Genomic DNA, 56287 nt, shown 5'->3' with positions numbered 1-56287 from the left:
TATGTCGCCGGCTCCACCTTCGCCTCCGCACTGGGGTGGAACGGCGCCCGGATCGCCACCTCCTACGCCGCCTGCGCCACCGGCGCCCAGGCCATCGACGCCGCCCGGATGCGGATCCTGGCCGGGCTGTCCGAGGTCGCGCTCGTGGTCGGTGCCGACACCACGCCGAAGGGATTCCTCGCCCCCAATGCCGGCGAGCGCTGGGACGACCCCGACTGGCTGCGCTTCCGCCTGCTCGGCATGACGAACCCGGCCTACTTCGCCCTCTACGCCCGCCGCCGCATGGACCTCTACGGCGCGACCTCGGAGGACTTCGCGCAGGTCAAGGTCAAGAACGCCCGCCACGGGCTCAACAACCCCTACGCCCGCTTCCGCAAGGAGTCCAGCGTGGAGGACGTGCTCGCCTCGCCGGTGGTCTCCGACCCGCTGCACCTGCTCGACATCTGCGCCACCTCGGACGGAGCGGCTGCCGTCGTACTCGTGAGCGCGGAGTACGCACGCAAGCACGGACTCACCGACCCGGTCCGGGTCGCCGCGGTCTCGACCGTCACGCCGACCTTCCCCAACACGGTGATCGACATGCCGCTGCTGTCGACGGACTCCTCGGCCGTGACCGGCCTGCCGGAGCGCACCTTCAAGGAGGCCATCGGCCAAGCGGCCTACGAGGAGGCAGGCATCGGCCCCGAGGACGTCGACGTGGCCGAGGTCTATGACCTCTCGACCGCCCTCGAGCTCGACTGGATCGAGGACCTGCAGCTGTGCGGCCGCGGCGAGGCCGAGGCCCTGCTGCGTGCCGGCGACACCACCATCGGCGGGCGGATCCCGGTCAACCCCTCCGGCGGCCTGGCCTGCTTCGGCGAGGCCGTGCCCGCCCAGGCGATCGCCCAGGTCTGCGAGCTCACCTGGCAGCTGCGCGGCCAGGCCGAGGGCCGACAGGTCGAGGGCGCCCGCGTCGGCATCACCGCCAACCAGGGGCTCTTCGGCCACGGATCCTCGGTGATCCTCGCCCGCTGACGAACGTGCCCTCGATGACCTACTCGGGCGGGAGGACGCGCCAGATGGTGTGCTCGCCGGCCAGGCCCTTGAGCTCGACAGGCTCGAGCTCCTCGAGTACGACGGCGGCGTCGTCGTCGAGTGCGTCGACGACCGCGTTGCTGGCGAGGATCTCCCCGCCCTCGGCGAGGTCGGCGACCCGGGCGGCCATGGCGACGTTGCGGCCGAAGTAGTCGCCGTCGCGGGCCACGACCTGGCCGGTGTGCACGCCGATCCGCACCCGGATGGGACCGTGGCGGCGCAGCGTGACGTCGCGGACGAGGTCGCGCTGGATGCCCAGTGCGGCGCGGCAGGCGGCCTCGGCGTCGCGGAAGGCGACCATGAAGCCGTCCCCGGCGGTCTTCACGACCTGCCCGCGGTATTTCTCGATCTGCACCCGCAGCACCCGGTCGTGGGCGGCGAGCACCTTGACCCAGGTGGTGTCGCCGAGACGGTCGTTGAGCGGGGTGGAGTTCTCGATGTCGGAGAAGAAGAGGGTCACGGTGCCGTCGGAGGCCGCCATGTTGAGGATGTCGGCACGCTCCGCGTCACTGGCCCAGCTCTGGAGGTCCTCGACGGTGCTCTGGATGAGCCCGGTGATGCCGTGCTCCCGCACGCGGGTGGCGGCGCGGATCACGCGGCGGACCGCGCGATCGGCCGAGTTCGTCGGCGGCAGCGGGCGCAGCGCGGCGTCGAGGTCGGACTCGAGCTGGGCGACGCGGAGCTGCGCGTCGCCCAGCTGGCGCTGGAGGCGGCCGCGGTCGCGGGCGAACCCGACGATCACGACGACCAGCACCACGCACACGACGCCCAGGACAATGGCCACGACCTGAGCGTAGAGCGACGAAAGCCCCTGTGTGGCGTTGTGCGTCCGCAGTAGCGTGAGACGGTGACCACTTCGGCCCCCACTCTTGGCACCCTCGGCGCCCTGCGCGCCTCCGGCCACCAGCAGAAGACGCTGCGCGCCGAGCTCCGTGACAACCTCCTCGACCGGCTCGCCCGCGGTGAGGACCCCTGGCCCGGCCTGCACGGCCTCGAGGACACGGTGATCCCGCAGCTCGAGCGGGCGATCATCGCCGGCCACGACGTCGTGCTGCTCGGCGAGCGCGGCCAGGGCAAGACCCGCCTGCTCCGGACCCTGATCGGTTTGCTCGACGAGTGGACCCCCGTCATCGACGGCTCCGAGCTCGGCGAGCACCCCTTCGAGCCGATCACGGTTGGGTCGCGGCGGCGTGCCGCGGAGCTCGGCGACGCGCTCCCGGTCGCCTGGCGTCACCGCGAGGAGCGGTACGCCGAGAAGCTGGCCACCCCCGACACGTCGGTCGCCGACCTGATCGGCGACGTCGACCCGATGAAGGTCGCCGAGGGTCGCTCGCTGGGCGACCCCGAGACCATCCACTTCGGCCTGATCCCTCGCTCCCACCGGGGGATCGTCGCCATCAATGAGCTCCCCGACCTCGCCGAGCGGATCCAGGTCGCGATGCTCAACGTGATGGAGGAGCGCGACATCCAGATCCGCGGCTACGTGCTGCGGCTGCCGCTCGACGTGCTCGTCGTCGCGTCCGCCAACCCGGAGGACTACACCAACCGCGGTCGCATCATCACCCCGCTCAAGGACCGCTTCGGTGCGGAGATCCGCACCCACTACCCGAAGGCGCTGGACGCCGAGATCGCCGTCATCCGGCAGGAGGCCGACCTGCTGCCCGAGCAGGTCGACGTCCCCGACTTCCTCGTCGAGATCCTCGCCCGCTTCACCCGCAACCTGCGCGAGTCCAGCGCGGTCGACCAGCGCTCCGGCGTCTCCGCCCGCTTCGCCATCGCCGGTGCCGAGACGATCGCGGCCGCTGCCCTGCGCTGCGCGACGATCCACGGCGAGGACCGCGCGGTCGCTCGCGTCGTCGACCTCGAGACCGCGGTCGACGTACTCGGCGGGAAGATCGAGTTCGAGTCCGGCGAGGAGGGACGCGAGGCGGAGATCCTCACCCACCTGCTGCGGACAGCCACCGCCGAGACCGTCCGGGAGAAGTTCCGCGGCCTCGACTTCGCGCTGCTCGTCGACACGGTCGAGGACGGCGCCACCATCACCACCGGCGGCTCGGTCACCGGCCGCGACGTGCTCGCCGGACTGCCGGTGCTGGGGGAGTCGGATCTCTACGACCAGGTCTGCGAGCGGGTGCTCGGCGACGGTGGCGGCCGCACCGACGGCGAGCGCGCCGCCGCGATCGAGCTCGCCCTGGAGGGCCTCTTCCTCGCCCGCAAGATCGGCAAGGACCAGCAGATGGGCGCAGACGGAGCAGAGACGATCTACGGATGAGCCGCTACCGCCGCTACGACGGCGGCGACCCCCTCGCTCCGCCCGTCGACATCGCCGAGGCGCTCGACGCCATCGGTCAGGACGTGATGGCGGGCTACAGTCCCGAGCGCGCGATGCGGGAGTTCCTGCGACGCGGCGGCGACGACCAGGCGGGTCTCGACGACCTCGCCCGGAGGGTGGCCGAGCGGCGCCGCGACTTGCTGCAGCGGCACAACCTGGACGGCACACTGGCCGAGGTGCGCGAGCTGCTGGAGAAGGCGGTCCTCGAGGAGCGCAAGCAGCTGGCCCGCGACGCGCTGATGGACGACGGCGACCGCGCCTTCCGCGAGCTGCGGATGCAGAACCTCCCGGACTCGCCCGCGGCGGCCGTGACCGAGCTCGGCGACTACGACTGGCAGTCCAGCGAGGCACGTGAGGCCTTCGAGCAGATCAAGGACCTGCTCGGGCGCGAGCTGCTCGACCAGCGCTTCTCCGGGATGAAGCAGGCGCTCGAGAACGCCACCGACGCCGACCGGCAGGCGATCAACGAGATGCTCAACGACCTCAACCAGCTGCTCGAGAAGCACGCGGAGGGCACCGACACTCCCGAGGACTTCCGGGAGTTCATGGACAAGCACGGTCAGCACTTCCCGGAGAACCCCCAGGACGTCGACGAGCTGATCGACGCCATGGCCCAGCGCGCCGCGGCCGCGCAGCGGATGCTCAACTCGATGACCGAGGAGCAGCGTCGCGAGCTGATGGAGCTCTCCGCGCAGGCGTTCGGCTCGCCGGCGCTGATGGACCAGCTCAACCGCCTCGACGCCAACCTGCAGTCGCTGCGTCCCGGCGAGGACTGGGGCGGCTCGGAGCAATTCGGTGAGGGTGGTCAGGGGCTCGGACTGGGCGACGGGACCGGCGTACTCCAGGACCTCGCCGACCTCGACGCCCTCGCGGACCAGCTGTCGCAGTCCTACGGCGGTGCGCGACTCGATGACGTGGACCTCGACAAGCTCGCCCGCCAGCTCGGCAACGAAGCCGCGGTCGACGCCCGCAAGCTGCAGGAGCTGGAGAAGGCGCTGCGTGAGTCGGGCGCGATGGAGCGCGGCTTCGACGGCGAGCTGCGGTTGACGCCCAAGGCGATGCGCCAGCTCGGCAAGGCGCTGCTGCGCGACGTGGCGCAGAAGATGTCGGGGCGCCAGGGTCAGCGTGACCTCCGCCAGGCGGGCGCCGCAGGAGATCTCTCCGGAGCCACCCGGGCCTGGGAGTTCGGCGACACCGAGCCGTGGGACCTGCCGCGGACGATGCTCAACGGCGTCCTCCGTCGCTCAGGGGCGCCGGACGGACCCCTGCTGTCGATCGACGACGTCGAGGTCGCCGAGACCGAGGCCCGCACCCAGGCCGCGGTCGCCCTGTGCGTCGACACGTCGTTCTCGATGGCGATGGACGGCCGCTGGGTGCCGATGAAGCAGACAGCGCTCGCGCTGCACACCCTCATCGGCTCGCGCTTCCGCGGCGACGACCTCGAGCTGATCGGCTTCGGCCGGCACGCGCAGACCATGCGGATCGAGGAGCTGACCGCACTCGACGCCCGGTGGGCCAAGGGCACCAACCTCCACCACGCCCTGCTGCTGGCCAACCGCCACTTCCGCAAGCACCCCAACGCCCAGCCGGTGCTGCTGATCGTCACCGACGGTGAGCCGACCTCCCACCTGGAGTCGTCCGGCGATGTCTACTTCTCCTACCCGCCGCACCCGATGACGGTGGCTCTCGCCGTCCGCGAGCTCGACAACGCGCGCCGTCTCGGCGCGCAGACGACCTTCTTCCGCCTCGGCGAGGACCCGGGCCTGGCCCGCTTCATCGAGTCCATGGCGCGCCGGGTCGACGGATCGGTCATCGCCCCCGAGGCGGGGGATCTCGGCGCGGCCGTCGTCGGGTCCTACCTGGGCTCCCGCCGCGGGCAGGCGGGTGGCCGGCCCGGCTCCTACGGCGACTTCTTCGGCTCACGGGGGTTCTGGGTCGGCTGACCCCGCGGGGGTCTGGTCGGCCCCTGTGGACAACGGGGGCGGCGGGTTTGTCCGGCCGGGCCCTCGGGCAGCCGGTCGTCATGATCGATCTCGGGCACCTCCAGCGCAGCGACCCCGCTCTCCTCGACGACGACCCCTTCTGGTCGGTGGTCCGACGCCGGCACCCCGAGGCCGAGGTGGTGCTCGTCCCTCCGGCGCCACCACCCGACCGCCCAGGTCCCCCCGTTGCGCGGGATGTCCTCGACGAGCTCGTGGCGGCGCTTCGCGAGGCGTGGCGCACGGTCGCGCCCATCACCTCCGCAGCCGCGGCGACCGGCGACGACGGCCCGCCGAGCGTCTCGTGGCGGGCCCGCTCCGGAGGTCATGCGCTGGTCCTGCAGAAGGCGTTGCGCGGGATCGGTGCCGCCGGAGGCCGTGAGCTGCTGCGGTCGATCGCCGCCGTGCTCGGTCGCGCCGGGTGGCTGCTGCGCCCCTCCGGAGGCGACGGGCTCGCCGTGCTCGACGCCCGCGGTGGTCTCGTCGACCTGCGGGCCGAGGCCGGGGCGGGGGCCACCGTGCTCACGCTCGCGACCGGCGTGGTGACGGCCGGTGTCGCTGACCGTGTGCGGATCGGGGAGGAGGTGCGGTCATGGCGGTGACCCTCGACGTACCGCCCGGTGTGCTGCGGCTGGCGGAGCGGGCCTGGGACGACGCCCACGACAAGCTCTCCGCGGCCGGCACGCGGCTCGACGGGATCGTGCCGGCCGGGCTCTCGACCGTGGTCAGCACGGCGGTGACGGCCTTCCTCGACGTCTGGTCGGCGGAGATCGCCACGCTCGTGCGACAGGCGTCCGCGCATGCCGGCGCCTTCGCGGACCTCGATGCCGACCTCGAGATCACGGACGCCGTCGAGGCGGCGCGGCTGCGCTCGCTGCTGCCCTACGCCCACCGCGACGCAACGATCAGGGTGGTGTGAGTGATGGCGAGCGTGACCCTGCCCGCGCCCGTGGCGCCGCTGCCGGTCCTCATCTCCCGTCCCGTCGGCGTCCTCCAGCTCGGCAACGACCTGCGGGCGGCGCTGGTCAACGGCAAGGACGTGCAGGCGTGGGCGGAGGGCTCCTCCGGCGACGCATTCGGCGGTCAGGCCGCCGACGCCTCCCGCCATGCGCTGACCCGCTTCTCGCGGCGGCTCGACGTCACGGAGGCCGCGCTGGAGAGCGCGGTCGTGGCGACCAGCCGGTTCGAGGACCGGCTGGCGCGGCTGTCGTCGCAGCGGCTGACCCTCGACGGTGACCGGGTCGGCCTCAACACGGCCCTCGACGACCTGCGTGCCGAGGTCGCCGGGGCCTCCGACGCCGAGGTCCCCCTGCTGCAGGCCCGGGCCGACCGGCTGCAGCAGCGCGCGGCGCGCCTGCTCGCCGACGTCGTCGACTGGGCGACGCGGGTGGCCGACGCGGAGGCTGACTTCGTCGCGGCGCTGGCCCGGGTCGACACGTTCGACGACGGACGCCGGGCGGCCCGCGATCCCGGTCGCGCGGAGGTCGACGGCGTCCTCGGACGTCTCGGTGCCGGCGTCGCCGACCCGGCCGCGGTCGCCGCCTGGTGGCGCCTGCTCTCGCGCGCCGAGCGGCAGACGGTCATCACGGAGCATCCGGCGATCATCGGCAACCTGCCCGGCATCCCCGCCCGCGACCGCGACGCCGCCAACCGTGCCGACGTGGGCGCGGACGTCGACGAGCTCGGCACCAGGGTCGGCCAGGGCGAGCAGCTGACGTCGACCGAGCGGGACCGCCTGGCCAACGCCTCGGCCGTCTCGGAGATCCTCGACGACCACCGCGACGACCTCGATCCCCGGACCGGGGAGCACCTCCTCCACCTCACCCAGTACCAACCCGACGAGCACAGCGGCGACGGGGGCGTTGCGCTCTTCCTCGGCGACCCGGATCGCGCGGACCACGTCGCCGTCTATGTCCCCGGCACCCTGTCGGAGACCGGCACCCTGGACGGCACACTGGGCAACATCGACGCCCTGCACCGGGCGGCGACCGACGCCGGCGACGGATTGGTCGCGGTCGGATTCTGGCTCGACTACGACGCCCCCAGCATCGACGGCCTCAGTCCCGGCGAGCTGGCCGACCTCGGCAGCGTCGTCACCCCGACCGAGGCGGCTGCCGGAGGCGACGACCTCGCCGACTACCTCGACGGACTGCGCGCCAGCGACACCGGCCCGCCGGCCCACCTGTCGCTGATCGGCCACAGCTACGGCGCCACCACCTCGTCGTACGCCGCCCACGGTGGTGCGCCGATCGACGACCTGGTGCTGCTCGGTAGCCCGGGGGCGCCGACGAGCACGGCCGACGCACTGACGAGCGCCGAGGTCCATGTCGGGTCGGCCGACCACGACCCGGTGACCCTCCTCGGCACGGACGGTCCGGGCGGTCCGGGGCTGCCCGGCCCGCTCGGCCAGGATCCTGCCCAGGACTCGTTCGGCGGACGCCGGTTCGAGGTCGACCCCGGCTCCTACCGGGTCCAGGACCTGCTCGCCAACCACTCGTCGTACTTCGCCGACGAGTCGCTGGACGGCGTCACCGGCATCGTGATCGGCAACGATCCGGACGAGGTGGCGGGCCGGCAGCCGGGCGGCTACCAGACCCTCGACCAGCTGGTGCTCGGGTCCACCGTGGCCAGCGGAGGGGAGTGGCTGTGGGAGCGTGGCAACGACGCCGTCGACGGCCTCACCGGCACGGTCCACGACCTCGCCGAGGGCCTGCTCGGCCTCCCCTACGCATTCCACCCAGGACGGTGAAACCCATGCGAGCACTGATCGGCGTCACGGTCGCCGCGCTCCTCCTCGGCGCGCTCGGCGGCTGCAGCGACCCCGGCTCCGGCGGCACCGATGATGCCGAGCGCATCAACCAGCTCGAGGACGACGTCGATGCCGCCCGCGACGGCGTCGTCCACGAGATCGCCGCCGCCGTCGAGGCGCCTTTCGCCGGCGGCACGCGCCGGCACTCGTCCTGCGGTGAGTCCTACGCTCCCCGCGGAGTCCGGATCGTCGAGCACCTGCGCTTCGACCCGGGCCCGCTGGGGGTGGAGGCGACCGTGAGCACCGTCGCCGAGGTCCTCGAGGACGGAGGATGGGACGTGGAGTGGCCCGCCAACCCGGCCATCGTGCTGGGCCGCCTGGGGGACATCGAGGTTCGCGCCGTGGCCGGCGCGGTCCTCCAGGTCGACATCAGCAACCCGGACTGCGTCGAGACCGGCGACGACAGCGCCCGGGACTTCGCCGACCGGCCCAGCAGCGACGTCGACTGGCCGGCCGGCCCGACGACGTGAGAGGCGCGGTAGCGTCCGGCGGGTGGACGGGATCGGGCTCGACGTCGTCGCCCTGCTCGGGCTGGCGGCCTTCGCCGCGGGGTTCGTCGACGCCGTCGTGGGCGGCGGCGGGCTGATCCAGCTGCCGGCGCTGCTGCTGGGTCTCCCCAACGCCAGCCCGGTGCAGATCCTGGCGACCAACAAGCTGGCGTCGGTCTGCGGCACGACGGCGAGCTCGATCACCTACTACCGCCGGCTGCGGCCCGACCCCCGCACCTTCGGTCCCCTGATGCTCCTGGCGCTGCTCGGCGCGTTCGGCGGCGCGCTCCTCGCCTCGCACATCCCGCGGGAAGCCTTCGAGCCGATCGTGCTCGGCGCACTCGTCGTGGTCGGCGCCTACGTGCTGCTCAAGCCCGAGCTGGGGGAGGACACCACACTCCGGTTCGAGGGCCACCGCCACCTTGCGGCTGCCATGCTCGTCGGCGCCGTCATCGGCTTCTACGACGGCGTCCTCGGACCAGGCACCGGCAGCTTCTTCGTCTTCGCACTCGTCGGCCTGATGGGCTACGACTTCCTGCAGGCCTCGGCCAAGGCCAAGCTCGCCAACCTCGCCACCAACGTGGGTGCGCTGCTGCTGTTCATCCCCACCGGAGCCGTGCTCTGGCAGGTGGGTCTCGTGATGGGCGCCGCCAATCTGGTCGGCGGCTACGTCGGCGCCCGCACTGCCGTCGCCCGCGGTGCCCGCTTCGTCCGGGTCTTCTTCATCGTGGTGGTCAGCGCGTTCATCGTCCGCATCGGCGGCGGTCTCCTCGGCCTCTGGTAGAAACCGCCAAGCCGTAGGCTCGAGCCGTGGACATCCGCTGGCTCACGGCCTTCCTCGACAACGGGCCCGACGTGCACCAGGAGTCGGTCGGCTTCTGGCAGCAGGCCACGGGCTACGGCCTCTCGAGCCCACGGGGTGACGCCGGCGAGTTCGCCAGCCTCGAGCCGCCCGTGGGTGACGCCTACCTCAAGGTCCAGCGGCGTGGTCACGGCGAGAGCCGGGTCCACCTCGACCTGCATGTCGCCGACCCCGGCACGGCGGCGGACGCCGCCGTAGTGGCCGGCGCGACCCGGGTGCTCGACAGCGAGCACGGCTACGTCGTGATGGCCTCGCCGACCGGGCTGGTCTTCTGCTTCGTCGACCACCCCGCGGCGGTCCGGCCCGAGGCGACCGAGCGCCCCGACGGGTCGCTGGCCCGGGTGCGTCAGGTCGCGATCGACGTGCCCCCGGCGTCGTACGGCGTGGAGTGGGACTTCTGGCGGGCCGTCACCGGCTGGCAGGAGCGACCCTCCACCATCACCGAGGACTTCCGCTTCCTCCTGGCGCCCGAGGGCCAGCCGCTGGGGCTCCTCCTGCAGCGGCTCGGCCCCGACGACGACGGCGAGATCCGGGCACACCTCGACTGGGGCACGACCGACCGGGCGGCCGAGACCGAGCGGCACCTCGCCCTCGGCGCGCGGGTGCTCGCCCAGCACTCGCACTGGACCGTGCTGGAGGACCCCACGGGACGCGCCTACTGCCTGACCGACGGAGATCCGCGATGACCGCAACCCCTGGCCCGCGCACGAAGGCGCCCCATGACGGGGACGAGCGCACCAGCGTCACGGCCTTCCTCGACTACTTCCGCGCGACCCTGCTCGCCCAGTGCGACGGCGTCGACGCGACCGGTCTGGCCCGGCCGCTCGCCCCGAGCACCATGACGCTCGGCGGCCTCCTGAAGCACCTGGCCTATGTCGAGGACTTCTGGTTCGGCATCGTCCTCGCGGGCCGGCCCCCGGCGCCACCGTGGGACACCGTCGACTGGAAGGCCGACGGCGACTGGGACTGGCACAGCGCCGTCGACGACTCCCCGGAGGAGCTGCGCGCCCTGCTCCTGGCCACGATCGAGAGGTCGCGGGAGGTCATGGCCGCTGTCGACTCGCTCGACCAACGGGCCGCCGGCCAGCACCCCGGCGCCCGCGACCGCACCTTCACGGCCCGGTGGATCATGCTGCACATGATCGAGGAGTACGCCCGCCACTGCGGCCACGCCGACCTGCTGCGCGAGAACGTCGACGGCGCGACCGGGATCTGACCAGGCCTGGCGCTCAGCCAGCGGCGGTGAAGCCCGGCACGAACTCCTCCATCAGCGCGCGGAACGGCGCCTCGGCCTCGAGCTGGCTGAGCACCCCGATGCCGCCGAGCCAGGTCCGGTGGATCAGCAGGTACGACGGCGGCAGGTTCAGCTTGATCGAGACCGTGTAGGACGGGTCCTTCGGGTTGTTGATCCGCTGGAACTGAGCGCGCATCCACTCCCGGCTGAAGCGGAAGCGCTCCACCATCGTCGGCTCGACGAAGGGGGCGAGGTAGTCCATCAGCAGCTGCGGATCCATCCGGATCCGGTCCTTGAGGAAGCCGTCGTCGCGCAGTGCGGCGATGAGGCCGTCGCCGTCGCGCACGGCGCACAGCGAGATCAGTCGCCCGAGCGAGGCGGGCAGCTCGCGGCCCGGCAGGCGCGCCACGGCGCCGTAGTCGAGCACGCCCATCCGTCCCGGCGCTCCGTCGTCGCCGGGGACGACGCGGAAGTTGCCCGGGTGGGGGTCGGCGTGGAGCAGCCCGGTGCGGGCAGGGCCGGAGAAGAGGAAGCGGGCGAAGAGCGCGCCGTAATGGTCGCGCTCAGCGGGGGTGCCGTCGGCGATGATCGAGGCGAGGGAGCCGGTCGAGTCGAGCCAGGTGGTGATGAGCACCCGGGGACCGACCGCCACCACGTCGGGGACGACGATCTCCGGGTCGTCGCGGAAGGCCTCGGCGAAGGTGCGCTGCGCCTCGGCCTCGAGCTCGTAGTCGAGCTCCTCGCGGGCGCGGGTCTGGAGCTCCTCGACCAGCGGCTTCATGTCGACGCCGGGGATGAGCGGGCCGATCGCGCGGGCGGCGCGCGCCAGGGTCTTGAGATCGGCGCTCAGCGCGGCGCCGGCGTCGGGGTACTGCACCTTGACCGCCACCCGGCGCTCCGTCCCGTCCGGGTCGCGCCACCGCCCCTCGTGGACCTGCCCGATCGACGCGGCCGCCGTCGGGGCGCCGTCGAGCCAGACCAACTGCTCCCTCCACTCCGGCCCGAGGTCCTCGGCGAGGATGTCGCGCACGGTCTGCGTCGGCATCGGGGGAGCGGAGTCCTGCAGCTTGGTCAGGTGCTCGCGATAGGGCGCCGCCATCTCCTCCGGCAGGGCCGACTCCAGCACCGACAGTGCCTGCCCGAACTTCATCGCCCCGCCCTTGAGCTCGCCCAGGGTGCGGAAGAGCTGCTCGGCCGTGCGCTGCTGGATCTCGCTCATCACCAGCTCCGCCGGCGCGCCACCCAGCCGCTTGCCGAAGCCCACGGCGGTGCGTCCGGCGTACCCCAGGGGCAGCGCGGCCAGCCGCGCCGTACGCGCCGCGGCTTTCTTCGGGAGGTCAGCCATGGTGGTGCTCGCGGGTCACGCGGGGAACGGGATCCCGGTGTTGGCGTGGCAGCGATAGCCGTGCGGCACCTTGTGGAGGTACTGCTGGTGGTGCGGCTCGGCGTAGTAGTAGGCGCCGGCGGGGGCGATCTCGGTGGTGATCTCGCCGTAGCCGCGCCGGGCGATCTCGTCGCCATAGACCTTGGTCAGCTCGCGGGCGGTCTGCTCCTGCTCGGGGGAGTGGAAGTAGATCGCTGAGCGGTATTGCGTGCCGACGTCATTGCCCTGGCGCATGCCCTGGGTCGGGTCGTGCACGACGAAGAACTGCTTGACCAGGTCGGCGTAGGAGACCTGCTCGGGGTCGAACACGATCCGCACGGCCTCGGTGTGACCGGTGCGGCCGCTGCAGACCTCCTCGTACGTCGGGTGGGGGCTGGTGCCGCCCGAATAGCCCACCGACGTCGACCACACCCCCGGCACCTGCCAGAAGATCTCCTCGGCGCCCCAGAAGCAGCCCAGGCCGAACTCGGCGACCTCGAGACCGTCGGGGACCTGATCGGTCACCAGGGGGGTGCCGAGCACCTCATGCCGCTCGGGCAGGGCGAAGGCGGCCGCGCTGCGACCGGGCAGGGCCTCGGCAGGGTCGACCATCTCGGACTTGCGGCGGGAGAACATGGCTCCATTCTCCCCGCCGGCGCAAGCCGGAGCGGGGCTGTCCGCGCAGATCAGTGGTGGATCAGCCCTGGCCGGCGCCGTGCTCGGCGCACCAGGCGTCGCGAGGGCCCTTCGGTGCCACGAAGACCAGTCGGATCAACTGGGCCTGGAGGGCGGCGTAGACGTCGATCTCCTTCTCGACCAGACGCTTCGCGGCAGGCGACTTCGCCAGGGTCAGCGCCTCGGCATGACGCCACACCATCTCGCGCCAGCCACGCATGATCACGCCGACGACGGTGTCGTCGAGCGTGCCGGCGTCGATGTCGTCGAAGGTCGGGTCGAAGCGGGCGGCCTGCTCGGTGAACACCGGCACGTAGAGGCTGTCGAGACGGTTGTTGTAGCGGTCGTGGTCGGCCTTGCGGCTGCCGTCGGGACCGGTCAGGCCGACCGCGGCGAGCACCCGGGGGAAGTCGCTGTTGATGTGGGCGTTCATCGCGAGCAGGAAGTTGCCCAGTCCGCTCGCCGCGCGGTCGTCCTCGGCCTGCAGCGCGATCCGCCAGGCCATCGGGACGGCTGCCTTGTTGCCGCTCGACCAGTTGGCGACGGTGTCGAAGTACATCTCCGCGAAGACGGCGTCCATCCGGTTGAGCCAGGCGGCGTCGTCGAAGTAGCCGGTCCGCACGGCGTCGCGGACGTTCTCGGTGACCCGGAGGTAGGCGAGGGAGAAGACCGCGCTGTGCGAGCAGGTCGCGACGAGGCCCTCCAGGCGCTCCTGCATGCGGACCACGGCGTCGTCGATGCAGGCATCCGCGCCGTCGACGCAGAGGTCACCGGCGTAGGGCGTCTGCGGCACCGGGATCGGCGCCAGCAGCGCGATCAGCCGGTCGATCGGCGGCAGCAGGATCGAACGCAGCGGGTCGGGGTCGCCGGGGTAGGCGTCGTCGGCGGAGGCCGACGTCGCCGGCCCGACGGCCAGGCCGAGCGCGAGCAGGGTCGTGAGGGCAGCGGCGAGCAGACGGGTGAGCGCGGTCACGTCCCGACAAACGAGCGACCACTCGCATTGTCACGGGGTCGCCCTCCCGAAGCCGGAGCCTGACTCGGGTCGGGAGCGCCTCGCGATCCGCGGCGTCAGCGAAGCGCGGACGTCAGGACGTCGTCCTCGATGTAGAACAGGTCGGGAAAGGGATCGACGGGATGGTTCGCGGATTCAGCGACCGCGTTGTAGATGAGTTGGCCGAGCCTCAGGTCGGGTTGGCGCCGCCATGCGTCGCCGAGCCGCGCCAGTGTCTCGTCGATCCGTTCCGTCTCGCGCATGTCACGACCATAGGAACATCGAGGCGCGGTGGCCATCGAGTTGTTCTGCCGCTCTCGCTAGGCTCGACCGGGTGAGCGACCGTGACCTGTCCGAGGCCGGCTTCGAGACCCGGGCCATCCACGCCGGCTATGCGCCGGACCCCACCACCGGGGCGGTGATCCCGCCGATCTATGCGACCTCGACCTATGCCCAGGACGGTGTGGGCGGGCTGCGCAACGGCTACGAATACAGCCGCTCGGCCAACCCCACCCGCACCGCCCTGGAGTCGACCCTCGCCGCGCTCGAGGGGGGCGCCCACGGCTTCGCGTTCGCCTCCGGGCTGGCGGCCGAGGACACGCTCATCCGGGCGCTGTGCCGCCCCGGCGACCACGTGGTGCTCCCCAACGACGCCTACGGCGGCACCTTCCGCCTCTTCGACAAGGTGGCCACCGCGTGGGGCGTCGAGCACAGCCCGGCCCCGGTCGCCGACCTCGACGCGGTCCGCGCCGCCATCCGCCCGGGCGCCACGAAGCTGGTCTGGCTGGAGACCCCCACCAACCCGCTCCTCGCCGTCGGTGACATCGCCGCCCTCGCCGAGGTCGCTCATGACGCCGGCGCCCGGCTGGTGGTGGACAACACGTTCGCGTCGTCGTACCTCCAGCAGCCGCTGGCGCTCGGCGCCGACATCGTCGTCCACTCCACGACGAAGTACGCCGGAGGCCACTCCGACGTCGTCGGGGGAGCCCTCGTCGTCGACGACGCCGAGCTGGCCGAGCGGATCGGCTTCCACCAGAACGCCATCGGCGGGGTCGCCGGACCGTTCGACGCCTGGCTGGTGCTGCGGGGGCTCAAGACCCTCGCCCTGCGCATGGAGCGGCACTGCGACAACGCCGAGCGGATCGTCCAATTCCTGGCCGGGCACCCGAGCGTCGCCGAGGTCATCTATCCCGGACTGGCCGACCACCCCGGCCACGACGTCGCGAGCCGCCAGATGCGCCGCTTCGGCGGCATGGTCTCCTTCCGCGTCACCGGTGGCGAGGAGCAGGCGCTCGCCGTCTGCGCCGCTACGCGGGTCTTCACCCTCGGCGAGTCCCTCGGCGGCGTCGAGTCGCTGATCGAGCACCCCGGCCGGATGACCCACGCCAGCGTCGCCGGGACCGAGCTCGAGGTCCCCGCCGACCTGGTCCGTCTCAGCGTCGGCATCGAGTCGGTCGAGGACCTGCTGCCCGACCTCGACCGGGCGCTCGGCTCAGTCGCGTGAGCGGCGCCGGGCCGATGGCGAACACGCCGGACCCCGAGCCCGAGCCGGACCCCGGCCCCGAGCCGCCGTTGGGGCCGAGCGAGGACGAGCGGGAGGAGCGCCTCTTCCGCCGTTTCGCCCACCAGTGGGCGCAGATCCGCGAGGAGCGGCGCCATGAGCCGCCCGCCTATGCGACCGGACCCTCGAACCTGCGCCGCGCGGAGGTGCCCTTCGGCCTCGACCTCGCCGCAGGCTGGGCCTGGCGGCTGCTGGTGATCGCCGGCGCGGCCTATCTCTTGCTGTGGCTGATCGGCTACTTCTCCGTCGTCACCATCCCGATCGCGATCGCGCTTCTGATCAGCGCCCTGGCTGCGCCGTTCGTGCACGTGCTCACCCGGGTCGGGGTGCCACGGGGCCTGGCCGCGCTGCTGGTGGTGATCACCGGCTTCGTGGTGGTCGGAGCACTGCTCACCTTCGCCGGACAGCAGGTCGCCGCGGGCGCCAGCGACCTCGCGGACTCGACCGTCCAGGGCCTGCAGGAGATCCGCGACTGGCTGCGCGACGGCCCGTTGCACGCGAGCGACTCGCAGATCAACGACTACATCAAGTCGGCCCAGGACATGATCACCGAGCGCTCGCGCGACGGCGAGATCGTCACCCAGGTCACCGAGGTCGGCGCGGCTCTGGGCCACGTGGTCGCCGGCTTCTTCATCTCCCTCTTCGCGACCTACTTCTTCCTCGCCGACGGCGGGCGGATCTGGTCGTGGCTGGTCCGGCTCGCGCCCCGCAGCGCCCGTGCCCGCGTCGACAGCTCGGGCCGGGTCGCGTGGATCTCCCTGGTCCAGTTCGTCCGGGCCACGGTCCTGGTCGCGCTGGTCGACGCGATCGGCATCGCCGTCGGTGCGGCGATCCTCGACGTCCCCTTCGTCCTGGCCATCGGCGTGCTGGTCTTCCTCGGTGCCTTCGTGCCGATGATCGGCGCGACGATCGCCGGAAGCGTCGCGATCCTGGTCGCGCTCGTCGACCAGGGCCCCATCACGGCGCTGCTGATGCTGGCCGTGGTGATCGGCGTGCAGCAGCTCGAGGGCCACGTCCTGCAGCCGTTCCTGCTCGGCCGCTGGGTCTCCCTGCACCCGCTCGGTGTGATCATCGCGATCGCCTGCGGCGTGCTGGTCGCCGGGATCGCCGGTGCGCTCGTTGCCGTGCCGCTGGCGGCAGCCGGCAACGCTGTCGTCCTGCACCTGGCCGAAATGGCCGAAATGGCCGAACCGCCCGGCCCCGAGGGGCCGGACGGTCCGGAGGGTACGACGGGGAGCGCTCAGCCGGCGTAGGGCTTCGCGTCCAGGATCACGACCTGGAGCTCCTTGCCGTTGGGCGCCTCGTAGGTCACCGTGTCGCCGCGCTTGTGGCCGTTGATGGCCGCACCGAGGGGCGCCTCGGGCGTGTAGACGGTGAGGCCCTCGGCCGGGGCGGCCTCACGCGAGCCGAGCAGCAGGAAGGTCTCGGCCTCGTCGTCGTCATCGCCCTCGAACTTGTAGGTGACGAGCATGCCGGGCTCGACGATGCCGTCGTCCGGAGGGGTCTCGCCGATCTCGGAGCGACGCAGCATGTCCTCGAGCTGGGCGATGCGGGCCTCGTTCTTGCCCTGCTCCTCGCGGGCCGCGTGGTAGCCGCCGTTCTCCTTCAGGTCGCCCTCGTCGCGGGCAGCACTGATCTCCGCCACGATCTCGGCGCGGCGGGGACCCTTGAGGTGGTCCAGCTCGGCCTTCAGCTTGTCGTAGGCGTCCTGGGTCAGCCAGACGGTGTTGGCGCCGCCGGTCTCGGTCTGCGTCATGGAAAAACTCCTGTGCTGCGGATCACTCACCCGTGTGGGTGCACGAACGACCGAGTCTACCGGTAGCGCGGCTGCCCGTCGGTCCGGCAGCCGAGCCACTCGACCGTCGTGGCCCTGCGATCCGTGCTCAGCCGGATCTCGTGGATCGGGCCGGCGTCGGGGTCCGGGCGGTAGGTCGTCTCGCCGACGACCGCCTTGTCGTGGGAGATCGCGCGCAGTGAGCACTCGGCCTCGACCGGCCCGTCGCCGTACTGGATGCGGACCTCGATCGTCGCGGTGTGGTCGTCGACGATGTCGAAGCCGATCTCGGACGAGGAGACGGCCGGGTCGGCGTGATAGAGCGCCGCCCATGCCAGCCAGGCCAGGAACGCGATCGCCACGACGACCGCCAGGACCACGACAGTCGTCCGTCGTCCGCCGGGGCGGGTGCCGTAGCGGTCGGCCAGGGAATCACCTGCGGTGCTCACCGGTTCATGCTCCCACGATGGATTTTCCTACGATGGCCCCCATGGCCTCTCCCACGGCAGCCGCGCCTGCAGCCACCGACCGCAGCGGGCTGCGGCTGATGCACGTCCACGCCCACCCCGACGACGAGTCGAGCAAGGGCGCGGCCTCCACGGCGCGCTACGTCGCCGAGGGCGCCGAGGTCCTCGTGGTGACCTGCACGGGTGGCGAGCGCGGCTCGATCCTCAACCCCAAGATGGATCGCCCCGACATCCTCGAGAACATCACCGAGGTGCGTCGCCAGGAGATGGAGCGCGCCCGCGACATCCTCGGCGTCTCCCAGTCCTGGCTGGGCTTCATCGACTCGGGATGGCCCGACGGCGACCCCAAGCCGCCGCTGCCCGAGGGGTGCTTCGGGCTGGTCGACCTGGAGCAGGCGACCGAGCAGCTGGTCCGGGAGATGCGGCGCTTCCGTCCCCACGTCGTCACGACGTACGACGAGCGCGGCGGCTATCCGCACCCCGACCACATCCGCTGCCACGAGGTGAGCGTCGCGGCCTTCGAGGCCGCCGGCGACCCGGAGCGCTTCCCCGACGCGGGGGAGCCGTGGCAGCCGCTGAAGCTCTACTACCACCACTCCTTCAACCGGCCCCGGATGCAGGCGCTGCACGACGCGATGGTCGAGCACGACCTCGAGTCGCCGTGGGAGGAGCGGCTGCGGGACTGGAAGCCCGAGCCGGAGTGGGATGCCCGGATCACCACGCGGGTCCCGTGCGGCGACTACTTCGGGGTGCGCGACCAGGCGCTGCTCGCGCACGCCACCCAGATCGATCCCGACGGCTTCTGGTTCGCCGTGCCGAGGGAGCTGCAGGAGAAGGTGTGGCCCACCGAGGACTTCGAGCTCGTCGTCTCGCACGTCGAGGCGCCGACCCCGGAGGACGACCTGTTCGCCGGGATCGCCCCCGACGCCTGAGTCGCCGGGAGGCGTTTGCGACACTGGTGCCATGAACGCCGCGCTCGCCTGGGCCGTCAGCTCCGCCGTCAACCTGACCTCCGAGGTCTCGTTGCTCGCCAAGGACGAGCCGGTCGACGAGGACACCAACATCGTCGCGGGCTGGCTGGGCTTCGCGGTCTTCGCGGGCCTGATCGTCGCTGTCGTGGTGATCGGCTTCGCCCTCAGCCGCAGCCTCAAGACCGCCCAGCGGGCCAAGGACGACGGCGTGTTCGGCGACGACCCGGCGGCCTCCGACGCGACGGCGGGCTCCGACGCGTCTGCTGGCTCCGACGCGTCCGGCTCGTCGGACTGACCGTCCCAGACCCGCTCAGGAGCCGCCGCGATCAGCGCGGTGCGAGGAGATAGGCCCCGACGAGGGTCACCATCTCCTCGATGACCTGCTCGCGCTCGATGCCGGCCGGCTGGTCCAGCACCCAGCGCAGCGCCACGCTCTCCGCGACGACGGTGAGCATCCAGGCGGTGCGCGCGGGCGAGACGCCGCCGGCGGTGCCGGGCACGGTCGCCAGGAACAGAGTCGTCAGGTCGCGCACCCGCCGCTCGAGCGTCGTACGCCGCTCGCGGCTGTGGCCCACCGGCAGCTCCTCGGCCACGACCTGGAGCAGCACCCGGTCGTATTCCAGGGCCTGCAGGAGCGCATCCATCGTGTCCCGGATCATCGACGGTCCGGGCTGGCCGCCGACGCGGTCGGAGAGGGCGGCCGCGATCCGGTCGGCGATCTCGTCCCAGTAGCGGTCGACGACCACGTCGAGGACCGCCTCCTTGTCGGGGAAGTACTGATAGAGCGAGCCCGGGCTGATGCCGGCGTGGTGGGCGACGCGGTTGGTGCTGAAGGCGTCATAGCCGTGCTCGACGAGGACGGCGCGGCCCGAGGCGACGATCCGGTCGACCATCGCCCGCGAGCGAGCCTGGCGTGGGGTCTTGCGCACGGACGGGACCCTACTGGAAACGCGAGTTGAATGCGAGCGATGACTCGCGTCACCATGGTTTCATGACGACGACCGCCCCCGTGGGCCCGGACGCCCGGGCTCCGCACGCGTTCCCCACCCGCTTCCGCGCCGCCGAGGAGCGCAGCCGCCGACTCGGGCGCCCGCTCAAGGCATTCGGCCGGATCAAGGAGGTCGACGATGCGCTGATGCAGCGCATCGGCCGCGCGATGCTCGAGCGCGACGAGCTCGGCGCCGCCCTCGCCGCAGCGATGAGGCGCAAGGCCGGCGAGCCCGGCCGGGTCACCATGGCGCAGTTCCGCGCCGCGCTCGAGGGCGGCCTGTGCGCCGTACCCGAGGCGCCGGAGGCGCTCACCGCGTTCTTCGCCGGCGTCGAGGCCGAGCCCGACTGGCTCGACCGCGACCTGCTCGAGCGAGGCGCGCGGATCTTCGCGACCTACGGCCAGAACGCCCAGGACGTGCTGCTGCAGCTCTCGCTCGTCGGCGGCTATCGCTTCGGCGGTCCGACCGACCTGCTCGTCGCCACCGGCGGGCTCACCGGCGGGCAGACCCTGCGCCGGCTCGGCGAGACCCAGAAGTGGGGAGCGAGCCTCACCCGCGTCGGCGGTCTGGACCGGCCTGCCGATGGTCGTCCCGGCGGGGAGGCGTGGCGGCTCACCGTGCACGTGCGCGCCATGCACGCCCTCGTCAACGCGAGCTTCGAGGGCCAGTGGGACACGGCGCGGTGGGGGCTCCCGATCAACCAGGCCGACCAGGCCTCGACCCTGGGGCTCTTCGACGGCGTGCTGCTCCTCGGCGCCCGCGCCCTGGGCGTGCCCGTCTCGAAGTCGGACTCGCGGGCCGTCATGCACCTGTGGCGCTACGTCGGCTGGCTGATGGGCGTCGACGAGGACTTCCTCGTCGACGACGAGTGGGAGCGGCACCGCATCGACTACCACGTGCTGCTCGCCCAGGACGCCATCTCCGAGGCGGGCCCTGCTCTCGCGCAGGCCGTCGTCGACGCGCAGGCCGAGCGGCACTACCCGGGCTGGCCCCGGCCGCTCCAGCCGCTGCGGGCCCGGTGGGAACGCGAACGGCTGCTCTCCATGCTCACGCTCTTCCTCGGCATCGAGAGCATGCGGGAGCTCGGCCTGCCCCTGCGCCCGCCGTGGGCGCACACCTACATCGTGGGGCTCAACACCGTCCGCTACCGCGTGCTCGGCCGGCTCCCCGGCGGTCGTGGCCGGCTCGAGCAGTGGGGCCACCGGCGGGCGCAGTGGCTGCTCGACAGCTACTTCAAGGGCGACAAGGAGGACGTCGGTCAGCTGCGCGCCTGATCAGGGCGTGAGGCCGAGGTCGGCGAGGGTCGTCGGGAGTGCCTGCGAATCACCCGGACGCCAGCCGCTCCAGACCAGGAAGCCGCACCCGGTGTCGGAGAATCGCATCACGTCGCTGTGATCGGTGCCGACCACCAGGTAGGACGGTGCGTCCTCGGGAGCGGTGCACTCACTCTCGTCATCGGCCGTGGGGTCCTGGACGAACTCCTTCGCGGAGCGCCACGCGTCGTTGAGATCGGCCAGCTGCGCATCGCTCAGGGGTGCCACCTCTTCGCCGTCGGGCGTGCAGAGGACCGCAGCGACGAGTTGTTCGCGGCCCGGGCGGGCAGCGTCGGGAACGCTGCCGCGACCGGCGCAGGGGAGGGGACCGCTGAAGGGATGGCTGTAGGTCAGGTCGTCCCGCTGTCCGTCCAGCGCTGCGAGGTAGGCGGTGCCGAGAGCCCCGCCGTCGATCTCGCGACCCGCGACGGAGATCGGCGAGCACATCGCCGTCGGCAGGAGGACGGAGCGGCCGTCGTCGAACGTGAGCTGCAGCGACTGGCGCGAGTTGACGACGCTGATGGTGGCGCACCGCTCCGGGTCGAAGGTCTCCGCCACGTCGACCTGCTCCCCGAAGCGGTCGGACTGGACCAGCGCATCCATGCTCGCGAGCACCTGCCCCTTCTCGTCGACCGACAGCAGCGGTCCGGCGGTGGCGTCCAGATCGGGGCAGATCCGGACGCTGGCCAGCCCGTCGAGACTGTCGACGGCCCACACGGCGTCGGGCAGCTCGGGCAGGGTGGCGGGACAGGTGGGGGCGTCGTACGGCGCCGTGGTCGCCGTCGTGTCGTCACGCGCGGCGGGGTCCTGGCCGCCGAGCAGGCCGACCCCGGCGACGGTGGCGCCGACGGCGAGTACCCCGCCGACGGCCGTGGCCGTGCGGCGCCGGGTGCGGGCCGTGCGGGCGTCGCGGGCCAGGCGCGCGGCGTCGAGGGTCGGGGCGTCGTCGGGCACGGCCGCCGTCAGCAGGTCCCGCAGCTGCGGGTCGTCGGTGCCGTGGGTGGTGTGGCTGGTGTGGTCAGTCATGGGTGTCCTCCAGGAGTCCGGATGTGCGGAGGGTGCGGAGTGCGCGGGAGGTCTGGCTCTTGACGGTGCCGACGCTGATGCCCAGCGCGGCCGCGGTCTGGGCCTCGGTGAGGTCGTCGAAGAAGCGCAGCACCACGACCGCGCGCTGGCCGCGCGGCAGTGCGGCCAGGGCGACGAGGACGTCGCGGCGGATCCCGCCGTCCACCGGCGCAGCGGCGGTCTCGGGCAGCTCGCCCGTGGGCAGCTCGCCGTTCCACCGGCGCCGCCACCAGTCGGTGTAGGTCGTCACCATGGTCTTGCGGACATAGGTCTCGACCGCCTCGGGGGCGATCCGGGACCACCGGCCCCAGCACTTCATCAGCGCCGTCTGGACGAGGTCCTCGGCCTTGTGCCGGTCGCCGGTCAGCAGCCAGGCGCTGCGCCACAGCGCGGCGCTGCGCGCGGCGACGTACTCCTCGAACGTCGGGCCTGCGTCCACCCGTGGCTCCACCACGGTCACAGCCTCACTCATCCCCACCACCTCCAAGGGCAAGGACGGGCTGGGCGCGCCGGATGGTTGTCGGTGTCCTGTGGGAGATTGCGGACGTGGCGAAGAAGACCCGACCCGACGTGCCGCCGGAGATGCTCGCCCGGCTTCGCGAGATCACCGCGACGCTGCCCGAGTGCGTCGAGGAGGACGCCTGGGTGGGAGTGCGGTGGCGGGTCGGGACGTCGACCGCGACGGTGGCGCACGTCTTCGGCGGGGAGGACCAGCTCTTCCGGATCACGTTCCGCGCCGAGCCCGACGAGGTCATCGCCTTCGCCCACCTGGGTGAGCCCTACTTCCGCGGCGAGTGGGGCGTCAACGTCGTCGGGATGCTGCTCGACGACGACACCGACTGGACGGAGGTCCGTGAGCTGATCACCGACTCCTTCTGCCTGCAGGCGCCGCAACGGCTCGTCGACCTGGTCGACCGGCCCGGCTGAGTCGAGGCCGAGGTCAGCCCTCGGCGGAGCGCCGCCAGCCCTCGGTCTCGCCGGTCTCCTCGTCCATGACCGCCCAGCTGGGGATGATGAAGACGCCGGTCGCCTCGACCGCGATCCCGTCCGCGTTGCCGATCGACGCCTCGACGAAGACCTTGCGGCCGACCTCGTTGGCGACCCGGCAGTCGATGCTGATCGGGCCGAGGGGCAGCGGTCGCAGGTAGCGCAGGGTCAGCGTCCCGGTCATCGTCAGCCGCTTGAACTGGCTCGCGGTCTCGCCCATCACCTGGTCCATCAGCAGTGCTGACACGCCGCCGTGGACCATCCCCGGAGGCCCCTCGTACGCCGCCCCGAGCGTCACCTCCGCGTGGGCCGTCTCGGCGTCGTCGGCGTGCACGATCACCAACGGCGGCGCGATCGCGTTGCGCTGGCCGATGACAGCGTTGCCCCAGCCCCAGGACCGGCCCTCGCGGTTGTAGCGGACGCCCGCCGGGCCGGGGATCTGGGCCGTGCGGAGCCGCGCGGTGAGGAGGTCGAGCTCGGCGCGGACCGCGGCGATCTCGTCGTCGTCGACCGTGGTCCGGATGGTGGCGTCCACGAGCTCGCGGACGCTGGCGGCCAACCCGCCGGTGACCGCCTCGCGGTGGTCGACCTCCGCGGTGGGGATGTCGACCTCGGAGAAGTGGACCTGCCCGACCGTCTGCTCTGCCATCTGCCGGCCTTTCTGGTGAGGGTCCGGTGACTCCGGCAGCCTCCCACAGGCTGGTCACCTGATCAGTACGGTGTCCGGCATGAGCGACGAGCTGACAGGGCCGGCCGAGGTGGCCGTGCGGACGATCCGGGCCGAGCGGACCCTGATCATCGGGCTGGACCGGCCGGGCAAGCGCAACGCGATCAACGGCGCGGTCACCCGCGGGCTCGACGAGGCCCTCAACCTCCTCGAGGACGACCCCGACCTGTGGTGCGGCGTGCTCACCGGTGGGCCCGCGTTCTTCTCCGCCGGTGCCGACCTGGCCGAGGGCCCGGGGGAGCCGACCGAGCGGGGCGGCATCGCCGGGATCATGTCGCGGGTGCGGCCCAAGCCGCTGATCGCGGCGGTCGAGGGCTTCGCGCTGGGCGGCGGCCTGGAGCTCGTCCTGTGCTGCGACCTGGTCGTCGCGTCCCGGGAGGCCGTCCTCGGCTTCCCCGAGGTGAAGCGGGGCCTGATGCCCGACTTCGGCGGCGTGTTCCGCGCGCCGCGGGTGCTGCCCGCCAACGTCGCCCGCGAGATGCTGCTGACCGGCGAGCCGATCACCGCCGAGCGGGCCGAGCGGCTCGGCTTCGTCAACCGGCTGGTCGACCCCGGCGCCACCCTGGACGTCGCGCTCGGGCTGGCCGCGACGGTCACCGGCAACGCGCCCCTCGCCGTGCGCGAGTCGCTGGCGTTGACCCACGCCGAGATCAACGGCGACGAGAGCGCCGACTGGGCGGCCAGCCATGCCGCGCACGAGCGGCTGCTCGCCTCGGAGGACGTGGCCGAGGGCGTGGGGGCGTTCTTCGAGCGCCGCGAGCCGGTCTGGCGGGGGCGCTGACCGGATCCGCTGGTCGTTACTCGGAGCAGCCGACGCCGGTGAGGTCGCCGTCGACCTGCCGGGGACCCTGGGCGAGCGGCCCGGAGCGCAGCGAATGGGCCGAGCAGTAGTAGAAGCTCAGGTTGGCGTCGCGGTCGAGGGTCACCGGCCGCCACTCGCCGCCGCCCACCGGCTCGAGGTAGCGCAACGTCGTCCCCAGCAGCGCCTCGGTGCTGGGCGCGTGCTTGAGGTAGCGGTCGAGGAAGGCCTGCACGTAGGAGCTCGTCAGCGCCTGGCCGTGCCGGCTGGCCGGCAGCACGAGCGGGATGTCGGTGTACTCCAGGTGGGTCGAGGCCCGCGGTACGACGAGCATCGCGTCCTTGCCCGCGGCGAGCCAGTCGTCGTAGCCGGTTGCGCGCTCGCGCGTCGGCACCGGCAGGCCCGGCGCGGGCAGCAGGGTCGACCCGCCGCTCAGCAGGGCGGGCGACACCGTGAAGCCGTACTCGGACTGCACGGCCAGCGCCGGGACCTCGGGAACCACGTCGGCCGGCTGGCCCTCAGCACCCTCCTCGCCCGGACCCTGCAGCTTGTCGAGCGCGACGACCGCAGCGACGCGCTCGTCGGTGCCCTGGACCTGCGACACCGCGGCGGCCCCCAGGGAGTGCCCGATGATCGCGATCCGGCCATCGCGGCCGGGGGTCGCGCTCCGCGGGTCGGGTGAGCGGTCCAGCCGGTCGAGGTACGGGTTCGCCTGCGAGAGGAAGAAGTCGAGGGCGTCCTCGGTGCCGGTCGTGAAGTTGGCCAGCTGCTGGAACGGCACCCCCGGGCAGCCGAGGAGGTTGCCGTCCACCGGCTCGGCGAACGGGTCGCACGACGGGAGTGCGCCGTGGTTGACGTGCGGCAGGGTCTCGCTGGTGCCCTGCCCCTGCACGTCGTAGGTCAGCACGACGTAGCCCCGCTCGGCGAGGTCCTGGGCCAGCCAGCTGTACATCCCCTCGGACCCCTGGACGGACCCGGGCGTGATCACCACGCCGGGGAACGGGCCCTCGAGGACCGCGCCGGTGTAGGGGTCGCGACGCCCGGGCCTCGGGGCGTGGACGGTGCCGCGCAGCAGCGCGCCGTAGCGGTTCAGGAAGCTGACCCGGGTGGAGACACCGCGGGTGCCGTTCCAGCCCGCGCGCAGCGGGTTGCCGACGTTCCAGCCCGGCACCAGCTGGCCCGCGCTGAGGACCGGCCGGGTCGGGGTCGCCACCTGGGTGAGGAGTTGCGTGGTCGTCAGCAGGGTCGCCTCACGGATGAGCGCCGGCAGGTAGCGGGGGTTGGCGAGCTGTCCGCCCGGGCCGGTGATCCGGCCGTAGGCCGCGGCGAGGTTGGCGACGTCGCGCGCGAGGTACGCCGGGCTCCCCGGCTGCGGGTCGCCGGCGCCGTCCGCCTCGGCCGTCGTGGTGGTCCCGACGAGAGCGAGGACGGTGAGCAGGGCGGCGGCGAGGCGGGAGGGGCGCACGCAGGATGAACGACGACTGCGCGAGCCGGTTATGTCGCCGCGCGCAGCCCTGCCGCGAGCGACCCCACGGCCTCCGTCGCCTCCCGCATCAGCCCGGCGAACAGGTGCGACACGTGCCAGTGGCCGTCGAGGAGCTCGTAGGACACGGTGACCCCGGCGGCCTGCGCGGCGTCGACCAGGCGCTCGACGTCGTCGCGGATGATCTCGTCGGAGGCGGCCTGGACGACCAGCGGCGGCAGGTCCCGGAGGTCGGCGAAGAGCGGTGAGGCCTCGGGGCGACGGCGGTCGGCTCCGGCGTACTGCGCCGCGCAGCGCTCGAGCCAGGCGCGGGTGAGGAGCGGGTCGTCGACCGTCTCGTCGAGCCCGGTGAGACCGAGGTCGACCCACGGTGAGATCAGCCCCAGGGCACCCGGCGGGGGAAGGCCCTCGTCGCGGGCCCGGATCGCGAGTGCCAGCGCGAGTCCGCCGCCGGCCGAGTCGCCGGCGACGACGATGTCATGTGGCGTGAGGCCGCTGTCGAGGAGCGCCCGGTAGGCCGCGGCCGCGTCGTCGATCGCCGCGGGACAGGGATGCTCGGGGGCGAGCCGGTAGTCGAGCAGGTGGGCCTCGGCGCCGAGGCTGTCGGCGAGGTGAGCGGTCACGGCACGGTGGGTCACCCGCGACCCGACGGTGTAGCCGCCACCGTGGAGGTAGAGCAGGGCGTGCCCGTGCCGTGACGCCGGCGTCGTGATCCGCTCAGCCGGCACGCCCCCGAGCGCGACCGGCTCCCTGGTGGTCCCGGTCGGAAGTACGGCGACACGTGTCAGCGCATCGATGATGGTGCGCTGACGCGGCGGCTGGAGCCGGGTGCCGAGGACGGGCTTGACCGTTCGGCGGACGAGGGCGCGGACGAGGGACCGGGGCAGGTTCACGTCGTCATCCCATCAGACGGGCCACGGGGTGCGTCCAGTGCTTCGAGACCAAAGATCTCCAGCCAGGCCAGGCAGATCTCGAGCATCGTGGCGCGTGCCGCCAGGCGCTCACCCAGCTGCTCCTCGATGCGACCCAGGCGATAGCGGACCGTGTTGGGGTGGATGAAGAGCGCCTCTGCCGTCGCCTCGACGTTGAGGCCGGAGCGCAGGTGGGTGAGCGCGGTGTGGCGCAGGCCGTCGTCCCCGCGCGCCCCGGTGAGCAGTCCGCCGAGCTCGCGGCGGACCATGGCGCGGGCGAGCTCACCCTCGCCGATGAGACCGACCAGCTCGACCTCGGCGTAAGTGTGTGCCGGAGTCTGCGCTCGACGACCGATCCGCTGGGCGGCGACGGCTTGCAGGTGACTGTCGCGGAAGGCCGCGGGACCGTGGCAGGGCCGGCCGAGTGCGAGGTGCAGGCCGGTGTCGTCCAGCAGGTCGGCGATGGCCTCGAGGTCGACGCCCGGTGCCTCGGTGGTCGCGACCCATCCCCACAGCTCTCGGCTTCCCGCCAGGGTGGTGAGTGGACGGGGCAGACCGAGACGTTGGCACACCTGCAGGGCGAGGTCGAAGAGCGGGGCACCGCCGTCCGAGGTCGACGGTGCGGACAGCACGAAGGCGGTCTGCCAGGACGTGAGCTTGTGCCCCAGCACCCGCTCGCTGTCGGTGCTCGGCGCCGTGCCCGCGACGAGTGCCTCGATGGTCTCCGAGCGGCGGGCCTGCGCGCCCTCGGCGAGGGAGGCGCGCTCGCGGGTGTAGTGGCCGATGAGCTGCTCGACGGAGTCGTCGATCCACTGCTCGGCCCGCAGCCACAGCGTCAGCAGAGCCTCGTCGCGGGCCAGACCGTCGGGCAGGTGACCCGGTTCGGTGTGCTCGGCGACATAGCCGAACACCGTCTTGTTGGCGACGCGATAGACCTTGAGCAGCACGCTGATGTCGAGGTGACGGCGCGCGATGGACAGGCTGAAGGCGATGGCCGCCGACGGCAGCGCGAGGCGGTAGTCGTCGGCGAGCCCGACGAGGAAGTTGCGCCAGTGCTCACGCGTCGAGGCGTGCAGCTCCTCGACGAGGATGGGGTCCGCGGCGATCTCCGGGATGCCCTGGAGGATGTCGGCGTCGACGCGTCGGACGAAGTCGTCGACCTCGCCCGGGCGCAGGGCGGACTGGACGAAGTCCTGCAACCACACCTCGACGGGCGCTGGTGCGGTCATCGGCAGACTCCCTTTGGGTGTTGAAACATGCTCGAGCCAGTTCACGCCCGATCGCGCCGGGCGTTCTTGGAGAACGGCACAAGTTTCCTACAGGCTGTGTGGTGGCCATCACAAGCGCCGCGGCCGTTGGCGCGACGAGCATGGTGGGACCGGAGGCACGCCGGCCCGACGAGAGGATGACCATGCAGGAGTTCGACTACATCGTGGTGGGCAGCGGCTCGGGCGGGGCCGTGCTCGCCGGACGGCTCACCGAGGACCCCGGCACCTCGGTGCTGGTGCTCGAGGCGGGCGGCCGGAGCCGGCCCAACATGAACGTCCAGATCCCCGCTGCCTTCGCCAAGCAGTTCCACACCAGGCTCGACTGGGACTACACCTCCGAGCCCGAGCCGCACCTCGACGGTCGCCGGATCTATCAGCCGCGCGGCAAGATGCTCGGCGGCACCAGCGGCATGAACGCGATGATCTACATCCGCGGCAACCGGGCCGACTACGACGGCTGGGCGAAGGCCGGCGCGACCGGCTGGTCCTACGACGAGGTCCTCCCGCTCTTCCGCCGCATGGAGACCAACAGCCGGGGCGCGAGCGAGTTCCACGGCGCGTCCGGTCCGCAGCACGTCGAGGACGCGCCCGACCCGCGGGAGGGGTCGCGCCGCCTGGTCGAGGCGATGGCCGAGGTCGGTATCGGCCGCACCGACGACTTCAACGGCGCCCAGCAGGAGGGCGCCGGCATGTATCAGCGGTTCACGCGCCGCGGCCAGCGCTGGACGACGTACGACGGCTACCTCGCGCCGCACCGCCGCCGGCCCAACCTCACCATCACCGCGGGCGCGCACGTGCACCGCGTGCTCATCGAGGACGGGCGGGCGACCGGCGTCGTCGCCCGGGTGGGCAACCAGGTCCGGACCCTGCGAGCCAAGCGCGAGGTCGTCCTCGCGGCCGGTGCCTACAACAGCCCGCAGCTGCTGATGCTCTCCGGCATCGGCCCGGCCGACCACCTCGCCGAGCACGGCATCGCGCCGGTGGTCGACAACCCCCACGTGGGCGCGCACCTGATGGACCACCCGATGTATCTCGTCAACTGGGACAGCAGCCACCGCGACAACCTGGCGTTCGCCGAGAAGCCGGCGGAGCTGGTGCGCTACCTGGCGCGTCGCAAGGGCATGCTGACCTCCAACATCGGCGAGGCCGGCGCGTTCTTCCACACCAGCGTTGCCGACGACGCGCCCGGCATGCAGATGATCGGCGCCCCGGCGTACTTCTGGGAGCACGGCGCCGCCGAGTACGACGGCCAGGCGATCGCGATCGGCCTGTCCATGGTCGGCGCGCGCTCGGAGGGGACGGTCCGGCTCGCCTCGAGCGACCCGGAGAAGGCGCCGCGGATCTGCAACAACTACTTCGAGCACCCCGACGACATGACGTCGATGATCGACGGGATCGAGCGGGCGCGCGAGGTGATGGGGGCCCGGGCCATGCAGGGCTTCGCCAACCACGAGATCCACCCCGGGCCGTCGTACGGCAGCCGCAAGGAGCTCGAGGCGGCGGTGCGCCGTGGTGTCGAGCACACCTACCACCCGTCCTGCACCGCCCGGATGGGCACGGAGGAGGACGGCGTCCTCGACGCGTCGCTGCGGGTCCACGGCGTCACCGGCCTGCGGGTCGCCGACACCTCCGCGATGCCGAGGGTCACCCACGGCAACACCCACGCTCCCACCATGCTGATCGGCGAGAAGGCCGCGGACCTCATCAAGAGCGGAGCCTGACATGAGCCACGACACGTCCACCGAGACGATTCCCCAGCGGGCGGAGGCGATCGCCACCGCCGCCCGGGCCGGCGCGAAGGCGTGGTCGGGCGTGGGTCTGGCCGAGCGCCGCGCGCTGCTGCAGCAGTTCGCCGGCCTCGTCGAGGAGCACGCCTCCGAGTGGGTCCGGATCGCCACGGAGATCAAGGGCCTCACCCCCGGCACGCCGCCGGTGGGGGAGGAGTGGATCTCCGGTCCGTGGGCCACGCTCTACTACGCCGGCCACCTGGCGCAGACGCTGGTGAGGATGGAGCAGGGCGGTGCGCCGACCGACGGCTTCGACATCCGGCCGGTCCCGGGCGACCGGGTCGCGGTCGAGGTGCTGCCGCACTCGGTCTGGGACCGACTGCTGCTCTCGGGGTTCTCGGCCGAGGTGTGGTGCGAGCCCGGCGTCTCCGCCGACGAGGTCCGCTCCACCGCCGGCCTCGGCCTGCGCGAGCCCGAGGCCGTGCGCGGCACGTGCGTCGTGCTCGGCGCCGGCAACATCTTCTCGATCGCCCCGCTCGACGTGCTCTACGTCCTCTACGCCGACAACCGCTCGGGCGCGCTCAAGCTCAACCCGGTCACCGACCGCCTGCTGCCGGTCCTCGAGGCGATCTTCGCGCCGTTCATCGAGCTCGGCGCGGTGCAGGTCTTCACCAGCGACCTCGAGCTGGGGGCTGCCGTGATCGCCCACGACGGCATCGACGCGGTCCACATGACCGGATCCGAGGCCACGCACGACGCGATCGTCTGGGGGGCGGGCGCGGAGGGTGCGGCCAACAAGGCGGCCGGCACGCCCGTGCTGCGCAAGCCGATCACCAGCGAGCTCGGCGGCGTCGCCCCCGTCATCGTCGCGCCGGGCCGGTGGTCGAAGCGCGACCTGGAGTTCCAGGCCCGCCATGTCGCCACCATGCGCCTGCACAACTCCGGCTCCAACTGCGTCGCCGGCCAGGTCGTCGTCCTCAGCAAGGACTGGAAGCAGAAGGACGAGTTCCTCGCCGCGCTGCGCCGCGCGTTCGCCGACGCCCCGGCCCGACCCGCCTGGTATCCCGGCACCCCCGGCCGGATCGACGCCGCCCGCAGCGGCGCGACGCCCTTCGAGGAGGTCGGTGGTACGCCGGAGCGCACCCTGCTGCCGACTCTCGACCCGCGCGAGGACGAGGCGGCGTACTCGATGGAGTTCTTCGGTCCCGTCCTGGGCGTCACCGAGCTGCCCGGCACCGGCGCGGAGTTCCTCGGGCAGGCGATCGACTTCGCCAACGACCGCCTCCGCGGCACCCTCGGCGCCAACATCGTCATCCACCCGCGGGACCTGAAGGCCGTGGGGGAGGACCGGTTCGAGCAGCTCCTCGCGGGGCTGCGCTACGGCACCATCGCGGTCAACGCGTGGACGGCGGTCGGCTACCTCTCGCCGTTCGCCACGTGGGGCGCCTTCCCCGGCCACACCCCCGACGACATCCAGTCCGGCCACGGCGTCGTCCACAACGGCCTGCTGCTCCAGCGCCCCGAGCGCACCGTGGTCCGCGGTCCCTTCCGGCCGTTCCCGCGTTCCTGGGCGACCGGCAGCATGGCGCTGACGCCCGTCCCGCCGTGGTTCGCGCACAACCGCACCGCCCACATCACCGGTGAGCGGCTCGTGCGCTTCTCGATCGCGCCGGGCTGGCTGAAGCTGCCGAAGGTGTTCGCCTCCGCGCTGCGGGGCTGAGAGGCGGGGCCGGACCGGCCCCGCCTCGGCGGATGGTCGACGACAGGCTCAGCGGCCCGGCTTGACCCGCAGCTGCGTGCTGACCGCGATCGCCGCGCAGGTCGCCATGCCGCTCCGGCCGTCGGCCAGCACGACGTCGACGGTCGCGAGGAAGGGGGTCACGGTGCGCCGCTCGGTGAACCCGTCGGCGGACTCCACGACCCGCTGGGCGGGGCCGGAGCGCCGCAGCGCCAGGTCGACGTGGGCGGTGGTGGTGGCCTCGCCCGACCCGAGGTCGACGACGTCCGCCCCGACGGTGCCGCGGCGACCGACGAGCCGCAGCTCGCCCACCGCCTTCTCCGCCGTCTCGCCGTGGTCGAGGACCACCTCGACGAGGACGTCCGGCAGCCGGCCGCTGAGCCGCACCTGCCCGTCCGGCAGTCCCTCGACGTCGCAGATGTCCGAGCCGAAGTCGCGGTCGGCGGTGACGTAGGCGGTCGGGTTCGTCGTGCGGAGGTCGAAGGCCGTGATGTCGCCGTTGCACGCGCCCTCGCCGAGCTCCACCGAGCGACCGTCGTACGTCGCCGAGACGCCGGTCAGCAGGAGGTCGGCGAACGTCGTGGTGCCGCGGGTCCAGCGATTGCCGTCGCGCTCGTGGACCGGCTGCGTCGTCCGCTCGCCCGTCGCCGCGTCGGCCCCGATGGTGAAGGTGTGCGCGCCGATCGGGACGGTCGCGGCGAAGGTGTCACCGAACTCCCATGACGTTGACGTGCCCTCGTCGTAGCCGCCGTCGATGGTCTCGATGAAGGCGCTGACGCCGCCCTCGGCGCCGTCGGTGGTGCCGCTGCCGGTGAGGAAGAGGGTGTCGCCGCCGGCCAGCGCGGTGACGCAGCTGACGCCCCAGTACTCGGCCTTGATCGAGGTCGGCGCGGCGGCCGTGGCGGGGCCGGCCAGGGCGAGCACGGCGGCGGCCGCGGTCACGGCGGCCCCGGTGGTGAGGGTGCCGGTGATGATGGTGCGAGGGGTGCGGGTGCGCATCGTGGTCTCCTGGTCGCTGGTGTCAGGGTCTCTACGCCCGGCTCCGTCGCCCGGTTGCATCGCGGTCGGGAGTTCTCGCTGGGACGCGCTGGGGTGGCGGGGGAGGATGGCGGCGTGATGCATGAGCGCTGGGTCTCGGGGGTCGTCCTCCTGGCCTGCATCGCGGGGTTCATCGGCGTCGTCCTCGTCGGGCCGACCGACGAGATGGCCGCGCTGCGGCGGGTCCTCGGGATCGGGGAGGACCGGCTCGCGGACCCGGCCGACGTGGAGCCCGGCGGCACCTACGCCTTCCTCCAGTACCAGCCGGGCGACGAGGACGACCCGGTGACGTGGAGCCCGTGTCGCCCGATCGAGTTCGAGATCAACCCCGACGGCGCGCCGCAGGACGACGACGGCGCGGTCGAGCTCGTCCGCGACGCGGTCAGCGACGTCGCCTCGATCGCCGGCCTGCGGTTCGACTACCTCGGCACGACGGACCGCCGGCCGAGATGGGAGGACAGGTTCCTCCCGGCGGGTCGCCGCGAGCCGGTGCTGATCGCGTGGGCGGACGCCGGCGAGGTGCCCCTGCTGTCCGGTGACGTCGCGGGCGTCGGCGGCGCGGTCGCCGTACGACGAGGGTCGGTGCGCGGCCTGCACTACGTCACCGGACAGGTGACCCTCGACAGCGACGCCTTCGACGAGATCGACCTGCGCGTGAACGGCGACGCCGAGCAACGGGCGATCATCCTCCACGAGCTCGGCCACCTCCTCGGGCTCGACCATGTCGACTCCGAGGAGGAGCTGATGTATCCCGACAACCTCGGCCGGCTCGAGTTCGGGACGGGTGACCTCAACGGCCTGGTCCGTCTCGGCCAGGGGGAGTGCTGACGGCTTCGATCACGCCGTCGCGGGCGCGCCGGCGGGCGCAGTAGATTGGCGAGGTGACCACCACCGACGCCGCTCCCACCGACACTGCCGCCGCCGCGACCTTCGACTCGCTGAGCCCCGCCACCGGCGAGGTCGTGGGCACCCACCCGATCCACGACGACGCCCACGTGGCGCAGGTCGTCGCGGTCGCGCGCAAGGAGTCGGAGCGCTGGCGTGCGCTGTCCTTCGACGGCCGCAAGAAGGCGCTCGTCAAGTGGCGCAAGGTCATCGCGAGCCGGATGGAGGAGCTCGCCGACGTCATGTCGAAGGAGACCGGCAAGCCCGCTGGGGACGCCCTGCTGGAGGTCGCGCTCGCCGTCGACCACCTCGCCTGGGCCGCGAGCCACGCCGAGAAGGTGCTCAAGCGTCGCAGCGTCTCCCCGGGTCTGCTGATGGTCAACCAGGCAGCGAGCGTCGAGTACCGCCCGTTGGGCGTGGTCGGCGTCATCGGCCCTTGGAACTACCCCGTCTTCACCCCGATGGGCTCGATCGCCTATGCCCTCGCTGCCGGCAACACGGTGGTCTTCAAGCCCTCCGAATACACCCCCGGCGTGGGGGAGTGGCTCGCCAACTCCTTCCAGGAGGCCGTCGGCCGCCCCGTCTTCCAGGTCGTCACGGGCTACGGCGCCACGGGCGCCGCGCTCACCGCGGCGGGCGTCGACAAGGTCGCCTTCACCGGCTCGACCGCCACCGGCAAGAAGGTCATGGCGGCGTGCGCCGAGACCCTGACCCCGGTCGTCATCGAGGCCGGCGGCAAGGACGCCCTGCTGGTGGCCGACGACGCCGACGTGGCCGAGGCTGCGGATGCGGCGTTGTGGGGCGCCTGCTCCAACGCGGGGCAGACCTGCGCCGGTGTGGAGCGGGTCTATGTCCACGAGCGCGTCTATGACGAGTTCCTCACCGAGCTGGTCGCCAAGGCCGAGCAGCTCAAGGCGGAGCCGGGCGGCCAGGTCGGCCCGATCACCATGCCCTCGCAGATCGACATCATCCGCCGCCACGTCGACGACGCGCTCGCGCGCGGCGGTCGTGCGCTCGTCGGTGGTCCGGTGCCCGAGGGCGCCCGTTTCGTGCAGCCGACGGTGCTCGTCGACGTCCCGGAGGACTCGGCCGCCGTGCAGGAGGAGACCTTCGGTCCCACCGTCACGGTCAGCAAGGTCCGCAGCATGGACGAGGCCATCGAGCGCGCCAACGGCACCCGCTACGCCCTCGGCTCGACCGTGTTCTCGAAGTCGCAGGGCATGGAGATCGCCGAGCGGCTCCGGGCGGGGATGACCGCCATCAACGGCGTGATCTCCTTCGCGGGCATTCCCACGCTGCCGTTCGGCGGCGTCGGCGACTCGGGCTTCGGGCGGATCCACGGTCCCGACGGCCTGCGCGAGTTCACCTACCCCCACGCGATCGCGCGGCAGCGGTTCAAGCCCGCGATGGCGCTGACCACCTTCCGCCGTACGGCGAAGGAGGAGGCCCAGCTCACGAAGGTGGTGCGGGGGCTCTACGGCCGCGGGCAGAAGTAGCGCCGCCGGCGCAGCCGATCACGGCCAGCCCGGCCAGGGCGGTGAGCCAGGTGATCTGCTCGCCGACCAGCAGCGCCGCCCACATGATGCTCAGCACCGGCTGGACGAGCTGGACCTGGCTGACGGTCGTCATCGGCCCGATGGCGAGGCCGTGGTACCAGGCGAAGAAGCCCAGATACATGCTGATCACCGACACGTAGACGAAGCACGCCCACGCCGCCGGGCCGCCGCTCGGTGGCTGCTGCACGACGCTGCCGACGGTCAGCACGAGCATCACCGGTGAGGCGACCACCAGTCCCCACGAGATGGTCTGCCACGGACCGAGCTCGCGCGCGAGCAGGGCGCCCTCGGCATAGCCGGCGGCGCACAGCACCACGCCGATCAACAGCAACAGGTCGGCGCGCCCGGCCTGCAGCGCACCGCTCTGCGTGGCGGCGAAACCGACGGTGGCGAGGGCGCCGGCGCCGGCCATCACCCAGAATCGCGGGATCGTCCGCTCGCCGGTGCGCAGCACGGCGATCACGGCGGTGACCGCCGGGAGCAGGGCGATGACGACCGCGGCATGGCTGGCCGGCACCTCGGTCAGGGCGAAGGACGTGGTGGGGGGGAACCCGATGACCGCGCCGCCGCCGACGACGGTCAGCCCGAGCCACTGACGACCGCGGGGGAGCCGCTGGCGGGTCAGCGTCAGGGCCGCGCCGGCCAGCGCGGCAGCGACCACGGCACGCCCGGCCCCGATGAACAGCGGCGAGAGCTCGGCGACCGCGATCCGGGTCAGCGGCACCGTCAGGGAGAAGGCGGCCACGCCGAGGAATCCCCAGGCCAGCCCGGTCCACGCGGTGGTGGTCGCACTCGATAGCGGTGTCCGCTCGGGCGCGATAGCGCTACTCTGTGCTGTCATGAACGACGATAGCACCTCGCGGATTGTCGGCGAGCTCCGACAGTGGGTCCTGGCTGCGCCGGCCGGGGTACAGCTGCCCTCGACGCGCGCCCTCGTCACGCAATACGGCGCCAGCCCGGTCACCGTGCAGAAGGCGCTCCAGCGGCTGCGGGCCGAGGGGCTCGTGGAGAGCCGGCCGGGGGTGGGCACGTTCGTGCGGACCATCCGCACCGCCCGGGCTCCGGAGCTCGGTTGGCAGACCGCGGCGCTGGGCTCGCCCCGGACGAGCGCTGCGCTGCTGCCGGGTCCGCTGCGCGAGGCGCCGGTCGATGCCCAGGCGCTTCATGCCGGCTATCCGAGCCCGGACCTGCTCCCTGAGCGCCTGGTGCGGACGGCACTGGTGCGTGCCGCCCGAGGTGCGGCGGCGACCGCCCGTCCTCCGGCCGCGGGACTGCCTGACCTGCGGGTCTGGTTCGCCGCCGAGCTCGCGGAGTCGACGCGGGGCGACCTGACCGCGGTCGGCGCCCACGACGTCGTGATCGCGCCGGGCAGCCAGAGCGCGCTGGCGTCGATCTTCCGGGCCCTGGTGCCGCTCGATCAGCCGCTGCTCATCGAGTCGCCCACCTATTGGGGCGCGATCCACGCCGCCCACCAGGCCGGGGTTCGCCTGGTCCCGGTGGCCACCGACCGGGGCGGGCCGGACCCCGCGGAGCTCGACCGCCTGCTCGCGCAGACCGGGGCTCGTGCGTTCTACGCCCAGCCCAACTACGCCAACCCGACCGGCGCCCAGTGGAGCCCGGAGCGCGCGCTCGAGGTGCTCGAGGTCGTCCGCTCCCACGGGGCGTTCCTCATCGACGACGACTGGGCGCACGACTTCGGCATCGACACCGCCTCGCGACCCGTCGCCGGCCTCGACGACAACGGCCACGTCGTCTACCTGCGCTCACTGACGAAGTCGATGTCGCCCACGATCCGCGTCGCCGCCGTCATCGCCCGCGGGCCCGCCCGCGACCGGATCCTCGCCGACCGGGCCGCGGAGTCGATGTATGTCAGCGCCCTGCTGCAGCAGGCGGCGCTCGAGGTCGTCGCCGACCCGGGCTGGCGCACCCACCTGCGCCGCCTGCGCCAGCAGCTGAGGCTGCGTCGCGACGCACTCGTCGACGGACTGCGGGCCGAGGCGCCCGGGATCGTGCTCGACTCGGTACCGGCCGGCGGTCTGCACCTGTGGGCCCGCCTGCCCGAGGGCACCGACGTCGCGCGGTTGGTCGACGACGCCGCCCGGCGCGGGGTGTGGGTCTCGGCGGGCACGGAGTGGTTCCCCGCGGAGGCGGCTGCGCCGTACCTCCGGATGACGTTCACCGGCTCCGACCCCGCCGGTTTCCGCGACGCCGCGCGGATCCTCGCGGCCTCGCTGTCGGAGGCCGGGGCTGTCTAGCGGTGGTCCAGCGGTGGTCTAGCGGGGCGAGCCGTCGTCGCGGGTGGCGTTGAGGACGCCGATCTTCTGCCAGATCTTGCGCTCCAGCGACACGGTGAGTGTCTCGACGGTGCTGACGGTGTCGAGGACGACACCGTCACGCGCCTCCTCGGCGCACAGCGCCGCTGCCTTGCCGATGAGGCTCAGCAGCTCCGAGCAGTAGTCGAGGTAGTGCTCGAGCTCGGCGCGGGTCAGGTCCATCGGCACGCTCTGCGGCGTGGGGTCGAAGGTCGATCGCAGCCGCTCGGGGTCCTTGGTCAGCTGGTGCATGTCGACGATGTGCGCCAGCGATCGGAGCCGGTGCAGCTGCTCCAGCAGGTCCGCGCGCTGCAGCCGCTCCGGCACCGAGAGCAGGAACCAGATCGCGATCGCCGCGAACACCAGGTCGTTGACGAGGCTCTCGAGGAGCGGCACCCACTCGAGCCGGTCGTCGGGAGCGTCGGCGAGCGCCGCGTCGACCGTCAGCACCAGCAGCGTCACGGTGACGAGTACGACGGCAGCGACGCCGATCCGCGATGCGGGCCGCAGCCACGACCGTCGCCCGCGGGCGTTGCGCGTGGAGGACGCCACCTCGGCGACCAGTGTCAGCAGCTCGGCGGAGACCCGGTGCAGCCCGCGGCCGGGGAAACGCGCGCCGATGCGGTCGCGGAGCCGCTCGACGGTCTCGAGGACGGGTCCTGCCTCGACCTTCTCGAAGGAGTGGGGCACGCGGAGAGCGTAGACGTCGTCAGGGCTCGAGTGCCCCGGCGCGCTTCAGGAGGGGCGCGGCCAGGGTGCCGTGGATGAGGACGGACGCCGCGATGGTGAAGGCCACCGTCGACCACATCCAGTCGGTGTCGAGCGCCGGCGCCTCGCCGGCGGCGTAGGCGAGGTAGTAGACGGAGCCGATCCCGCGGACTCCGAAGAACGCGATCGCCCATCGTTGGGAGGACGTGAGCCGCGGGTCCCTGACGAGCGCGAGCATCCCCGCCCCGGGCCGGATGACGAGGAGGAGGGCCAGCCCGGCGACGGCTCCGCGCCAGTCGAGGTGCACGAGGAGTCCTCGGCTGATCGCGATGCCGAGGACGAGCAGGAGCAGGAGGGTCAACAGCTGCTCCAGCCGCTCGGTCACCTCGTGCATCGCGACGTGGTAGTCGTGCGAGCGCTCGGCCGAGCGAAAGGTCATCGCGCAGGCGAAGACGGCCAGGAACCCGTAGCCGTGCGCCACCTCGGCCGCGCCGTACGCCGAGACGAGCGCCGCCAGCGCGGTGAGTGACTCCCCGCGCTCCGCAACCCGGAGGGAGGGCACGTTGGAGCGGAACGCGATCCGGGCCAACGCGTGGCCGACGGCGATGCCCACGACCACGCCCACCACGACCTTGCCGACGCCGTACCAGCTGAGCCAGCTCCACCAGTCCGAGGCCTGCGTCTGGCCCAGGGAGAGGAAGATCGCGGCGTAGACGAAGGGGAACGCGAGTCCGTCGTTGAGGCCGGCCTCGCTGGTCAGGGTGAACCGCAGCTCGTCCGGCTCCTCGATCTCGTGGTCGTCCTCGGTCTGCGGACCTGCGACCTGCACGTCCGAGGCGAGCACGGGGTCGGTCGGTGCCAGGACCGATCCGAGGAGCAACGCGGCGGCGATCCCGAGTCCGAGCGCGGTGCCGAGGACCGCCACGGCGGCGATGGTGAGGGGCATCGCGATGCCGAGCATCCGCCACGTCGACCCCCAGGAACGCCACGTGCGTGGATTGCGGAGACTCAACGGGCGGTCGAGGGCGAGGCCGACCCCCATCAACGACACGATGACGGCCAGCTCGGTGACGTGCTCGATCACGGCGCGATTCGTCGTCGGGTCCAGCGGCAGTCCGTCGGGCAGGGGAGTCAGGCCGATGACCAGCCCGACCGCCAGCAGCACCATGGGCGTCGAGACGGCCCATCGGCGCAACAGCGCGGGAAGGACGATCGCGAGCATCAGGCTGACACCCGCGACCAGGTAGACGAGATCCGCCGTCACCGGGCCTCGCCGACCGTCGCCCTGCCCCGACGCTCAGCTTGCTGGTTCATGGGGAGGCGTTACCCGCAACGGGCGGTCTTCATCTCACCCGGAGCGCACGGGCCCCACGCCCGATCGGTCAGAGCTGCTCGAAGAGGGACACGACGATCCCGTCCGGCCCGCGCACGTAGGCCATCCGCACGGCGCCCTCGTAGGACCCGATCCGGCCGACGAGTCCGTAGCCCTGCTCCGCCGCGGAGTCGACCGCCGCCTGCAGGTCACCCACCTCGAAGGACACGTTGCGCAGCCCCACCTCGTTGGCCATCGCGTCCGGCGACCCGGGCAGCTGCTCGGGCGTCACGAACCTCGAGAGCTCCAGCCGGAAGCCGTCGGGGGAGCGCAGCATGACGAGCTCGCAGTGCGCTCCCGGGATCGCGCACACCGCCTCCACGAACTCTCCCTGCCCCGACCCGCGCCCCTCGACCTCGAGGCCGAGGGCGACGAAGAAGTCCGTCGCCGCCGCGAGGTCGGAGACCGTGAGGCCGACGTGGTCGAAGCGCTTGACGTGCGTCATGACCCGATACTGCCCGAACGAGCCGGTGCTGTGGTGGGGCGCACCAACCACATTTGTTGTCTCGCGACGCTCCTCGCGACAATCTGGTTGGTGCGCCGCGCCCCCCCGCGAGCCAGCCCAGACCTACGATGGCGGCATGGGTCTCGCCGTGCTGGAGTGCGCGCACTTCACGGCCGGCGAGTGCCGGTCGTGCAGCTGGCTCCTCACGCCGTACGACGCCCAGCTGACCTCGAAGCAGGGGGCGGTCCGGGCGGTGCTCGACCCCGTCACGGGCCCCGGCATCGCCTGGGAGCCACCGGTCGCGAGTGCCCTCGCCGGCTTCCGCAACAAGGCCAAGATGGTGGTGTCCGGGACGAGCACCGAGCCGGTCCTCGGGATCCTCGGCCCCGACGGTGGCGTCGACCTGCGCGACTGCGCGCTGCACACGCCCGGCATCGTTGCCGCTCTGCCGCACCTCGCCGCCTTCGTAACCCGCGCGGAGCTGGCGCCCTATGACGTCGGGTCAACGGCGCCGGTCGCCCAGCGGGGCGAGCTCAAGCACCTCCTCGTCACCGAGTCACCGGACGGCGATCTGATGGTGCGGATCGTGCTGCGCTCGACGGCGACCGAGTCCCGGATCCGCAAACACCTGTCGTGGCTCACGGAGCAGCTGCCGCACCTGCGGGTCGTGACGATCAACGTGCAGCCCGACCACGTCGCGCTTCTCGAGGGCGAGCGCGAGATCGTGCTCACCGAGGAGCGGACGCTGCCGATGCGGCTCGGCGCGGTGACGCTGCGCCTCGGTCCGCGCAGCTTCTTCCAGACCAACACCGTGGCTGCGGCCGCGCTCTATGACCAGGCGGCCCAGTGGACGGACGAGGTGGCCCCGGAGCGGGTGGTCGACCTCTACTGCGGTGTCGGTGGGTTCGCTCTCCACGTCGCGGGGCCGGGCCGGCGGGTGACGGGGATCGAGATCAGCGACGAGGCGATCCGCAGCGCGGAACGCGCCAGGGACGAGGCGGGGCTGGTCGGGCAGGTCGACTTCGCAGCCGGTGATGCGACGTCGAGCGACCACGCAGGGCTCGTCGACGACGCCGACCTGGTGATCGTCAACCCGCCACGGCGCGGACTCGGCAGCGACCTCGCCACGCGCCTCGAGGACTCCGGGGTTCCGCACGTCCTCTACTCCAGCTGCAACCCGGACACCCTGGCCCGGGACCTCGCCGTGATGACGTCCTACCGCGCCGTCCGGGCGCGGCTGGTCGACATGTTCCCCCACACCCCGCATGCCGAGGTGCTGGTGCTCCTGGAGCGCACCCGGGTCCGGTGAGTCAGCGGAGCGAGTACGTCGCCAGCGAGACGCCGACGTAGTGCGCCGCGAACGCCGCGACCGTGAAGCCGTGGAAGATCTCGTGGAAGCCGAACACCCGCGGCGAGGGGTTGGGCCACTGGAAGCCGTAGACGAGGCCGCCCATCGTGTAGAGCGCGCCGCCGACGGCGATCAGCACGAAGATCGCGATCCCGATGCCCAGGCCCAGCGCGGTGGCGCCCTGGAAGAAGGCGGGGATGAAGAAGATCGCCGCCCAGCCGAGCGCGATGTAGATCGGTGCGGACATCCAGCGCGGCGCCGTGGGCCAGAAGAGCTTGAACCCGATGCCGAGCAGCGCCCCGCTCCACACGACGCTCAGCATGACCACGCGCGAGGGACCCTCGAGCAGGATCAGCGCGAACGGCGTGTAGGAGCCGGCGATGAACAAGAAGATGTTGGAGTGGTCGAACCGGTTGAGGACCTGCCACACCTTCGGTGACCACGTGCCGCGGTGGTAGAGCGCGGAGATGCCGAAGAGCAGCAGCGCGGAGCCGGCGTAGACCGCCGAGCCGACGCGGGTCGCGGCGGTGGGGGACAGGCAGATCAGCACGATCCCGGCGGCGAGGACGAGGGGCGTCGACACCAGGTGGATCCAGCCTCGAAGACGCGGCTTGAGGTCGGCGATCGTCTCGCTGATCTGGTCACCGATGGTGTCCAGGCGGTCGCGGACCCGGTCGGTCGCGGAGTTGATGGCCTGGTTCATGACCTGAGGGTACCCGGAGGCGCCGTACATCATGACGGCCGGACGAGCGTGATGTCACACTCATCCGGCCGTCGACGACTGACCGTTCGGGGGTTGCCGACCGGAGGATGTCCTCCGGCGGGCGGGGTCAGCTCGTGGTCGGGTAGGGCAGGCCCTCGGACGGCTGCACGATCACGAAGCCCTGGCCCTGGAACGCGACCTGGACCGCTTCGCCCGAGCCGCGGCCGATCAGCGCGCCGGCGCTGACCGTCGAGCGCAGCGACGTCTGGAGATGGATCGACCAGGCGACGATCGCGTCGGTGTCGGCGAACGTCGGAGCCTCGGCGGGGTTGAGCACGACCGGGTCGCCCTCGGTGGTGATCGCGACCCAGCCGGTGCCGCGCAGGCTGGTGTTGAACAGTCCGCCCGCAGCGATGCTGCCGCCCTTGACGCGCTCGATGTTCCACTCGAGGCTCGAGGAGAAGGCCAGCACGTTCTTGCCGTTGACCGAGATCCCGCTGTTGGTCAGGTTGAGGATGTGGACGTTCTTGGCCGTGTCGGCGAGGAACACGTCGCCCTGGCCCTCGACCTCCATCAGCGACAGGCCCTCGCCCGTGATGGCCTTCTTGAGGAACTTCGCGGCGCCGCCGCCCTTGTAGCCGAAGTTGACGTTGCCCTGGTAGGCGACCATCGCACCCTGCTTGGCCAGGAACGGCTCGGCGATGCGGACCCGGAGCAGACGCGGGTTCTGCAGGCTCGGGCCGATGCCGTCCTTCTCGCTGAAACGGCCGTCGACCAGGTCACCGGACAGGCCGCCGAACGCGTCGGCCGGCACCTGCTGCTGGCCGCCGTACTGCTGCTGACCGGCGTAGGGGTCGTGGCCGCCCTGCGGCTGCCCGCCCCAGCCGCCCTGCTGGCCGGCGTGGGGATCGTGTCCGCCCGCCGGCTGACCGCCCTGCGCCTGCTGGTCGGACTGGGCCGGCGCGCCGCCCTCGACGGGCGACGTCGACTGCACGCCGGCGTCGGAGACGTGCTCGGTCCAGCGGGTCCCGTCCCAGTACCGCATTTCGTGGCGTCCGGTCGGGTCCGGGTGCCAGGCGGCTTCACTCATGTTCGTCCCTCTCCTCGGGTGGTGCGATCCCTCCGCGCCGTGGTGCGCCGAGGGGGCTGGATGCGCCCCATCGTGTCAGCCCGCCCCTGAGGTCGGAAGTGGCCTACGATCAACGACGTGGCTGACTGGAAGCGTGGTGTGCGCAAGGTGCTCTACCCCGCCTATGAGGCCCGCATGTTGCGGCGCATGCCCGACAGTCTGCCGAAGCACATCGGCGTGATGCTCGACGGCAACCGGCGCTGGGCCAAGGCGGTCGGCCGCGACACCGCCCACGGACACCGCGCGGGCGCCGCCAACATCGAGCCGCTGCTCGGCTGGTGCGACGAGGTCGGCATCGAGGTCGTGACCCTGTGGCTCCTCTCGACCGACAACCTCAACCGGCCTGTCGCCGAGCTCGAGCCGCTGCTCGAGATCATCATCGAGGCCGTCGACTCGCTCGCCGACCAGCGCCGGTGGCGCCTCCACCCGGTCGGTGCGCTCGACCTGCTGCCCGACGCCGCGGCCGAGCGCCTGAAGGCCGCAGCGGAGGCGACTGCCGATGTCGACGGGATGATCGTCAACGTCGCCGTCGCCTACGGCGGGCGCCGCGAGATCGCCGACGCCGTCCGCTCGCTGCTGACCGAGGAGGCGAGCCGCGGAGGCTCGCTGGAGGAGCTGGCGCAGCGCCTCGACATCGACGACATCGAGGAGCACCTCTACACCAAGGGGCAGCCCGACCCCGACCTCGTCATCCGCACGTCGGGGGAGCAGCGCCTCGGCGGCTTCCTGCTGTGGCAGAGCGCGAAGTCGGAGTTCTACTTCTGCGAGGCCTACTGGCCCGACTTCCGCCGTGTGGACTTCCTCCGCGCGATCCGGGCCTTCGCCCAGCGCGAGCGCCGCTTCGGCGCCTGACGCGGATCGGGTCCGACCCCGAGCGACCTGCGTCACAGGGGTACCGTCCAGAGGTGTGAGCACCACCCCCACCCGCCTGTTCCGCACCGTCGCCATCGCCGAGGCGGTGACCTGGACGGGACTGCTGATCGGCATGTTCCTGAAGTACGTCACCGAGACGACCGAGCTCGGCGTGCGGGTCTTCGGGATGCTGCACGGCGTCGTCTTCGTCGCGTACGTCGTCACGACCGTCGTCGTGTGGGTCGACCGCCGCTGGTCGCTCGGCCGGGGTGCTCTCGCGCTCGTCGCCGCCGTGCCGCCGCTGGCGACCCTGGTGCTGGAGTGGTGGGCGGTCCGCAAGGACTGGCTCGGCGACAGCTGGCGGCTGCCCGCCGGGGCTGGCGCGGGGCTGCCCGACCGCGTGGTCGGCTGGCTGATCGGCAACCCGCTGCGCGGTCTCGCCGTCGGCGCCGTCGCCGTCGCGCTGCTCACCGGGCTCGCGCTGGTCGTGGGCCCGCCCGCCTCCTCCTGAAATTTCCCGGCCGGCGGACGGAACCGCACCGGCAGCGCTAGCGTCACAGGACCATGACGCCCACCCGCCGCGACACGCTCCGCTTCGCCCTGCTCGGGCTCGCCGCCCTCACCGGAGCGGGGACGCTCAGCGCCTGCTCGTCCGACTCCTCCGACGGGCCGGGCGGTGCTCCGGCGACCGGCACCGAGCTCGACGGCATCGAGCTGGTCTCCTCCGGCGTCGAGCGGGGGCCTGGCGATCCCGACGCCCTGCCCCAGGTCGTCGACGGCCTGCGAGGCCTGGCCGGCGGACTCTATGCCGGCATGGCCGCGACTCCCGGCAACCCCGGCAACCTCGTGCTCTCGCCGTACTCGGTGCTCGTCGCGCTCGGGATGACCCTCGCCGGCGCCACCGGGACGACGGCCGCGGAGATGGAGGACGTCCTCGGCGTGGGCGACCTCGACGATCGGTGGCACGCGGGCGTCAACGCGCTCCTCGCCCGCATCGACGGCCTCGCCGGCACCCAGGAGCGCACCGACGGCTCCGAGGCCGAGATCGAGCTCGGTGTCGCCAACCAGCTCTTCGGGCAGACCGGCGTCGGCTGGGAGGAGCCGTTCCTCGACCTCCTCGCCCGTGAGTACGGCGCCGCGCTGCGTGCCGTCGACTTCGAGGGCACGGCCGAGGAGTCGCGGGTCCTGATCAACGACTGGGTGGAGCAGCAGACCCGCGACCGGATCGTCGACCTGGTGCCCGAGGGCGTCATCGACCCCTCCACCCGCCTGGTCCTCGTCAACGCGATCCACCTCAAGGCGCCCTGGGAGCACCCCTTCGAGAAGACGCTCACGGCCCCGGGCGACTTCACCCTGCTCGACGGCACCACGGTCCGGGCCGACCTGATGCGCAAGCCCGACGCCACCGGCGTCCTGACCATCGGCGACGGATGGCGCGCCGCCACCCTGCCGTATGCCGGTCAGCAGCTGGCGATGACGATCGTGCTGCCCGACGAGGACTCGTTCGACGCGGTCGAGGGCCTCCTCGCCACAGGCGAGCTCCCGGCGTTCACCGTCGGCGCGGAGCCCACCACCGCGCTCGACCTCACCATCCCGAAGTGGACCTTCCGCACCGCCGCCTCGCTGAAGGACCTGCTCATCGAGCTCGGCATGCCGAGTGCCTTCGGCGACGGCACTGTCAAGGCCGACTTCACGCCGATGACCGACGAGGACCTCGACCTCGTCATCGCCGAGGTCGTGCACCAGGGCTTCATCGCGGTCGACGAGGAGGGCACCGAGGCTGCCGCCGCGACCGCCGTGATCATGGCCGAGACGTCCGCTCCCGTCGCCGAGCCCTTCGCCGCGGACCGTCCCTTCCTCTTCGTCATCCACGACGTGGAGCTCGGCACGCCGCTTTTCCTCGGCCGGGTCGTCGACCCCACCGCCTGACGGGGCCGACGCGTCCGGGACTGTCGGCGCCCGCCGGTAGGCTGGGTGGACACCCCCGGTCCTCGCCGACCGGGGGCGCTCGTGTTGTCCGCACCCCCTGGGAAGTGAGTCCCCGTGACCCTCGCCGGCCTCGCCGACGCCGTCCTCGCCGACCCCGCGCTCGCCGGAGCGCTGGAGCAGGCGGCCGACGACCACCACCCGACCGGTGAGCTGACCGGACCGGCCGCGCTGCGTCCCTTCCTCGCCGCGGGCCTGGCCCGTGCCGGCAAGCCCGTCCTGGTGGTCACCGCCAACACTCGCGAGGCCGAGCAGCTCGTCGCCGAGCTCGGCGACCTGCTCGACCCCGCCGGGATCGCCTACTACCCGAGCTGGGAGACGCTCCCGCACGAGCGGCTCAGCCCGCGCAGCGACACCGTGGGGCGCCGGCTCGCCGTGCTGCGACGGATCTGCCACCCCGGGACCGACGCCGCGACCGGGCCCGTGCAGGTCGTCGTCGCGCCCGTCCGCTCCGTGCTGCAGCCGCAGGTCAAGGGGCTGGGGGACCTGACGCCCGTCGAGCTCGCCACCGGCGACACGGCCGACATCGACGACGTCGTCGCCGGCCTGGTCGGCGCCGCCTACTCCCGGGTCGACCTCGTCGAGAAGCGCGGCGAGTTCGCCGTCCGCGGCGGCATCGTCGACGTGTTCCCGCCGACCGAGGAGCACCCACTGCGGGTGGAGTTCTTCGGCGACGAGGTCGACGAGATCCGCTCCTTCGCCGTCGCCGACCAGCGCACCATCGACAAGGTCGACCGGCTCTGGGCCCCGCCGTGCCGCGAGCTGCTGCTGACCGACGACGTCCGCGCCCGGGCCGCCGACCTCGGTCGCGAGCACCCCCAGCTCCTCGAGCTCACCGACAAGCTCAGCAACGGGATCGCCGTGGAGGGCATGGAGGCACTCATCCCCGCCCTCGTCGACGAGCTCGAGCTGCTCATCGACCTGCTGCCCGCCGACACCCGCATCCTCGTGCTCGACCCCGAGCGCGCCCGGGCCCGGGCCCATGACCTCGTCGCGACGAGCGAGGAATTCCTCGCGGCCTCCTGGGCGACCGCCGCGAGCGGCGGCCAGGCACCGATCGACCTGCAGGCGGCGTCGTACCACTCCCTGGGGGACGTGCGCGACCAGGCCCGTGGGCGCGGTCAGTCCTGGTGGACCTTCAGCCCGTTCGGGCTCGACGACCCCGAGGCCCCGGCCGGTGAGACCGCCGTGCAGCCTGCGCCGACCTACCGCGGCGACGTCGAGCAGGCGTTCGCCGACATCGCCCGTTGGCGGGCCGACGGCTACCGCGTCGTGGTGGTGCACGCCGGTCACGGCCCCGCGCAGCGCATGGTCGAGGCGCTCGGGGAGCGCGACCTCGCGGCCCGCCTGGTCGAGACCATCCCCGAGGGCGTCGTCCCGGGCGACTCGGTCATCACGGTCACCTGCGGTGGCCTCACCCATGGCCTCGTCGACGCCGAGCAGCGGCTGGTCGTGCTCACGGGCGAGGACATCGTCGGCGCCAAGGCGTCGACGCGCGACAAGGGCGCCATGCCGGTGCGCCGCAAGCGGCAGATCGACCCGCTCGAGCTCAAGCCCGGCGACTACGTCGTCCACGAGCAGCACGGCGTCGGCCGCTTCCTCGAGATGCGCCAGCGTGAGGTCAAGGGCGTGACGCGGGAGTACCTCATCCTCGAATACGGCGCCAGCAAGCGCGGCGGTCCGCCGGACCAGCTGATGGTTCCCGCCGACGGGCTGGACCAGGTCACCCGCTACGTCGGCGGTGAGCAGCCGAGCCTCGACCGGCTCGGTGGCGGCGACTGGACCAAGCGCAAGAACCGCGCGAAGAAGGCGGTGCGCGAGATCGCCGCCGAGCTGATCAAGCTCTACGCCGCCCGGCAGGCCACCCAGGGGCACGCCTTCGGGCCCGACAGTCCGTGGCAGCGCGAGCTCGAGGACGCCTTCCCCTTCCACGAGACGCCCGACCAGCTGACCACGGTCGACGAGGTCAAGGCCGACATGGAGCGGACGGTGCCGATGGACCGGCTCATCTGCGGCGACGTCGGCTACGGCAAGACCGAGATCGCCGTGCGGGCGGCGTTCAAGGCCGTCCAGGACGGCAAGCAGGTCGCCGTTCTCGTGCCGACGACGCTGCTCGTCAACCAGCACCTCGCGACCTTCAGCGAGCGGATGAGCGGGTTCCCCGTGATCCTCAAGCCGCTGAGCCGGTTCCAGACCGACAAGGAGGCCGCCGAGACGATGGCCGGCCTCGCCGACGGCACCGTCGACGTGGTCGTCGGCACGCACCGGCTGTTCAACGCGGACACGAAGTTCAAGGACCTCGGCCTGATCATCGTCGACGAGGAGCAGCGCTTCGGTGTCGAGCACAAGGAGGCGATGAAGCGGCTGCGGACCTCCGTCGACGTCCTCTCCATGTCCGCGACCCCCATCCCGCGGACGCTCGAGATGGCGATCACCGGCATCCGCGAGATGTCGACGATCACCACGCCACCCGAGGAGCGGCACCCGGTCCTCACCTATGTGGGTGGCTACGAGGATCGCCAGGTCATCGCCGCCGTACGACGCGAGCTGCTGCGCGACGGACAGGTGTTCTACATCCACAACCGCGTCAGCTCGATCGAGAAGGCCGCGGCGAAGCTGCGCGAGCTGGTCCCCGAGGCCCGGGTCGCGACCGCGCACGGCCAGATGGGGGAGGCCCAGCTCGAGCAGGTGATGCTCGACTTCTGGGAGAAGCGCGTCGACGTGCTCGTCTGCACGACCATCGTGGAGTCCGGCATCGACGTGTCCAACGCCAACACGATGATCATCGAGCGCTCCGACACCCTCGGCCTCTCCCAGCTGCACCAGCTGCGCGGCCGGGTCGGCCGGTCCCGGGAGCGGGCCTACGCCTACTTCCTCTACCCGACCGAGAAGCCGCTGACCGAGACCGCCCACGAGCGGCTCGCCACCCTGGCGCAGCACTCCGACCTCGGTGGCGGCATGGCGATCGCGATGAAGGACCTCGAGATCCGCGGCGCGGGCAACCTGCTCGGCGGCGAACAGTCCGGCCACATCGCCGACGTCGGCTTCGACCTCTACGTCCGCCTGGTCGGCGAGGCCGTCCGTGACTTCCGCAGCGACGGCGGCGCGCCCGAGCAGCTCGAGGAGGTCCGCATCGAGCTGCCCGTCGACGCCCACCTGCCGCACGACTACATCCCGAGCGAGCGGCTCCGGCTGGAGATCTACAAGCGGCTGGCCGAGGTGCGCACCGACGAGGACGTCGACGAGATCATCGCCGAGCTCGAGGACCGCTACGGCTCACCGCCCGAGCCGGTCACCGCCCTGCTGTTGGTCGCCCGATTCCGGGCGCGGGTGCGTCAGGCGGGGATCAAGGAGGTCACGACCGTCGGCAAGAACGTGCGCTTCCACCCCGTCGTACTCCCGGAGTCGCGGACGGTGCGGCTGGGCCGGCTCTATCCGAAGTCGATCGTCAAGCACCAGCTGGAGTCGATCCTGGTCCCGCGTCCGGGCACACCCGGGAGGACGGGAACCCCGCTGGAGGGGGTCGCCCTGCTTGAATGGGCCCGACTCGTCCTCGACTCGGTCATCGACCCCAAGGAGCAGTAGCCGTGCGCCGTCGTACCTCCCTCGTCACCGCCGTCGTCAGCACGGTCCTGCTGGCCGCCGGGTGCGGCCTGACCGACGAGGGCCCACGCCCCGGCGTGGCTGCCGAGGTCGACGGGGAGTCGCTGCAGCTCGAGGTCGTCGACCGGACGGTCGAGGACTACTGCACGCTGCTCGCCGAGCACCCCGACGAGCAGGCGTTCCCGACCGCGCTGATCCGCACCCAGCTCACCCTGCTGTGGAGTCGCTCGGTCGCGATCGACGCGGTCGCGACCGACCACGGCGTCCCGGTGCCCGGCGAGGTCGACGAGAGCGAGGTGCGTGCGCAGTGGGAGGCCCTCGGCGAGATCGACGACGACAACCTCGAGTCGTTCACCTGGCTCGCGGACATCCAGGCCCGTGACGAGGCGATGATCGAGGCCATCGGCACGGCCGCCTTCCTCGACGAGACGGGTCAGCCCGTCGTCGGCGAGGACGCCTGGAACCGTGGCAACGAGCTGGTCGCGCTGTGGCTCGACCACAACCAGCCGCACCTCAACCCGGTGTTCGGTGACGTCGACTGGTCCGACGGCACGATCTCGGCCGACGCCCTGAGCGTGCCCGTCAGCGACGAGGCCGTCGGCCTGGTCGACATCTCGGCCGTCAGCGCGGAGCGCCTCGCCGAGCTCCCGGCCAGCCAGCGGTGTGGCCCCGAGCCGCAGGACGAGGCCGCCGCCGTCCCGATCGGCTGAGGCAGACCAGGTGGCGGACCCCGCAGGATCGGCGGTCGAGGAGTTCGTCGCCGTGATGCGGCGGCTGCGGGCCGAGTGTCCGTGGAAGGCCGAGCAGACCCACCGCTCGCTCGTCCGCTACCTCCTCGAGGAGACCGCCGAGACCGTCGAGGCGATCGACGCGGGGGAGGTCTCGGGGGACTGGTCGCACCTCGCGGAGGAGCTGGGCGACGTCCTGCTGCAGGTCGTCTTCCACGCCGCGATCGCCGAGGAGCGCGGAGAATTCGACCTGGACGACGTCGCCCGAGGCATCACCACCAAGATGCGCCGCCGCAACCCGCACGTCTTCGGCGAGACTCCGTCGGCGGACCTCGACGCCGCTGCGGTCAACGACCTGTGGCAGAAGATGAAAGCACGCGAGGGCAAGCCCGCCGGCGCCGTTGAGGCCGGCGACAGCCTGCCCGCCGGCCTCTCCGCCCTGCTGTACGCCGACAAGGTGCTCGACCGACTCGACCGCTCCGGTCGCCCGGTCACCCTCGACGCGGCCAGCGCCGACCTGGGCGAGCGACTGCTCGCGCTCGTCGCCGAGGCCCGGACCGCGGGCGTCGACCCCGAGCAGGCGCTCCGCGACGCCGTCCGCGCCCGCTCCTAGCCCACGAGGTGGGAGGTCTTGCGGCGCGAGGTGGGAGGTCTTGGTCCACGAGGTGGGAGGTCTTGCGGCGCGAGGTGGGAGGTCGCGTCCACCTCGGACCGCACGGAGTCCCACTTCGCGCCGCACGGAGTCCCACTTCGTGCGAGCCGGGTCAGACGCCGATCGGGTGCCAGACGGTCTTGTGCTCGACGAAGGCGGTCATGGGGGAGAGGCCGGGGTCGGTGGACCAGTCGGGCTCGGCGTCGGGGGCACGGCGGACCCGCTTGAGGTTGTCGGCAGCGCCGATCTCCAGCTCCGCGGCCAGCTCGCCCGCACGGGGCAGGCCGGCAACGCCGCCGAGGTCGATGCCGTTGACGTCCATGTGCGAGGCCAGCCATGGACCGAGGGTCGCGGCGTCGCCGGTGAGGATGTTGACCACGCCACCGGGGACGTCGGAGGTCGCGAGCACCTCGGAGAAGGTGACGGCCGGCAGCGGCCGGGCGTACGACGACACGACCACCGCGACGTTGCCGGTCACGATCACCGGCGCCACGGTGGACACCAGGCCCAGGAGGGACGACGTCTGCGGGGCGAGGACGCCGATCACGCCGCTCGGCTCGGGAGCGGTGTGGTTGAAGAACGGTCCGGCGACGGGGTTGGCGTTGCCGATGACCTGTCCGAGCTTGTCGGCCCAGCCGGAGTACCAGACGAGGCGGTCGATCGCCTCGTCCACCTGACCACGCGCGGCAGCCGCCGAGGCGCCCTCGGACTGGCGCACGGCCTCCTCGAACTGCGGGCGCCGGTCCTCCATGACCTCCGCGATCCGGTAGAGGATCTGCGAGCGGTTGTAGGCCGTGCGGGCGGACCAGCCGCCGAATGCCTTGCGGGCGGCGACGACGGCGTCGCGGACGTCCTTGCGGGACGCGAGCGATGCGTTGGCCACGAACTTCCCCTTGCTGTCGGTCACCTCGTAGGAGTGACCGGACTCCGAGCGCGGGAACGCGCCACCGATGTAGAGCTTGTAGGTCTTGCGGACGTCGACGCGAGCCATCAGAGGTCGCCTCCCTTCAGGCCGGTGCTCTTGAGGTAGGCGGCTAGGCCCTGGCGTCCGCCCTCGCGCCCGTAGCCGGACTCCTTGTAGCCGCCGAAGGGGCTGGTCGGGTCGAACTTGTTGAACGTGTTGGCCCACACCACGCCGGCCCGCAACTCGTTGGCCATGTGCAGGATCCGCGAGCCCTTCTCGGTCCACACGCCGGCCGACAGGCCGTAGGGCGTGTTGTTGGCCTTCTCGATCGCCTCGGACGGCGTGCGGAAGGTGAGCACCGACAGCACGGGGCCGAAGACCTCCTCGCGCGCGATCCGGTGGGCCTGGGTGACACCGGTGAAGACGGTCGGGGGGAACCAGAAGCCGCTCGAGGGCAGGTCGCAGGCGGGCGCCCAGCGCTCGGCGCCCTCGGCCTCGCCGATCGCGGACAGCTCGCGGATCTTCGCCAGCTGCTCCGCGGAGTTGATCGCGCCGATGTCGGTGTTCTTGTCGAGCGGGTCGCCGACGCGCAGGGTGGCCATGCGGCGCTTGAGGCGGTGCAGCACCTCCTCGGCGACGGACTCCTGGACCAGGAGCCGCGAGCCGGCGCAGCAGACGTGGCCCTGGTTGAAGAAGATGCCGCCCACGATGCCCTCCACCGCCTGGTCGAGGGCAGCGTCGTCGAAGACGATGTTGGCGGCCTTGCCGCCGAGCTCCAGCGTGGCCAACTTGCCCGTCCCCGCGATCGCCCGGGCGATGGCCTTGCCGACGTCGGTGGAGCCGGTGAAGGCGACCTTGTCGACGTCGGGGTGCGCCACCAGCGCCTGCCCGGTGGAGCCGGCGCCGGTGACGATGTTGACGACACCGGGCGGCAGGTCGGCCTGCTGGCAGATCTCCGCGAACAGCAGCGCCGTCAGGGGCGTGGTCTCGGCGGGCTTCAGCACGACGGTGTTGCCGCACGCCAGCGCCGGCGCGATCTTCCAGGCCAGCATCAGCAGCGGGAAGTTCCACGGGATGATCTGGCCCGCGACCCCGAGTGGCTGCGGGTTCGGCCCCAGCCCGGCGTACTCCAGCTTGTCGGCCCAACCGGCGTAGTAGAAGAAGTGCGCGGCGACGATCGGGACGTCGACGTCGCGGCTCTCCTTGATCGGCTTGCCGTTGTCGATCGACTCCAGCACGGCGAGCTCACGGCCGCGCTCCTGGATGATCCGGGCGATCCGGAAGAGGTACTTCGCGCGCTCCTTGCCGGGCATCCGCGACCAGCCGCGGAAGGCCTTGCGGGCCGCCCTGACCGCGAGGTCGATGTCGGCCTCGGAGGCCTCGGCGATCTCGGCGAGGGTCTCCTCGGTGGCCGGGTTGACCGTCTTGAACGACGACCCGCGGCCGTCGACGAAGTCGCCGTCGATGAACAGGCCGTAGGAGGCCTTGATGTCGACGACGCTCCGGGACTCCGGAGCCGGTGCGTACTCGAAGGGAGTGCTGTTCTTGGCCATCAGATCAGTCCAGGGTGAAGTAGTCGGGACCGCTGTAGCGGCCGGTGGTCATCTTCGTGCGCTGCATCAGCAGGTCGTTGAGCAGCGTGGAGGCGCCGAAGCGGAACCAGTCCGGGTCGAGCCAGTCGTCGCCGGCGATCTCGTTGACCATGACGAGGTACTTGATCGCGTCCTTGGCCGTGCGGATCCCGCCGGCCGGCTTCACGCCGATCTGGACGCCGGTGGCCTCGCGGAAGTCGCGGACGGCCTCGAGCATCACGAGGGTGACCGGCAGCGTCGCGGCGGGCTGCACCTTGCCCGTGGAGGTCTTGATGAAGTCGGTGCCGGCCAACATCGCCAGCCACGACGCGCGCCGGACGTTGTCGTAGGTCTGCAGCTCGCCGGTCTCGAAGATCACCTTGAGGTGGGCGTGGGAGCCGTCGGGACGCACGCACGCCTCGCGGGTGGCGACGATCTCCTCGAAGACCTGGAGGTAGCGACCCGCGAGGAACGCCCCGCGGTCGATGACCATGTCGATCTCGTCGGCGCCGTTGGCGACCGCGTCACGGGTGTCGGCCAGCTTGATGTCCATCGACGCACGGCCGCTGGGGAACGCCGTGGCGACGGCCGCGACGTTGACCTGTGACCCGACGATCTCCTTGACCTCGCCGACCAGGTCGCCGTAGACGCAGACAGCTGCCACCGACGGGCAGGTCGGGTCCGACGGGTCAGGGTGCAGCGCCTTGCCGGCCAGCGCCCGCACCTTGCCCGGGGTGTCTTGGCCCTCGAGGGTGGTGAGGTCGACCATGCGGATCGCGAGGTCGAGCGCCCACGCCTTGGCGGAGGTCTTGATCGAGCGGGTCCCGAGGCCGGCGGCACGGGCCTCGGCGCCGACCTGGTCGACCCCGGGCAGGCCGTGCAGGAAGCGCTTGAGCGAGGCCTCGCTCGCGGTCACCTCGGAATAGGCGGCGAGGCCGGTGGGGGCGGTGGTCGGCATCCGTCCAGCATAGGTGCCGCAGGTAGGGTCCGGGACCATGCGCATTCCGACCAGGCTCACGGCCGCTGTCGTCGTCCCCGTCGCCCTGCTCGGCCTCGCCGCCTGTGGCGAGTCCGACGACGAGGGCCAGGCGACAGACGACAGCTCGGCGTCGGAGTCCGTCGACCCCGACGCCGACGCCGACACCGATGCCGGCAGCACCGACGACGACCTCACCTCGGGAGCTGAGGCGATGCGTGAGTGCACGGCGCCCGACATCGAGGTGCTCGGCGGTTTCGGGACCAAGCCGCGCGTCGTCATCCCCGACGACTGCCTCCCGCCCGAGGAGCTGCTCGTCAAGGACCTCGTCAAGGGCACGGGGCCCGAGGCGGAGCTCGGCGGCACCGTCGAGGCCAACTACCTGCTCGTGACCTGGTCGGACAAGGTCGCCCTCGACAACTCCTTCGACCGCGGGATGACCTTCCCCGTCTCGCCGCTGGGCCAGGCCCAGGTCATCCAGGGCTGGAACGAGGGTCTGCTCGGCATGCAGCAGGGCACCCGCCGCCTGCTCGTGGTCCCGCCGGACCTGGGCTACGGCCAGGGCGGCAACGGCATCGCGCCCAACGAGACGCTCGTCTTCGTGGTGGACGCCGTCTCCGTCAGCTGACCGACTCGGCGCGCCTCAGATCCCGGCGGCCGCGGCGATGTCGGCGCGCAGGGCGACCAGCCGGGTCGCCGCCTCCTCGCGGGCGGTTGCGACGTCGCCGTCCACGACCGGGACGACGACCTCGAGGTAGCACTTCAGCTTCGGCTCCGTCCCGCTCGGACGTACGACGACCCGGCCGCCGTCCGCGGTGCGATAGCGCAGCCCGTCGGTGGGCGGGAGGACCGCCGAGCCGAGGGCGAGGTCGTCGGCGTCGGTGACCTCGGACCCGCCGAGCGAGGTCGGGGGAGTCGTCCGCAGCCGCTCCATGGCGGCGGCGATCTCGGCGAGGTCGGTGACGCGGACCGACAGCTGGTCGGTGGCGTGCAGCCCGTGGGTGACCGCGATGTCGTCGAGCAGGTCCTGCAGCGACCTGCCCTCGGCCTTGGCCGACGCGGCGATCTCGCACAGCAGCAGCGCCGCGGAGACGCCGTCCTTGTCGGCGACGGTCGACGGGTCGACGCAGTAGCCGAGCGCCTCCTCGTAGCCGAACGCCAGCCCGGGGACTCGACCGATCCACTTGAAGCCGGTGAGCGTCTCCGCATAGGGCTGCCCGGCGGCGCGGGCGAGGGTGCCGAGCAGCGAGGAGGACACGATCGAGGTGGCGTAGACGCCGGCGCGGCCCGACCGCAGCAGGTGGTCGCCGAGCAGGGCGCCGACCTCGTCGCCGCGCAGCATCCGCCAGCTGCCGTCCGCGTCCGGGATCGCGCAGGCGCAGCGGTCGGCGTCGGGGTCGTTGGCGATCACGATGTCCGCGCCGGTGCGCTCGGCGAGAGCGATCGCGCGGTCGATCGCGCCCGGCTCCTCGGGATTGGGGAAGGCGACCGTCGGAAAGTCCGGGTCGGGCTCCTCCTGCTCGGTCACGACGGCCGGCGCCGCGAAGCCCGCCTGCTCCAGGACGGTCGGCAGCGCCCCGCCGCCGACGCCGTGCAGCGGCGTGTAGACGATCGCCAGGTCGCGGGGGCCGTCGCCGGCGATGGCGGCGACGGTGTCGAGGTAGGCGTCGATGACGCCCTCGTCGAGGACGCGTCCGCCGGTGGTCGTCAGCGGCGGACGGGGCACCGTCGCCAGCGGCCCGACGGCGGCGATCCGTGCGGCGATCCCGCTGTCGGCGGGCGGCACGATCTGGCTGCCGTCGCCCAGATAGACCTTGTAGCCGTTGTCCTGGGGCGGGTTGTGGCTCGCGGTCACCATGACGCCGGCGGCACAGCCGAGCTCCCGGATCGCGAACGCCAGCAGCGGCGTCGGCAGCGGGCGTGGCAGCAGCA

Annotated in this window: 55 protein-coding genes (2 of these 55 cut by a window edge); 30 read left to right on the top strand and 25 right to left on the bottom strand. The window is 72.2% G+C overall.

Annotated elements, in window-relative coordinates:
• A protein-coding gene (locus E9934_RS05930) for a lipid-transfer protein (protein WP_136561919.1) crosses the window boundary here: on the top strand, positions 1–1014 show its 3' portion. 210 nt of this gene lie to the left of the window's left edge; only the last 1014 of its 1224 coding nucleotides appear in the window; its start codon lies off the left edge, out of view; it ends in the stop codon at positions 1012–1014.
• Between the two features lie 19 nt (positions 1015–1033).
• Here E9934_RS05930 and E9934_RS05925 read toward each other — a convergent pair whose 3' ends face one another.
• Positions 1034–1858 (bottom strand): adenylate/guanylate cyclase domain-containing protein, encoded by an 825-nt coding sequence (locus E9934_RS05925; protein ID WP_136561918.1) that lies wholly within the window; start codon positions 1856–1858, stop codon positions 1034–1036.
• Between the two features lie 63 nt (positions 1859–1921).
• Between E9934_RS05925 and E9934_RS05920 the strand changes: the two genes are divergently transcribed.
• The 9 genes from E9934_RS05920 to E9934_RS05880 all read left to right on the top strand — a co-directional run bounded on the left by E9934_RS05920 (position 1922) and on the right by E9934_RS05880 (position 10760).
• On the top strand, positions 1922–3346 hold the full coding sequence (locus E9934_RS05920) for a MoxR family ATPase (RefSeq protein WP_136561917.1): 1425 nt from the start codon (positions 1922–1924) through the stop codon (positions 3344–3346).
• The gene (locus E9934_RS05915; RefSeq protein WP_136561916.1) at positions 3343–5349 is read left to right on the top strand and encodes a vWA domain-containing protein; all 2007 of its coding nucleotides are present in this window, start codon (positions 3343–3345) and stop codon (positions 5347–5349) included. Before E9934_RS05920 ends, E9934_RS05915 begins: the two co-directional genes overlap by 4 nt.
• Before the next feature lie 80 nt (positions 5350–5429).
• Complete coding sequence (locus E9934_RS05910) at positions 5430–5987, top strand: hypothetical protein (RefSeq protein ID WP_136561915.1); 558 nt, start codon at positions 5430–5432, stop codon at positions 5985–5987.
• Entirely contained in the window at positions 5978–6304 is a 327-nt protein-coding gene (locus E9934_RS05905; protein ID WP_136561914.1) for a hypothetical protein, read from the top strand. The genes E9934_RS05910 and E9934_RS05905 overlap by 10 nt, the downstream gene beginning before the upstream one ends.
• A gap of 3 nt (positions 6305–6307) precedes the next feature.
• Positions 6308–8134 carry an alpha/beta hydrolase gene (locus E9934_RS05900; RefSeq protein WP_136561913.1) on the top strand — a complete coding sequence of 609 codons (1827 nt, stop codon included), beginning with the start codon at positions 6308–6310 and terminating at the stop codon, positions 8132–8134.
• A gap of 5 nt (positions 8135–8139) precedes the next feature.
• Positions 8140–8664, top strand: coding sequence for a hypothetical protein (locus tag E9934_RS05895; RefSeq protein WP_136561912.1), 525 nt, complete (start codon positions 8140–8142; stop codon positions 8662–8664).
• Positions 8665–8686: 22 nt separating this feature from the next.
• Complete coding sequence (locus tag E9934_RS05890) at positions 8687–9466, top strand: TSUP family transporter (RefSeq protein ID WP_136561911.1); 780 nt, start codon at positions 8687–8689, stop codon at positions 9464–9466.
• 26 nt (positions 9467–9492) lie between these two features.
• On the top strand, positions 9493–10230 hold the full coding sequence (locus tag E9934_RS05885) for a VOC family protein (RefSeq protein WP_136561910.1): 738 nt from the start codon (positions 9493–9495) through the stop codon (positions 10228–10230).
• The gene (locus E9934_RS05880) at positions 10227–10760 is read left to right on the top strand and encodes a DinB family protein (protein WP_136561909.1); all 534 of its coding nucleotides are present in this window, start codon (positions 10227–10229) and stop codon (positions 10758–10760) included. Before E9934_RS05885 ends, E9934_RS05880 begins: the two co-directional genes overlap by 4 nt.
• Before the next feature lie 13 nt (positions 10761–10773).
• Here the strand turns inward: E9934_RS05880 and E9934_RS05875 are convergent, their stop codons facing one another.
• The 4 genes from E9934_RS05875 to E9934_RS05860 form a co-directional block, all read right to left on the bottom strand.
• Complete coding sequence (locus E9934_RS05875; protein ID WP_136561908.1) at positions 10774–12123, bottom strand: ABC1 kinase family protein; 1350 nt, start codon at positions 12121–12123, stop codon at positions 10774–10776.
• A 15-nt stretch (positions 12124–12138) separates the two neighbouring features.
• On the bottom strand, positions 12139–12777 hold the full coding sequence (gene msrA / locus E9934_RS05870; RefSeq protein ID WP_136561907.1) for a peptide-methionine (S)-S-oxide reductase MsrA: 639 nt from the start codon (positions 12775–12777) through the stop codon (positions 12139–12141).
• 61 nt (positions 12778–12838) lie between these two features.
• Positions 12839–13789 (bottom strand): DUF5995 family protein, encoded by a 951-nt coding sequence (locus tag E9934_RS05865; protein ID WP_136561906.1) that lies wholly within the window; start codon positions 13787–13789, stop codon positions 12839–12841.
• Positions 13790–13884: 95 nt separating this feature from the next.
• On the bottom strand, positions 13885–14070 hold the full coding sequence (locus E9934_RS05860; protein ID WP_136561905.1) for a DUF1040 family protein: 186 nt from the start codon (positions 14068–14070) through the stop codon (positions 13885–13887).
• 71 nt (positions 14071–14141) lie between these two features.
• Here E9934_RS05860 and E9934_RS05855 point away from each other — a divergent pair, with 71 nt between their 5' ends.
• Both E9934_RS05855 and E9934_RS05850 read left to right on the top strand, forming a co-directional pair.
• Positions 14142–15311, top strand: coding sequence for a cystathionine gamma-synthase (locus tag E9934_RS05855; protein ID WP_238694792.1), 1170 nt, complete (start codon positions 14142–14144; stop codon positions 15309–15311).
• Positions 15308–16621 carry an AI-2E family transporter gene (locus E9934_RS05850; protein ID WP_238694791.1) on the top strand — a complete coding sequence of 438 codons (1314 nt, stop codon included), beginning with the start codon at positions 15308–15310 and terminating at the stop codon, positions 16619–16621. The genes E9934_RS05855 and E9934_RS05850 overlap by 4 nt, the downstream gene beginning before the upstream one ends.
• Here the strand turns inward: E9934_RS05850 and greA are convergent.
• Together greA and E9934_RS05840 are read right to left on the bottom strand one after the other, a co-directional pair.
• Positions 16609–17124: a transcription elongation factor GreA gene (gene greA / locus E9934_RS05845; RefSeq protein ID WP_136561902.1), complete on the bottom strand. Its 516-nt coding sequence runs from the start codon at positions 17122–17124 to the stop codon at positions 16609–16611. The genes E9934_RS05850 and greA overlap by 13 nt on opposite strands.
• 56 nt (positions 17125–17180) lie before the next feature.
• A complete protein-coding gene (locus tag E9934_RS05840; RefSeq protein WP_136561901.1) occupies positions 17181–17591 on the bottom strand; it encodes a DUF4307 domain-containing protein in 411 nt (136 codons plus the stop codon).
• A gap of 41 nt (positions 17592–17632) precedes the next feature.
• On the opposite strand from E9934_RS05840, the gene mca reads away from it, so the two are divergent.
• The gene (mca, locus tag E9934_RS05835) at positions 17633–18541 is read left to right on the top strand and encodes a mycothiol conjugate amidase Mca (RefSeq protein WP_136561900.1); all 909 of its coding nucleotides are present in this window, start codon (positions 17633–17635) and stop codon (positions 18539–18541) included.
• 31 nt (positions 18542–18572) lie between these two features.
• Positions 18573–18875: a hypothetical protein gene (locus tag E9934_RS19535; protein ID WP_158294937.1), complete on the top strand. Its 303-nt coding sequence runs from the start codon at positions 18573–18575 to the stop codon at positions 18873–18875.
• A gap of 31 nt (positions 18876–18906) precedes the next feature.
• On the opposite strand, the gene E9934_RS05825 is transcribed toward E9934_RS19535, so the two are convergent.
• Positions 18907–19509: a TetR/AcrR family transcriptional regulator gene (locus E9934_RS05825; RefSeq protein WP_202977206.1), complete on the bottom strand. Its 603-nt coding sequence runs from the start codon at positions 19507–19509 to the stop codon at positions 18907–18909.
• A 62-nt stretch (positions 19510–19571) separates the two neighbouring features.
• On the opposite strand from E9934_RS05825, the gene E9934_RS05820 reads away from it, so the two are divergent.
• Positions 19572–20843, top strand: a complete 1272-nt coding sequence (locus E9934_RS05820; RefSeq protein WP_136561899.1) for an oxygenase MpaB family protein — start codon at positions 19572–19574, stop codon at positions 20841–20843.
• Here the strand turns inward: E9934_RS05820 and E9934_RS05815 are convergent, their stop codons facing one another.
• A complete protein-coding gene (locus E9934_RS05815; protein WP_136561898.1) occupies positions 20844–21908 on the bottom strand; it encodes a hypothetical protein in 1065 nt (354 codons plus the stop codon).
• Positions 21901–22419 (bottom strand): SigE family RNA polymerase sigma factor, encoded by a 519-nt coding sequence (locus E9934_RS05810; protein WP_136561897.1) that lies wholly within the window; start codon positions 22417–22419, stop codon positions 21901–21903. Before E9934_RS05810 ends, E9934_RS05815 begins: the two co-directional genes overlap by 8 nt.
• 74 nt (positions 22420–22493) lie before the next feature.
• Here E9934_RS05810 and E9934_RS05805 point away from each other — a divergent pair, with 74 nt between their 5' ends.
• A complete protein-coding gene (locus tag E9934_RS05805) occupies positions 22494–22874 on the top strand; it encodes an MmcQ/YjbR family DNA-binding protein (protein ID WP_238694790.1) in 381 nt (126 codons plus the stop codon).
• A gap of 13 nt (positions 22875–22887) precedes the next feature.
• Here E9934_RS05805 and E9934_RS05800 read toward each other — a convergent pair whose 3' ends face one another.
• A complete protein-coding gene (locus tag E9934_RS05800) occupies positions 22888–23583 on the bottom strand; it encodes a PaaI family thioesterase (RefSeq protein ID WP_136561896.1) in 696 nt (231 codons plus the stop codon).
• A gap of 79 nt (positions 23584–23662) precedes the next feature.
• On the opposite strand from E9934_RS05800, the gene E9934_RS05795 reads away from it, so the two are divergent.
• On the top strand, positions 23663–24442 hold the full coding sequence (locus E9934_RS05795) for an enoyl-CoA hydratase-related protein (protein ID WP_136561895.1): 780 nt from the start codon (positions 23663–23665) through the stop codon (positions 24440–24442).
• Positions 24443–24458: 16 nt separating this feature from the next.
• Here the strand turns inward: E9934_RS05795 and E9934_RS05790 are convergent, their stop codons facing one another.
• From E9934_RS05790 to E9934_RS05780, 3 genes are read right to left on the bottom strand one after another with little or no spacing between them, the layout of a single operon-like run.
• Positions 24459–25925 (bottom strand): alpha/beta fold hydrolase, encoded by a 1467-nt coding sequence (locus tag E9934_RS05790; RefSeq protein WP_238694789.1) that lies wholly within the window; start codon positions 25923–25925, stop codon positions 24459–24461.
• A 29-nt stretch (positions 25926–25954) separates the two neighbouring features.
• A complete protein-coding gene (locus E9934_RS05785) occupies positions 25955–26836 on the bottom strand; it encodes an alpha/beta hydrolase fold domain-containing protein (RefSeq protein ID WP_202977205.1) in 882 nt (293 codons plus the stop codon).
• A complete protein-coding gene (locus E9934_RS05780; protein WP_136561894.1) occupies positions 26833–28083 on the bottom strand; it encodes a PucR family transcriptional regulator in 1251 nt (416 codons plus the stop codon). The genes E9934_RS05785 and E9934_RS05780 overlap by 4 nt, the downstream gene beginning before the upstream one ends.
• Before the next feature lie 182 nt (positions 28084–28265).
• Here E9934_RS05780 and E9934_RS05775 point away from each other — a divergent pair, with 182 nt between their 5' ends.
• Both E9934_RS05775 and E9934_RS05770 read left to right on the top strand, forming a co-directional pair.
• Complete coding sequence (locus E9934_RS05775) at positions 28266–29843, top strand: GMC family oxidoreductase (RefSeq protein ID WP_158294936.1); 1578 nt, start codon at positions 28266–28268, stop codon at positions 29841–29843.
• 1 nt (position 29844) lies between these two features.
• Positions 29845–31569 carry an aldehyde dehydrogenase family protein gene (locus tag E9934_RS05770; RefSeq protein WP_136561892.1) on the top strand — a complete coding sequence of 575 codons (1725 nt, stop codon included), beginning with the start codon at positions 29845–29847 and terminating at the stop codon, positions 31567–31569.
• 48 nt (positions 31570–31617) lie between these two features.
• On the opposite strand, the gene E9934_RS05765 is transcribed toward E9934_RS05770, so the two are convergent.
• Positions 31618–32586: a hypothetical protein gene (locus E9934_RS05765; protein WP_136561891.1), complete on the bottom strand. Its 969-nt coding sequence runs from the start codon at positions 32584–32586 to the stop codon at positions 31618–31620.
• Positions 32587–32703: 117 nt separating this feature from the next.
• On the opposite strand from E9934_RS05765, the gene E9934_RS05760 reads away from it, so the two are divergent.
• Both E9934_RS05760 and E9934_RS05755 read left to right on the top strand, forming a co-directional pair.
• Positions 32704–33453, top strand: coding sequence for a matrixin family metalloprotease (locus E9934_RS05760; protein ID WP_238694803.1), 750 nt, complete (start codon positions 32704–32706; stop codon positions 33451–33453).
• Between the two features lie 53 nt (positions 33454–33506).
• Positions 33507–35006 carry an aldehyde dehydrogenase family protein gene (locus E9934_RS05755; protein ID WP_136561889.1) on the top strand — a complete coding sequence of 500 codons (1500 nt, stop codon included), beginning with the start codon at positions 33507–33509 and terminating at the stop codon, positions 35004–35006.
• On the opposite strand, the gene E9934_RS05750 is transcribed toward E9934_RS05755, so the two are convergent.
• Positions 34963–35907 (bottom strand): DMT family transporter, encoded by a 945-nt coding sequence (locus E9934_RS05750; RefSeq protein ID WP_136561888.1) that lies wholly within the window; start codon positions 35905–35907, stop codon positions 34963–34965. The genes E9934_RS05755 and E9934_RS05750 overlap by 44 nt on opposite strands.
• Here E9934_RS05750 and E9934_RS05745 point away from each other — a divergent pair.
• On the top strand, positions 35906–37321 hold the full coding sequence (locus E9934_RS05745; protein ID WP_136561887.1) for an aminotransferase-like domain-containing protein: 1416 nt from the start codon (positions 35906–35908) through the stop codon (positions 37319–37321). The genes E9934_RS05750 and E9934_RS05745 overlap by 2 nt on opposite strands.
• Positions 37322–37339: 18 nt before the next feature.
• Here E9934_RS05745 and E9934_RS05740 read toward each other — a convergent pair whose 3' ends face one another.
• The 3 genes from E9934_RS05740 to E9934_RS05730 form a co-directional block, all read right to left on the bottom strand.
• Positions 37340–38068: a hypothetical protein gene (locus E9934_RS05740; RefSeq protein ID WP_136561886.1), complete on the bottom strand. Its 729-nt coding sequence runs from the start codon at positions 38066–38068 to the stop codon at positions 37340–37342.
• Between the two features lie 19 nt (positions 38069–38087).
• Complete coding sequence (locus tag E9934_RS05735; protein WP_136561885.1) at positions 38088–39350, bottom strand: cation:proton antiporter; 1263 nt, start codon at positions 39348–39350, stop codon at positions 38088–38090.
• Between the two features lie 118 nt (positions 39351–39468).
• Positions 39469–39903, bottom strand: a complete 435-nt coding sequence (locus tag E9934_RS05730; protein WP_136561884.1) for a VOC family protein — start codon at positions 39901–39903, stop codon at positions 39469–39471.
• Between the two features lie 136 nt (positions 39904–40039).
• Between E9934_RS05730 and E9934_RS05725 the strand changes: the two genes are divergently transcribed.
• Positions 40040–41212 (top strand): methyltransferase domain-containing protein, encoded by a 1173-nt coding sequence (locus E9934_RS05725; protein ID WP_238694788.1) that lies wholly within the window; start codon positions 40040–40042, stop codon positions 41210–41212.
• A gap of 1 nt (position 41213) precedes the next feature.
• Here E9934_RS05725 and trhA read toward each other — a convergent pair whose 3' ends face one another.
• Both trhA and E9934_RS05715 read right to left on the bottom strand, forming a co-directional pair.
• Positions 41214–41954 (bottom strand): PAQR family membrane homeostasis protein TrhA, encoded by a 741-nt coding sequence (trhA, locus tag E9934_RS05720; RefSeq protein WP_136561883.1) that lies wholly within the window; start codon positions 41952–41954, stop codon positions 41214–41216.
• 127 nt (positions 41955–42081) lie between these two features.
• Positions 42082–43044, bottom strand: coding sequence for an AIM24 family protein (locus tag E9934_RS05715; RefSeq protein ID WP_136561882.1), 963 nt, complete (start codon positions 43042–43044; stop codon positions 42082–42084).
• A 117-nt stretch (positions 43045–43161) separates the two neighbouring features.
• On the opposite strand from E9934_RS05715, the gene E9934_RS05710 reads away from it, so the two are divergent.
• The 6 genes from E9934_RS05710 to E9934_RS05685 all read left to right on the top strand — a co-directional run bounded on the left by E9934_RS05710 (position 43162) and on the right by E9934_RS05685 (position 50865).
• The gene (locus E9934_RS05710) at positions 43162–43935 is read left to right on the top strand and encodes an isoprenyl transferase (protein WP_136561881.1); all 774 of its coding nucleotides are present in this window, start codon (positions 43162–43164) and stop codon (positions 43933–43935) included.
• 55 nt (positions 43936–43990) lie between these two features.
• Complete coding sequence (locus E9934_RS05705; RefSeq protein ID WP_136561880.1) at positions 43991–44446, top strand: DUF3817 domain-containing protein; 456 nt, start codon at positions 43991–43993, stop codon at positions 44444–44446.
• 53 nt (positions 44447–44499) lie between these two features.
• Positions 44500–45864, top strand: a complete 1365-nt coding sequence (locus E9934_RS05700) for a serpin family protein (RefSeq protein ID WP_136561879.1) — start codon at positions 44500–44502, stop codon at positions 45862–45864.
• Between the two features lie 114 nt (positions 45865–45978).
• Positions 45979–49506 carry a transcription-repair coupling factor gene (gene mfd, locus E9934_RS05695; RefSeq protein ID WP_136561878.1) on the top strand — a complete coding sequence of 1176 codons (3528 nt, stop codon included), beginning with the start codon at positions 45979–45981 and terminating at the stop codon, positions 49504–49506.
• Positions 49507–49508: 2 nt separating this feature from the next.
• Complete coding sequence (locus tag E9934_RS05690; protein WP_136561877.1) at positions 49509–50234, top strand: hypothetical protein; 726 nt, start codon at positions 49509–49511, stop codon at positions 50232–50234.
• A 10-nt stretch (positions 50235–50244) separates the two neighbouring features.
• Complete coding sequence (locus E9934_RS05685) at positions 50245–50865, top strand: MazG nucleotide pyrophosphohydrolase domain-containing protein (protein ID WP_238694787.1); 621 nt, start codon at positions 50245–50247, stop codon at positions 50863–50865.
• Positions 50866–51016: 151 nt separating this feature from the next.
• Here the strand turns inward: E9934_RS05685 and E9934_RS05680 are convergent, their stop codons facing one another.
• From E9934_RS05680 to deoC, 3 genes are read right to left on the bottom strand one after another with little or no spacing between them, the layout of a single operon-like run.
• Positions 51017–51895, bottom strand: a complete 879-nt coding sequence (locus E9934_RS05680; protein ID WP_136561876.1) for an aldehyde dehydrogenase family protein — start codon at positions 51893–51895, stop codon at positions 51017–51019.
• Positions 51895–53361, bottom strand: a complete 1467-nt coding sequence (locus E9934_RS05675; protein ID WP_136561875.1) for an aldehyde dehydrogenase family protein — start codon at positions 53359–53361, stop codon at positions 51895–51897. The genes E9934_RS05680 and E9934_RS05675 overlap by 1 nt, the downstream gene beginning before the upstream one ends.
• A 4-nt stretch (positions 53362–53365) precedes the next feature.
• Positions 53366–54337: a deoxyribose-phosphate aldolase gene (gene deoC / locus E9934_RS05670; RefSeq protein WP_136561874.1), complete on the bottom strand. Its 972-nt coding sequence runs from the start codon at positions 54335–54337 to the stop codon at positions 53366–53368.
• Positions 54338–54374: 37 nt separating this feature from the next.
• On the opposite strand from deoC, the gene E9934_RS05665 reads away from it, so the two are divergent.
• Positions 54375–54983, top strand: coding sequence for an FKBP-type peptidyl-prolyl cis-trans isomerase (locus tag E9934_RS05665; RefSeq protein WP_136561873.1), 609 nt, complete (start codon positions 54375–54377; stop codon positions 54981–54983).
• 15 nt (positions 54984–54998) lie between these two features.
• Here E9934_RS05665 and E9934_RS05660 read toward each other — a convergent pair whose 3' ends face one another.
• Positions 54999–56287: the 3' portion of a phospho-sugar mutase gene (locus E9934_RS05660; protein ID WP_136561872.1), read on the bottom strand. The gene runs 385 nt beyond the window's last position; only the last 1289 of its 1674 coding nucleotides appear in the window; the start codon falls outside the window, past its right edge; its stop codon occupies positions 54999–55001.

Origin of the sequence: Nocardioides caeni (assembly GCF_004912195.1) — a bacterium.
GTDB classification, from domain to species: Bacteria; Actinomycetota; Actinomycetes; order Propionibacteriales; family Nocardioidaceae; genus Nocardioides; species Nocardioides caeni.
The sequence above is the reverse complement of the archived record's forward strand: the minus strand, read 5'-3'. Positions and strand labels throughout refer to the sequence as shown.

Bases quoted from the DNA above. Each gene is read 5' to 3' on its own strand.
- E9934_RS05915 (WP_136561916.1), top strand. From the start codon at position 3,343: ATGAGCCGCTACCGCCGCTACGACGGCGGCGACCCCCTCGCTCCGCCC.
- E9934_RS05910 (WP_136561915.1), top strand. From the start codon at position 5,430: ATGATCGATCTCGGGCACCTCCAGCGCAGCGACCCCGCTCTCCTCGAC.
- E9934_RS05905 (WP_136561914.1), top strand. From the start codon at position 5,978: ATGGCGGTGACCCTCGACGTACCGCCCGGTGTGCTGCGGCTGGCGGAG.
- E9934_RS05900 (WP_136561913.1), top strand. From the start codon at position 6,308: ATGGCGAGCGTGACCCTGCCCGCGCCCGTGGCGCCGCTGCCGGTCCTC.
- E9934_RS05895 (WP_136561912.1), top strand. From the start codon at position 8,140: ATGCGAGCACTGATCGGCGTCACGGTCGCCGCGCTCCTCCTCGGCGCG.
- E9934_RS05880 (WP_136561909.1), top strand. From the start codon at position 10,227: ATGACCGCAACCCCTGGCCCGCGCACGAAGGCGCCCCATGACGGGGAC.
- E9934_RS05875 (WP_136561908.1), bottom strand. From the start codon at position 12,123: ATGGCTGACCTCCCGAAGAAAGCCGCGGCGCGTACGGCGCGGCTGGCC.
- msrA (WP_136561907.1), bottom strand. From the start codon at position 12,777: ATGTTCTCCCGCCGCAAGTCCGAGATGGTCGACCCTGCCGAGGCCCTG.
- E9934_RS05860 (WP_136561905.1), bottom strand. From the start codon at position 14,070: ATGCGCGAGACGGAACGGATCGACGAGACACTGGCGCGGCTCGGCGAC.
- greA (WP_136561902.1), bottom strand. From the start codon at position 17,124: ATGACGCAGACCGAGACCGGCGGCGCCAACACCGTCTGGCTGACCCAG.
- mca (WP_136561900.1), top strand. From the start codon at position 17,633: ATGGCCTCTCCCACGGCAGCCGCGCCTGCAGCCACCGACCGCAGCGGG.
- E9934_RS19535 (WP_158294937.1), top strand. From the start codon at position 18,573: ATGAACGCCGCGCTCGCCTGGGCCGTCAGCTCCGCCGTCAACCTGACC.
- E9934_RS05820 (WP_136561899.1), top strand. From the start codon at position 19,572: ATGACGACGACCGCCCCCGTGGGCCCGGACGCCCGGGCTCCGCACGCG.
- E9934_RS05815 (WP_136561898.1), bottom strand. From the start codon at position 21,908: ATGACTGACCACACCAGCCACACCACCCACGGCACCGACGACCCGCAG.
- E9934_RS05810 (WP_136561897.1), bottom strand. From the start codon at position 22,419: ATGAGTGAGGCTGTGACCGTGGTGGAGCCACGGGTGGACGCAGGCCCG.
- E9934_RS05800 (WP_136561896.1), bottom strand. From the start codon at position 23,583: ATGGCAGAGCAGACGGTCGGGCAGGTCCACTTCTCCGAGGTCGACATC.
- E9934_RS05795 (WP_136561895.1), top strand. From the start codon at position 23,663: ATGAGCGACGAGCTGACAGGGCCGGCCGAGGTGGCCGTGCGGACGATC.
- E9934_RS05780 (WP_136561894.1), bottom strand. From the start codon at position 28,083: ATGACCGCACCAGCGCCCGTCGAGGTGTGGTTGCAGGACTTCGTCCAG.
- E9934_RS05775 (WP_158294936.1), top strand. From the start codon at position 28,266: ATGCAGGAGTTCGACTACATCGTGGTGGGCAGCGGCTCGGGCGGGGCC.
- E9934_RS05770 (WP_136561892.1), top strand. From the start codon at position 29,845: ATGAGCCACGACACGTCCACCGAGACGATTCCCCAGCGGGCGGAGGCG.
- E9934_RS05765 (WP_136561891.1), bottom strand. From the start codon at position 32,586: ATGCGCACCCGCACCCCTCGCACCATCATCACCGGCACCCTCACCACC.
- E9934_RS05760 (WP_238694803.1), top strand. From the start codon at position 32,704: ATGCATGAGCGCTGGGTCTCGGGGGTCGTCCTCCTGGCCTGCATCGCG.
- E9934_RS05745 (WP_136561887.1), top strand. From the start codon at position 35,906: ATGAACGACGATAGCACCTCGCGGATTGTCGGCGAGCTCCGACAGTGG.
- E9934_RS05750 (WP_136561888.1), bottom strand. From the start codon at position 35,907: ATGACAGCACAGAGTAGCGCTATCGCGCCCGAGCGGACACCGCTATCG.
- E9934_RS05730 (WP_136561884.1), bottom strand. From the start codon at position 39,903: ATGACGCACGTCAAGCGCTTCGACCACGTCGGCCTCACGGTCTCCGAC.
- E9934_RS05725 (WP_238694788.1), top strand. From the start codon at position 40,040: ATGGGTCTCGCCGTGCTGGAGTGCGCGCACTTCACGGCCGGCGAGTGC.
- trhA (WP_136561883.1), bottom strand. From the start codon at position 41,954: ATGAACCAGGCCATCAACTCCGCGACCGACCGGGTCCGCGACCGCCTG.
- E9934_RS05715 (WP_136561882.1), bottom strand. From the start codon at position 43,044: ATGAGTGAAGCCGCCTGGCACCCGGACCCGACCGGACGCCACGAAATG.
- E9934_RS05700 (WP_136561879.1), top strand. From the start codon at position 44,500: ATGACGCCCACCCGCCGCGACACGCTCCGCTTCGCCCTGCTCGGGCTC.
- E9934_RS05680 (WP_136561876.1), bottom strand. From the start codon at position 51,895: ATGGCTCGCGTCGACGTCCGCAAGACCTACAAGCTCTACATCGGTGGC.
- E9934_RS05675 (WP_136561875.1), bottom strand. From the start codon at position 53,361: ATGGCCAAGAACAGCACTCCCTTCGAGTACGCACCGGCTCCGGAGTCC.
- deoC (WP_136561874.1), bottom strand. From the start codon at position 54,337: ATGCCGACCACCGCCCCCACCGGCCTCGCCGCCTATTCCGAGGTGACC.
- E9934_RS05665 (WP_136561873.1), top strand. From the start codon at position 54,375: ATGCGCATTCCGACCAGGCTCACGGCCGCTGTCGTCGTCCCCGTCGCC.